This window comes from Aureimonas sp. OT7 (assembly GCF_014844055.1).
GTDB classification, from domain to species: domain Bacteria; phylum Pseudomonadota; class Alphaproteobacteria; order Rhizobiales; family Rhizobiaceae; genus Aureimonas; species Aureimonas altamirensis_A.
Genome location: NZ_CP062167.1, coordinates 3140997 through 3196508 on the forward strand (window position 1 = coordinate 3140997; position 55512 = coordinate 3196508).

56 protein-coding genes, 1 tRNA gene and 1 pseudogene (2 of these 58 running past the window's edge) are annotated in these 55512 nt (G+C 65.8%); 29 read left to right on the forward strand and 29 right to left on the reverse strand.

All coding sequences use genetic code 11. The features are described from left to right. Positions 1-141, forward strand: the end of a protein-coding gene (locus tag IGS74_RS15025; protein ID WP_192387158.1) for an RNA methyltransferase. 672 nt of this gene lie to the left of the window's left edge; the window shows 141 of its 813 coding nt (coding positions 673-813); its start codon lies beyond the left edge, outside the window; its stop codon occupies positions 139-141. Here the strand turns inward: IGS74_RS15025 and IGS74_RS15030 are convergent. Further along, on the reverse strand, positions 123-362 hold the full coding sequence (locus IGS74_RS15030) for a hypothetical protein (RefSeq protein WP_192387160.1): 240 nt from the start codon (positions 360-362) through the stop codon (positions 123-125). The genes IGS74_RS15025 and IGS74_RS15030 overlap by 19 nt on opposite strands. Before the next feature lie 174 nt (positions 363-536). On the opposite strand from IGS74_RS15030, the gene IGS74_RS15035 reads away from it, so the two are divergent. Both IGS74_RS15035 and IGS74_RS15040 read left to right on the forward strand, forming a co-directional pair. After that, a complete protein-coding gene (locus IGS74_RS15035) occupies positions 537-1076 on the forward strand; it encodes a TRAP transporter small permease subunit (protein WP_039192499.1) in 540 nt (179 codons plus the stop codon). Between the two features lie 35 nt (positions 1077-1111). Further along, positions 1112-2608: a TRAP transporter large permease subunit gene (locus IGS74_RS15040; protein WP_039192495.1), complete on the forward strand. Its 1497-nt coding sequence runs from the start codon at positions 1112-1114 to the stop codon at positions 2606-2608. Between the two features lie 60 nt (positions 2609-2668). Here IGS74_RS15040 and IGS74_RS15045 read toward each other — a convergent pair whose 3' ends face one another. Both IGS74_RS15045 and IGS74_RS15050 read right to left on the reverse strand, forming a co-directional pair. Next, entirely contained in the window at positions 2669-3763 is a 1095-nt protein-coding gene (locus IGS74_RS15045; RefSeq protein ID WP_039192491.1) for a TRAP transporter substrate-binding protein, read from the reverse strand. A gap of 103 nt (positions 3764-3866) precedes the next feature. Then, positions 3867-4970 (reverse strand): TRAP transporter substrate-binding protein, encoded by a 1104-nt coding sequence (locus IGS74_RS15050; protein ID WP_192387162.1) that lies wholly within the window; start codon positions 4968-4970, stop codon positions 3867-3869. 152 nt (positions 4971-5122) lie between these two features. Between IGS74_RS15050 and IGS74_RS15055 the strand changes: the two genes are divergently transcribed. The 5 genes from IGS74_RS15055 (at position 5123) to IGS74_RS15075 (ending at position 7693) form a co-directional block, all read left to right on the forward strand. Beyond that, positions 5123-5198 (forward strand) — tRNA-Thr (locus tag IGS74_RS15055). A 172-nt stretch (positions 5199-5370) separates the two neighbouring features. Beyond that, the gene (locus IGS74_RS15060; RefSeq protein WP_192387164.1) at positions 5371-6000 is read left to right on the forward strand and encodes a PRC-barrel domain-containing protein; all 630 of its coding nucleotides are present in this window, start codon (positions 5371-5373) and stop codon (positions 5998-6000) included. A gap of 65 nt (positions 6001-6065) precedes the next feature. Further along, positions 6066-6407: a DUF427 domain-containing protein gene (locus tag IGS74_RS15065; protein ID WP_192387166.1), complete on the forward strand. Its 342-nt coding sequence runs from the start codon at positions 6066-6068 to the stop codon at positions 6405-6407. A 113-nt stretch (positions 6408-6520) separates the two neighbouring features. Then, complete coding sequence (locus IGS74_RS15070; RefSeq protein WP_192387168.1) at positions 6521-6967, forward strand: ferritin-like domain-containing protein; 447 nt, start codon at positions 6521-6523, stop codon at positions 6965-6967. A gap of 114 nt (positions 6968-7081) precedes the next feature. Then, positions 7082-7693, forward strand: coding sequence for a cysteine hydrolase (locus tag IGS74_RS15075; protein ID WP_192387170.1), 612 nt, complete (start codon positions 7082-7084; stop codon positions 7691-7693). Here the strand turns inward: IGS74_RS15075 and IGS74_RS15080 are convergent. Together IGS74_RS15080 and IGS74_RS15085 are read right to left on the reverse strand one after the other, a co-directional pair. Further along, a complete protein-coding gene (locus IGS74_RS15080) occupies positions 7688-8143 on the reverse strand; it encodes a YetF domain-containing protein (protein ID WP_192387173.1) in 456 nt (151 codons plus the stop codon). The two genes, IGS74_RS15075 and IGS74_RS15080, sit on opposite strands and share 6 nt — an antisense overlap. After that, positions 8143-8580 carry a hypothetical protein gene (locus IGS74_RS15085; protein ID WP_192387176.1) on the reverse strand — a complete coding sequence of 146 codons (438 nt, stop codon included), beginning with the start codon at positions 8578-8580 and terminating at the stop codon, positions 8143-8145. Before IGS74_RS15085 ends, IGS74_RS15080 begins: the two co-directional genes overlap by 1 nt. A gap of 248 nt (positions 8581-8828) precedes the next feature. Here IGS74_RS15085 and IGS74_RS15090 point away from each other — a divergent pair, with 248 nt between their 5' ends. From IGS74_RS15090 to IGS74_RS15100, 3 genes are all read left to right on the forward strand, one after another. Continuing rightward, positions 8829-9092 carry a hypothetical protein gene (locus tag IGS74_RS15090; RefSeq protein ID WP_192387178.1) on the forward strand — a complete coding sequence of 88 codons (264 nt, stop codon included), beginning with the start codon at positions 8829-8831 and terminating at the stop codon, positions 9090-9092. 155 nt (positions 9093-9247) lie between these two features. Further along, the gene (locus IGS74_RS15095) at positions 9248-9571 is read left to right on the forward strand and encodes a hypothetical protein (RefSeq protein ID WP_192387180.1); all 324 of its coding nucleotides are present in this window, start codon (positions 9248-9250) and stop codon (positions 9569-9571) included. Then, positions 9568-9807 (forward strand): hypothetical protein, encoded by a 240-nt coding sequence (locus IGS74_RS15100; RefSeq protein WP_192387182.1) that lies wholly within the window; start codon positions 9568-9570, stop codon positions 9805-9807. The genes IGS74_RS15095 and IGS74_RS15100 overlap by 4 nt, the downstream gene beginning before the upstream one ends. A gap of 69 nt (positions 9808-9876) precedes the next feature. On the opposite strand, the gene chrA is transcribed toward IGS74_RS15100, so the two are convergent. Both chrA and IGS74_RS15110 read right to left on the reverse strand, forming a co-directional pair. Next, positions 9877-11103, reverse strand: a complete 1227-nt coding sequence (gene chrA, locus IGS74_RS15105) for a chromate efflux transporter (RefSeq protein ID WP_192387185.1) — start codon at positions 11101-11103, stop codon at positions 9877-9879. A 108-nt stretch (positions 11104-11211) separates the two neighbouring features. Beyond that, on the reverse strand, positions 11212-11463 hold the full coding sequence (locus IGS74_RS15110; RefSeq protein WP_192387187.1) for a hypothetical protein: 252 nt from the start codon (positions 11461-11463) through the stop codon (positions 11212-11214). A gap of 160 nt (positions 11464-11623) precedes the next feature. On the opposite strand from IGS74_RS15110, the gene IGS74_RS15115 reads away from it, so the two are divergent. From IGS74_RS15115 to IGS74_RS15125, 3 genes are read left to right on the forward strand one after another with little or no spacing between them, the layout of a single operon-like run. Beyond that, positions 11624-12400, forward strand: a complete 777-nt coding sequence (locus tag IGS74_RS15115; RefSeq protein ID WP_206688174.1) for a hypothetical protein — start codon at positions 11624-11626, stop codon at positions 12398-12400. A gap of 3 nt (positions 12401-12403) precedes the next feature. Next, complete coding sequence (locus tag IGS74_RS15120) at positions 12404-12958, forward strand: methyltransferase (protein ID WP_192387189.1); 555 nt, start codon at positions 12404-12406, stop codon at positions 12956-12958. Continuing rightward, the gene (locus tag IGS74_RS15125; RefSeq protein ID WP_192387191.1) at positions 12958-15246 is read left to right on the forward strand and encodes an EAL domain-containing protein; all 2289 of its coding nucleotides are present in this window, start codon (positions 12958-12960) and stop codon (positions 15244-15246) included. The genes IGS74_RS15120 and IGS74_RS15125 overlap by 1 nt, the downstream gene beginning before the upstream one ends. A gap of 9 nt (positions 15247-15255) precedes the next feature. On the opposite strand, the gene IGS74_RS15130 is transcribed toward IGS74_RS15125, so the two are convergent. Beyond that, positions 15256-15804 (reverse strand): serine acetyltransferase, encoded by a 549-nt coding sequence (locus IGS74_RS15130; RefSeq protein ID WP_039192452.1) that lies wholly within the window; start codon positions 15802-15804, stop codon positions 15256-15258. A 236-nt stretch (positions 15805-16040) separates the two neighbouring features. On the opposite strand from IGS74_RS15130, the gene IGS74_RS15135 reads away from it, so the two are divergent. Continuing rightward, on the forward strand, positions 16041-16529 hold the full coding sequence (locus IGS74_RS15135; protein ID WP_192387193.1) for a DUF3597 domain-containing protein: 489 nt from the start codon (positions 16041-16043) through the stop codon (positions 16527-16529). Positions 16530-16760: 231 nt separating this feature from the next. Beyond that, positions 16761-18530, forward strand: coding sequence for a DEAD/DEAH box helicase (locus IGS74_RS15140; RefSeq protein WP_192387195.1), 1770 nt, complete (start codon positions 16761-16763; stop codon positions 18528-18530). 50 nt (positions 18531-18580) lie between these two features. Here IGS74_RS15140 and IGS74_RS15145 read toward each other — a convergent pair whose 3' ends face one another. From IGS74_RS15145 to IGS74_RS15160, 4 genes are all read right to left on the reverse strand, one after another. Continuing rightward, complete coding sequence (locus tag IGS74_RS15145; RefSeq protein ID WP_156122325.1) at positions 18581-19027, reverse strand: DoxX family protein; 447 nt, start codon at positions 19025-19027, stop codon at positions 18581-18583. A 94-nt stretch (positions 19028-19121) separates the two neighbouring features. Beyond that, positions 19122-19442: a hypothetical protein gene (locus IGS74_RS15150; RefSeq protein ID WP_192387197.1), complete on the reverse strand. Its 321-nt coding sequence runs from the start codon at positions 19440-19442 to the stop codon at positions 19122-19124. A gap of 63 nt (positions 19443-19505) precedes the next feature. Continuing rightward, entirely contained in the window at positions 19506-19901 is a 396-nt protein-coding gene (locus IGS74_RS15155; protein WP_192387199.1) for a diacylglycerol kinase, read from the reverse strand. Continuing rightward, positions 19898-21547, reverse strand: a complete 1650-nt coding sequence (locus tag IGS74_RS15160; protein WP_192387201.1) for a phosphoethanolamine--lipid A transferase — start codon at positions 21545-21547, stop codon at positions 19898-19900. Before IGS74_RS15160 ends, IGS74_RS15155 begins: the two co-directional genes overlap by 4 nt. Positions 21548-21666: 119 nt before the next feature. Here IGS74_RS15160 and IGS74_RS15165 point away from each other — a divergent pair, with 119 nt between their 5' ends. Both IGS74_RS15165 and IGS74_RS20310 read left to right on the forward strand, forming a co-directional pair. After that, positions 21667-22338: a response regulator transcription factor gene (locus IGS74_RS15165; protein WP_192387203.1), complete on the forward strand. Its 672-nt coding sequence runs from the start codon at positions 21667-21669 to the stop codon at positions 22336-22338. 420 nt (positions 22339-22758) lie between these two features. Continuing rightward, positions 22759-23646: pseudogene (locus tag IGS74_RS20310) on the forward strand (HAMP domain-containing sensor histidine kinase); the annotation flags it as partial. On the opposite strand, the gene pbpC reads toward IGS74_RS20310, so the two are convergent. From pbpC to IGS74_RS15210, 9 genes are all read right to left on the reverse strand, one after another. Then, on the reverse strand, positions 23623-25770 hold the full coding sequence (gene pbpC, locus IGS74_RS15170; RefSeq protein ID WP_192387205.1) for a penicillin-binding protein 1C: 2148 nt from the start codon (positions 25768-25770) through the stop codon (positions 23623-23625). The pseudogene IGS74_RS20310 and the gene pbpC overlap by 24 nt on opposite strands. Beyond that, complete coding sequence (locus tag IGS74_RS15175; RefSeq protein WP_192387207.1) at positions 25767-31118, reverse strand: alpha-2-macroglobulin family protein; 5352 nt, start codon at positions 31116-31118, stop codon at positions 25767-25769. Before IGS74_RS15175 ends, pbpC begins: the two co-directional genes overlap by 4 nt. Before the next feature lie 98 nt (positions 31119-31216). Beyond that, on the reverse strand, positions 31217-32836 hold the full coding sequence (locus IGS74_RS15180) for an FAD-dependent oxidoreductase (RefSeq protein ID WP_192387209.1): 1620 nt from the start codon (positions 32834-32836) through the stop codon (positions 31217-31219). Positions 32837-32968: 132 nt separating this feature from the next. Continuing rightward, positions 32969-33559: a cell wall hydrolase gene (locus IGS74_RS15185; protein WP_246722586.1), complete on the reverse strand. Its 591-nt coding sequence runs from the start codon at positions 33557-33559 to the stop codon at positions 32969-32971. Positions 33560-33633: 74 nt separating this feature from the next. Then, positions 33634-35427, reverse strand: a complete 1794-nt coding sequence (gene recJ, locus IGS74_RS15190; protein ID WP_192387211.1) for a single-stranded-DNA-specific exonuclease RecJ — start codon at positions 35425-35427, stop codon at positions 33634-33636. Beyond that, positions 35427-36419: a class II fructose-bisphosphatase gene (gene glpX, locus IGS74_RS15195; RefSeq protein ID WP_192387213.1), complete on the reverse strand. Its 993-nt coding sequence runs from the start codon at positions 36417-36419 to the stop codon at positions 35427-35429. Before glpX ends, recJ begins: the two co-directional genes overlap by 1 nt. 29 nt (positions 36420-36448) lie before the next feature. Continuing rightward, on the reverse strand, positions 36449-37750 hold the full coding sequence (locus IGS74_RS15200) for a homoserine dehydrogenase (protein WP_039192426.1): 1302 nt from the start codon (positions 37748-37750) through the stop codon (positions 36449-36451). A gap of 103 nt (positions 37751-37853) precedes the next feature. Beyond that, positions 37854-39062 (reverse strand): LL-diaminopimelate aminotransferase, encoded by a 1209-nt coding sequence (locus tag IGS74_RS15205; RefSeq protein WP_039192423.1) that lies wholly within the window; start codon positions 39060-39062, stop codon positions 37854-37856. 125 nt (positions 39063-39187) lie between these two features. Beyond that, a complete protein-coding gene (locus IGS74_RS15210; protein WP_192387215.1) occupies positions 39188-39574 on the reverse strand; it encodes a hypothetical protein in 387 nt (128 codons plus the stop codon). Positions 39575-39707: 133 nt separating this feature from the next. Between IGS74_RS15210 and phaC the strand changes: the two genes are divergently transcribed. Genes phaC through radC form a run of 3 tightly spaced genes read left to right on the forward strand, consistent with a single transcriptional unit; the run spans position 39708 to position 43221 of the window. Next, positions 39708-41525: a class I poly(R)-hydroxyalkanoic acid synthase gene (gene phaC, locus IGS74_RS15215; RefSeq protein ID WP_192387217.1), complete on the forward strand. Its 1818-nt coding sequence runs from the start codon at positions 39708-39710 to the stop codon at positions 41523-41525. Positions 41526-41584: 59 nt separating this feature from the next. Continuing rightward, entirely contained in the window at positions 41585-42427 is an 843-nt protein-coding gene (gene map / locus IGS74_RS15220; RefSeq protein ID WP_192387219.1) for a type I methionyl aminopeptidase, read from the forward strand. 11 nt (positions 42428-42438) lie between these two features. After that, a complete protein-coding gene (gene radC, locus IGS74_RS15225) occupies positions 42439-43221 on the forward strand; it encodes a DNA repair protein RadC (RefSeq protein ID WP_192387221.1) in 783 nt (260 codons plus the stop codon). A 10-nt stretch (positions 43222-43231) separates the two neighbouring features. Here the strand turns inward: radC and IGS74_RS15230 are convergent, their stop codons facing one another. The 5 genes from IGS74_RS15230 to IGS74_RS15250 form a co-directional block, all read right to left on the reverse strand. Beyond that, positions 43232-43510, reverse strand: a complete 279-nt coding sequence (locus IGS74_RS15230; RefSeq protein ID WP_192387223.1) for a hypothetical protein — start codon at positions 43508-43510, stop codon at positions 43232-43234. 122 nt (positions 43511-43632) lie between these two features. Then, positions 43633-44223, reverse strand: coding sequence for a nucleotidyltransferase family protein (locus IGS74_RS15235; RefSeq protein WP_192387225.1), 591 nt, complete (start codon positions 44221-44223; stop codon positions 43633-43635). Further along, the gene (locus IGS74_RS15240; RefSeq protein WP_192387227.1) at positions 44213-44923 is read right to left on the reverse strand and encodes an XdhC family protein; all 711 of its coding nucleotides are present in this window, start codon (positions 44921-44923) and stop codon (positions 44213-44215) included. The genes IGS74_RS15235 and IGS74_RS15240 overlap by 11 nt, the downstream gene beginning before the upstream one ends. After that, positions 44923-45231: an XdhC family protein gene (locus IGS74_RS15245; RefSeq protein WP_192387229.1), complete on the reverse strand. Its 309-nt coding sequence runs from the start codon at positions 45229-45231 to the stop codon at positions 44923-44925. Before IGS74_RS15245 ends, IGS74_RS15240 begins: the two co-directional genes overlap by 1 nt. Positions 45232-45252: 21 nt before the next feature. Further along, positions 45253-45753 carry a flavin reductase gene (locus IGS74_RS15250; protein ID WP_052194810.1) on the reverse strand — a complete coding sequence of 167 codons (501 nt, stop codon included), beginning with the start codon at positions 45751-45753 and terminating at the stop codon, positions 45253-45255. Between the two features lie 197 nt (positions 45754-45950). Here IGS74_RS15250 and IGS74_RS15255 point away from each other — a divergent pair, with 197 nt between their 5' ends. Genes IGS74_RS15255 through purB form a run of 3 tightly spaced genes read left to right on the forward strand, consistent with a single transcriptional unit; the run spans position 45951 to position 49385 of the window. Further along, positions 45951-46991, forward strand: coding sequence for an ABC transporter substrate-binding protein (locus tag IGS74_RS15255; protein WP_192387231.1), 1041 nt, complete (start codon positions 45951-45953; stop codon positions 46989-46991). After that, entirely contained in the window at positions 46952-48010 is a 1059-nt protein-coding gene (locus IGS74_RS15260; RefSeq protein ID WP_192387233.1) for a P1 family peptidase, read from the forward strand. Before IGS74_RS15255 ends, IGS74_RS15260 begins: the two co-directional genes overlap by 40 nt. A 55-nt stretch (positions 48011-48065) precedes the next feature. Further along, entirely contained in the window at positions 48066-49385 is a 1320-nt protein-coding gene (purB, locus tag IGS74_RS15265; protein WP_039192400.1) for an adenylosuccinate lyase, read from the forward strand. A gap of 32 nt (positions 49386-49417) precedes the next feature. Here the strand turns inward: purB and IGS74_RS15270 are convergent, their stop codons facing one another. Then, complete coding sequence (locus IGS74_RS15270; RefSeq protein ID WP_192387236.1) at positions 49418-50323, reverse strand: endonuclease/exonuclease/phosphatase family protein; 906 nt, start codon at positions 50321-50323, stop codon at positions 49418-49420. Positions 50324-50403: 80 nt separating this feature from the next. Here IGS74_RS15270 and cls point away from each other — a divergent pair, with 80 nt between their 5' ends. Both cls and IGS74_RS15280 read left to right on the forward strand, forming a co-directional pair. Then, positions 50404-51855 (forward strand): cardiolipin synthase, encoded by a 1452-nt coding sequence (gene cls, locus IGS74_RS15275; RefSeq protein ID WP_192387238.1) that lies wholly within the window; start codon positions 50404-50406, stop codon positions 51853-51855. 48 nt (positions 51856-51903) lie between these two features. Then, a complete protein-coding gene (locus IGS74_RS15280; protein ID WP_192387241.1) occupies positions 51904-52473 on the forward strand; it encodes an alpha/beta hydrolase in 570 nt (189 codons plus the stop codon). Positions 52474-52494: 21 nt separating this feature from the next. Here the strand turns inward: IGS74_RS15280 and IGS74_RS15285 are convergent, their stop codons facing one another. Together IGS74_RS15285 and IGS74_RS15290 are read right to left on the reverse strand one after the other, a co-directional pair. Beyond that, positions 52495-53262, reverse strand: coding sequence for an aldolase/citrate lyase family protein (locus IGS74_RS15285; protein ID WP_192387243.1), 768 nt, complete (start codon positions 53260-53262; stop codon positions 52495-52497). Further along, the gene (locus tag IGS74_RS15290; protein WP_192387245.1) at positions 53262-53579 is read right to left on the reverse strand and encodes a DUF1476 domain-containing protein; all 318 of its coding nucleotides are present in this window, start codon (positions 53577-53579) and stop codon (positions 53262-53264) included. Before IGS74_RS15290 ends, IGS74_RS15285 begins: the two co-directional genes overlap by 1 nt. Before the next feature lie 215 nt (positions 53580-53794). Between IGS74_RS15290 and purC the strand changes: the two genes are divergently transcribed. From purC to purQ, 3 genes are all read left to right on the forward strand, one after another. Continuing rightward, entirely contained in the window at positions 53795-54559 is a 765-nt protein-coding gene (purC, locus tag IGS74_RS15295; protein ID WP_039192380.1) for a phosphoribosylaminoimidazolesuccinocarboxamide synthase, read from the forward strand. Positions 54560-54626: 67 nt separating this feature from the next. Further along, positions 54627-54869, forward strand: coding sequence for a phosphoribosylformylglycinamidine synthase subunit PurS (purS, locus tag IGS74_RS15300; RefSeq protein WP_039192377.1), 243 nt, complete (start codon positions 54627-54629; stop codon positions 54867-54869). 48 nt (positions 54870-54917) lie between these two features. Then, positions 54918-55512: the 5' portion of a phosphoribosylformylglycinamidine synthase subunit PurQ gene (purQ, locus tag IGS74_RS15305; RefSeq protein ID WP_192387247.1), read on the forward strand. 89 nt of this gene lie beyond the right edge of the window; only the first 595 of its 684 coding nucleotides appear in the window; the start codon lies at positions 54918-54920; its stop codon lies beyond the right edge, outside the window.

A 55512-nucleotide genomic window follows, 5' to 3' on the forward strand; every position in this document is an offset into this window, starting at 1 on the left:
AAGGGCCTGCGTCAGAAGACGCGCTCCACGGTAGACGCCCTGGCGCGTCTGGAGGTACCGGGGGCCATCCGCTCGCTCAACGTGTCCAACGCGGCGGCGGTATCCCTCTACGCAGCGCGGCGTTACCTGTCGCAGGCCTGAGCGGACAGGCCTTCCGGGCAATCCGACAGCAGACGCCGGGCGGCCCGTGCTTCGGCACGGCGGCGTACCTCGTGGATGGACAGGAGCCCTGGCCGGGCGGGCGGCGCCCCGTCGGCATGCCCGCGCCGGCGCAACCGCTCCAGCACCAGGAGCTCGAACATCAGTCGACGGCGGAGTTGCTCCACCTCCCTCGCCTGCCGCTCCAGCCTCAGTTCCTGCATATGCGCGTCGCCCGCTCGTCGCGTCGTCCTCATGCAATTGTGTCACATGGGAGACGCGGTTGTGAAAAGCGCGCCATATCGACGCCATTCTTCGTAGCGGAAGCGCCCGCCAGATGCCATGCTGCACTCAATTCACGGACAACCATCGAGAACAGCCGTGACAGGGAGGGGTGCTTGCAGGCGTTACTTGCATTTTCGCGCGCCGTCGACCGGCTGAACGCCGGCTTCGCGGTGATCGCCGATTATCTCGTTCTGTTTGCCGTGCTGATCAGCGCGGGGAACGCCATTTCGCGTTATCTCTTCCACGTCAGCTCGAACTCGATGCTGGAAATCCAGTGGTACATGTTCGCGGGCATGGTGCTTCTTGGAGCGTCCTATACGCTCAAGTTGAACGAGCATGTGCGGGTCGATCTCATTTACTCCGCCCTGTCGACCCGCAATCGGCTGCTGGTGGACATTTTCGGCCTTGTCGTCCTGTACCTGCCGGTGGTCTTCTATCTGTTCTGGCTGTGCTGGCCGTTTTTCTGGCGCTCGTTCACCAGCGGTGAAACCTCGATGAATGCCGGCGGCCTGACATTGTGGCCCGCGAAGGCGACCCTGCCCCTCGGCTTCGGCCTTCTGTTCCTGCAGGGCCTGTCCGAACTCATCAAGCGCTTCGCGGCATTGCAGGGATTGATGACCCTGGAGACGCGCTACGAAAAGCCGTTGCAGTAACACCCGCCGCGCCCCCGGGAGGAGACTTCAGACGCATGTTCGAATATGGTCCGATGCCGCCGCTGATGTTCGGCTGCATGATCGTCTTTCTTCTGATCGGATTTCCCGTCGCCTTCTCGCTGGCCGCCGTCGGCATGCTGTTCGGCGTCCTGGGGATCGTGTTCGATCATTTCAGCCCCGCATTGCTGAACGCCCTGCCGCTGCGGTTTTACGGTACGATCTCCAACGACCTGCTGCTGGCGATACCCTTCTTTACCTTCATGGGCGCGATCCTCGAGCGGTGCGGCCTTGCAGAAGACCTGCTCGAGGGCTCCGGGCAGCTGTTCGGCCCCATGCCCGGGGGGCTCGCCTATGCGGTCATCCTGGTGGGTGCGGTTCTAGGCGCCATCACAGGTACGGTCGCAGCCTCCGTCATCGCCATGGGCGTCGTGTCGCTGCCCGTCATGATGCGCTACGGCTATAATATGCGGCTGGCGACGGGGGTCATCGCCGCGTCCGGCACGATCACGCAGGTCATCCCGCCATCGCTGGTGCTCATCATCCTGGCCGACCAGCTCGGCCGCTCGGTCGGCGACATGTATGCCGGCGCCATCGGACCGTCGATCCTTCAAATTCTGCTGTTTCTTGCCTTCATCTTCGTCTTGTCGCGCCTGAAACCCGAGATGATGCCGCCGCTTCCGCCCGAGGCGCGCACCATGACCGGCTGGAAGCTGCTGTGGCGCGTCGCCAAGGCGATGGTGCCCTCGCTGGTGCTGATCTTCGTCGTGCTCGGCACGATGTTCATGGGCCTTGCGACGCCGACCGAGGCCGGCGCGATGGGCGCGGTCGGCGCAATGATCCTTGCCGCCATGCACCGTCGCCTGAGCTGGAGCCTGATCCGCGAGGCGATGGCGATGACGATGCGCCTGACGGCGATGGTCGTCTTCATCCTGCTCGGGGCCACCGTCTTCAGCCTCGTCTTCCAGGGCATGGATGGCGGGCACTGGATCCAGTACCTCCTGTCTCACATCCCCGGCGGCGCCGTCGGCTTCCTGATCTTCGTCAACATCTTCATCTTCTTCATCGCCTTCTTCCTCGATTTCTTCGAGATCGCCTTCATCGTGGTGCCGCTGCTGGTGCCCGTGGCGGAGGCGCTGGGCATCGACCTGATCTGGTTCGGCGTGCTGCTCTGCGTGAACATGCAGACATCCTTCATGCATCCGCCGTTTGGCTTCGCGCTCTTCTATCTGCGCGGCATCGCGCCGCCCCAGGTGAAGACGTCCGACATCTATCTCGGTGCGATACCCTGGCTGTGCCTGCAGCTTGTCCTGGTGGCGATCCTGATCTTCTGGCCGGAATCGGTGACGTACTTCCTGACGCCCGAAGCCGTCATCGACCCGTCGAGCATCCAGTTGAACATCCCGATGCCCGGCGAAACCGGTGGGCCGCCCGCCGCCCCAAGCTTCGGTGGAGCGCCACCCCCAAGTTTCGGCGCCCCTGCCGCGCCCAGCTTCGGAGCGCCGCCAGCGCCCACCTTCGGAGCGCCGAACTGAACACGGAAAAGGGGCCTCGCGGCCCCTTTTCAATTTTCGGCGCATGGCGTGCCGCAGCCTCTACTTTCCGGCGGCCTGCTGCCCGTAGACATAGGTGTCGTAGGAATATTCGGCGACGCGGAACCACTCATAGGTTTGCGAGCGGAACTGGCTCCACGGCTCGTAGATGGCCTTCCACTTCGGGTTCTCCTCGTTCAGCCGGGCATAGAGCGCCATGGCCGAGTCGTAGGAGGCGTTGAGGATATCGCGCGGCAGCGGCCGTAGTTGAACGCCCTTGCCGACCAGAGAGCGGATCGCACTCATGTTCTTCACGTCGTACTGCGCCAACATGTTTGTGTTGGCGGCGGCGGCTGCCGTTTGCAGGGCAACCTTGTACTCGTCCGGCAGCGCCTCGTACTGCTCCTTGTTGAACATGAAGTGCACGGTCAGGCCGCCTTCCCAGAAGGCCGGGTAATAGTAGTAGGGCGCAACCTGGTAGAAGCCGAGTTTTTCGTCGTCGTAGGGGCCGATCCACTCGGTTGCGTCGATTGTGCCTCGCTCCAGGGCGGGATAGATGTCACCGCCGGCAAGCTGCTGCGGCACGACGCCGAGCGGTTCCAGCACGCGGCCGGCAAGACCGGCGATGCGCATCTTCAAGCCATCGAGATCCGCGACGCTGTTGATCTCCTTGCGGAACCAGCCGCCCATCTGCACGCCGGTATTCCCGCCGGGAACGCCGATGACACCGTAATCGGCCAGGAATGCGTTGTAGAGATCGTTTCCGCCGCCCTGGTAGAGCCAGGCGTTCTGCTGGCGGGCATTGAGGCCGAAGGGGATGGTGGCGCCGATGGCGAATGTCGGATCCTTGCCGACGTAATAATAGGCTGCCGTATGACAGGCTTCCACTGTGCCGTCCTGCACGGCGTCCAGCGCGGACAGGCCGGGCACCAGCTCGCCGGCCGGAAACACGTCGATGGTGAAGCGGCCGCCCGTCAGCGCCTTCACCGTGTCGGACAGGCTCTTGGCACCGCCGAAGATGGTATCCAGCGTATTCGGAAAGCTGGACGTCAGGCGCCAGCGGATCTCCGGCTGGCTTTGCGCTAAAGCTGGCGTGGCCAGGGCGGCCACCGATGCGGCGCCGGCGCCCGCACCTCTCAAGAAACGACGTCTGTTCAAAATCCTTCCCCCCTCAGCGGCGCGGGAGAAATCTCCCGCCCACGTTGAGAGTGAAGCTTAGACGTTGCGTTTGCACAAGACGATTTTCGTTAGGTCCTGCGCGCTAGTTGCCGGCCGCCTGACGGCTGTAATTGTAGGTATCGTTCGTATACTCGGCCACCCGGAACCACTCATAGCTCTGCGAACGGAACTGGTTCCAGGGATCGTAGAGCGCCTTCCATTTCGGGTTGGTCTCGTCGAGCTGGCGATACAGCGCCTGGGCGGAGTCGTACGCCGCGTCGAGCACGTCGCGCGGCAGCGCACGCAGCTGCACGCCCTTGCCCACGAGCGAGCGGATGGCGGTCATGTTCTTGGTGTCGTAGTCGGCCAGCATGGATATGTTGCAGGCCTTGGCGGCAGTATCGAGGGCGGTTCGGTAAGACTGCGGCAGCTCTTCGTACTTGGCCTTGTTGAACACATAGTGGACTGTCGGACCGGCTTCCCAGAAGGCGGGATAATAGTAATACGGTGCGACCTGATAGAAGCCGAGCTTTTCATCGTCATAGGGGCCGACGAACTCGGTGGCATCCAGCGTGCCGCGCTCCAGTGCCGGATAGACGTCGCCGCCCGCAAGCTGCTGGCCGATGACGCCGAGCGGCGACAGCACCTGCCCGGCGATACCGGCAATGCGCATCTTCAGGCCCTTGAGATCTTCGACATTGTTGATCTCCTTGCGGAACCAGCCGCCCATCTGCGTCCCGGTGTTGCCGCCCGGCCGCGCCACGACATTGTAGGCCTCCAGGAACTGGTCGATGGCCTCGTTGCCGCCGCCATTGTAGAGCCATGCGTTCTGCTGGCGCGCGTTCAGACCGAACGGGATGGACGAACCGATGGCGAAGGTGGGGTCCTTGCCGACGTAATAATACAGCACGGTATGGGCGCACTCGACGGTCTGGTCCTGCACGGCATCCAGTGCCGACAGGCCGGGCACCAGTTCGCCGGCGGGGAAGACATCGATCTTGAACTTGCCGTCCGTCAGCTCCGAAATCGTCCGCGAGAAGAGCTGGCAGTTGCCGTAGAGCGTATCAAGCGTGTTGGGAAAGCTGGAGGTCAGCCGCCAGCGGATCGAAGGCGCCTCCTGTGCGATTGCAGGCGCGGCAAGCGATCCACCGACTGCGGCCCCGCCGGCCACGACCCCGGACTTCAGCAGAAATTGACGACGATCCATATGTCCTCCCGACACGAAACGTTTTTCAGACGCGGGATATGACGTCAGGCGAACGCCGAAAACAAGCAGGGATGATCGTCCTGGGGGTCATTCGCATCACATGCGATTCTGCTGATGCAAGCCGCATGCGACTGTGCTACATGCGCGCTCGGGCCGGCTTAGCTCAGATGGTAGAGCACCTGATTTGTAATCAGGGGGTCACGGGTTCGATCCCTGTAGCCGGCACCATGTCCCAAGGCTTCGTGCCGCGATCCCGGCAGCTCGTACAGCGTATCGCACTCACGCCCACCCCATCGGCGTGACGGAGCCCGGCGGCATCCATTTGCCGTCGATCAAACGTCTGCGGAACAAAATCCGGTCTGCCACCCCTTGAGTACTAAACACTCAACAGGAGGCCGACATGAAACGGCTAGCGCACGCAGCCCTGATCGCCACCACCATGCTCGCCACCCAGGCCTTCGCGCAGACCAGCACGTCCGGGACGGCTCCAGCCGAGGAAGCAGCACCACCGGCGACAACTACCCCCATGCCCGCCAATGAGGCGCAACCCGGTGCGACGACGACGGGGCCCGCAGCCGGCGTCTCCGATCACGGTGGGTTCGTCACGTACCAGGAAGGCTCGCAGATGCTCGCCTCTGGTTTGACGGGCGCCAAGGTAATGGGGGCCGACAACGAGACTATCGGCACCGTGGATGATCTTCTGCTCAGCGACGATGGTCGGGTCGAGGCCGTTATCGTCGGCGTCGGCGGCTTCCTGGGCGTTGGAACCAAGGACGTCGCGATCGGTATCGATCAACTCGATTTCGCGATGTCCGGGAATACCGAGGCAAATGGCGGTGACACAACGGAAACGGCGGTCCCGTCCGGCTCTACGACGATGACCCCCGCAACGCCGCCTGCAGGAACCGACACGGCGGATGCTGCAAGCGACGAAGGCTGGGGCTGGAATGGCGCCAGTATCGACCACATCACCGTAAACTATACGCGTGAGCAACTGGAGGCCGCGCCCGAATTCGAGGCTGCGGAATAGACGCTCCAGTCTTCCGCGCGAAAGAACAGCGAGCAAAAGGCCGTACCGTTGGAAGGGCTGCACAAATGCCAGACACTCTTGAACATCTGACAATCTCCGAAGTACCGGGCAACCTGACGGTCAGGCACCACGATGCCGTTCTTGCTTCCAGCGAACGGGCCCTGAAAGTGACCGGAGAGCGCGAAGGGGCCGCATATTACCTCCCGCGCGCCGACGTCTATACCGAACATATGAGCCCGCTCGGTCCTGGAAACCTGCCCGACGGCAGGCGCGTTACGTTCCTGACGATCACGGCGTCTGGGGGTGGCCTGGAGAACGCGGCATGGGAGGTAGCCGACGATACCGGGGGGCCGCTCAGCGGCCATATCGGGTTCGACCCCGGCCTTGTCGGCCTCACCGGACTGTAGATGACCGAAGAGGGCCTTAAGCGCCCGCCAGACGGCGGCGTGCGTCCGGCCCTTTCGGATGCAAGCCAGAAACTTCAGGCAACATATTTTTCATCAAAAGAAGGAAGCGACCGATGGTCACCACAGTTGGCACCGAGAACACGTTTGAGAAGCTCGTTCAAAACCTGCTTATCCTCGAACACGATGCGATCGCCGCATATGAATCGACAATCGAGAAACTCGAAGACCAGACTTTCAAATCCAGGATTGCCGAGTTCAAGGCCGATCATGAACGCCACGTCACCGAACTGACGCGCCTTGCGGGCGCGATCGGCACGGAAGCGCCCCAGGAAGGCGATGCCAAACAATACCTGACCACCGGGAAGGTAGCCCTTGCCTCGCTGATCGGGGACAAGACGATCCTGAAGGCTATGTCGACCAATGAGATCGAGACGAAAATGGCGTACGATCAGGCTTCGAAAAATGAGACCGCCACTCCGGAAGCTCGTGCATTCTTTCAGAAAGCGTTTGCCGATGAATCCCGTCATAAGGATTGGATGGACACCGCAGCCGCCGGCTGACGGGTCGGTCATGCAGCTCGGCTGGCCGGGAAGCCGGCCAGCCGGGGCCGCCTTGTCGGCCCCTGCAGCCGCGCCGGGCGCCGCCCCGGCCCGGTCCTGCATCGGTATGCCATCATGAGCGCCCAGGGGCTTGTCCATGGCCCGCTTGGCGACGATTGCTTGCATGTCTGCGTGGACATGCAACGGCTGTTTGCGCCCGGCAGTCCATGGGAGGTTCCCTGGCTGGAGCCTGTTCTGCCCGCCGTCGAGAAACTTGCGTTCCGACATGCTGCGCGCACCGTATTCACCCGATTTGTGCCACCCGTACGCGCCGAGGAGATGCCCGGAAGCTGGCAGCGCTATTACCGGCGCTGGCATAGCGTGACCCTGGAGCAGATGGACTCGCAGTTCGTGGACCTGGTGCCGGCGCTTTCCCGGTTCGTCCCTCCCGCCTCAGTGGTCGACAAGCGCGTCTATTCGCCGTGGACGGAAGGCAATTTCGATCGGCTGCTGTCAGGAAGCGGCGTCACATCGATCGTCGTGACGGGCGGCGAGACTGATGTCTGTGTGCTTGCCACCATTCTTGGCGCTGTCGACCGGGGCTATCGGACCATCGTGGCCACCGACGCGATCTGCAGTTCGGCGGATGAAACCCATGATGCGTTGATGCAGCTTTACCGGACGAGGTTCAGCGAGCAGATCGAAATGGCGACGGTTGAGGAAATCCTGGAAAGCTGGCGTTCATGACGAGGCCGCCGTGTCGCGCCGAATGAAACTGAACTTGCCCTGTGGCTCCAGGATGCCCCACGCGACATCCTCCATCGCCCCGATGCCCGCTTGCCGCATCTCGCTCTCCACCTCGGCGCGCGTTACCCTGTCGCGTCGCAGATTGTCCTCGATCAGGCATCCGTCTCGAATGACGATGCGCGGCTCCCCGTCGAGCAGCTTTTCCGCACGTGGAAACAGGTAGGTGACCCAACTCAGCACCAGCCCCCAGAAGGCGAAGGTGACGATGGCCAGCGTCGCCCCGGTAAGACTGAAGTCATTGTGCGTCACACCCTGCTGTATCAAGTCGCCCATGACGACGAGAACAACGAATTCAAACGGCGTCATCTGCCCGAGTTCGCGCTTGCCGAGCAGGCGCAGCAGCAGAAAGAGTATCGCGAACATCGCGGTCGCGCGCAGGACGATATCCATTACGGCCACACTTTCAGTTCGAGAGGCTGGCGCAGAAGTTCGCGCTGGCCGTCATACAGCCTTACGACGCCCGACGTTCCCCACATCAGATCGGGATTGATCTGGAAATCCGCCTTGACGTGCAATGAGGCGCCAGCACCGAGCGGGCCGTATGAATAGCGGAAACCGCCGTCTCCATACGTTTCATCGGCGGCCGCCGGAATCATGCTGTTCTGCGTCTGGCGACTCCAGAGATCCGGTTCCACCGCGACCACGACGTCTTCGATGTCGCGTTCGGCCGTGACATCGATGGTGACTTCAAAGAAGAGACCGCTTCTGACGATCGACGGCGCACTGACGGCCATGCGCGCCACGGGGCCCTCGGTCACAAGGGGCGGCGGCATACGCCCTCCCATCCATCCGGTCAGGCCGGCCCCGAGAAAGACGGCCAGCAGCAATATCGAGATCGGGCTTGCGTGGCGATGCAGCGCGCTGCGTGGGCTGGCGTGCCCGGAATGCAGTCCATCGGGATAATTCACCATGCGCGATGTCCGACACCTGGCTTCAGTAAAGATGCCATCGAGCTACACACACAATGTAGGGGTGTCGGAGCGGTGAGCAATCCCTCCCCGTCCCAGTTCGTCGCACCGACGGAACGGAGCTGGCCGGCGCTCCTTATGTCCTTCAACGAAGCATGGAGGATGCAATGTCCAGAACAAGCAATGTCGGCGAAAACCCGAACGAGAAGATGCCGGATGGCAAGCCGCTGAAGCCGGGCGAGGTCGTGACCGACGATGACGCCAGCTCGGCCGAGATGGAACGCGAAGTCGAGGAAGACCTCGACGAAATGGACGAGGACGGCGACGCGGAAGACATCGACGATGTCGGCGCCGAAGGCCTGCGTCTGCCAACCGATGACGGCCGCCCGGGCCATGGCGATAAAGACGACGAGTTGCCCGGATTGGCCTGACGTCCAATTGCAGCAACCCGATCGAGGGCTCGCTTCGGCGAGCCCGTTTCAGGAAGCTCAAAACCGTCCCAAAGACAATCGAACGCATTGCTGGCGCGGGGTTTGCGGAACGGTTCCGCCCCGACGCCAGCGTTGCCGCAAGACAGGAGGCAGTCATGCCGAACGACATAGATCAGGCCGCGAACAAGATTGACGACCGTACGCAGCCCGGCGGCCAGCACCGCCCGATGACGGTCGAGGAGAAATTGGATACGGCGCTGGAGGATACGTTTCCGACATCCGATCCCGTGCCGCCGAGCCATGTGGATGGACCTGAAGTCGTCCAGACGAACAAGCCGGACCATGCCGACAAGGGCCCGGCGGAACGAAAGGGATTGTCACCCACCTACGACGATGGGGTCGAGCTGGGAGAAGAGGACGCTCCGCTCGACGATGCCGGAAACCCCCTGAACGACGATGCCGGCTCGGGCCGCCGATGAGCATCACCGACAAGGGGCACTCCATCCTCGTCTTTGCCGCCTACCACCAGCTGGCTAGCGGGGAAGCCGTCCGGGACGTCGTGCTGAACGACGGGTCGGGCCACCGCGCCGATCCGGATGGCCTGTCCGAACTGGCGAACGCGGAGATGATCGAAGTCGACGACGGTCGTGGCCGCCTTACCGACCGCGGTCTTGCGGCATTGGACCGCTTGATCGACGCCATACGCGCAGCATAGCGCTGCATCTCAACGAAGATGGGTCCGAACAACCGCAAGGCGGCCGGCAATTCAAGCCGGCCGCCTTTTCTATGCAGCGGCCATCAGGACGCCGCCCAGCGCTCCAAACACGACGACGAGCCACGGTGAAACCTTCCACGCGGTGAGCAGGACGAAACAGGCCACTGCGAGGGCAAAGGACAGTTGGTCGACGACGGCGCTCTTCAATAACGGATCATAAAGTGCCGCTGCGAGGATTCCGACCACCGCGGCGTTGGCTCCGCGCATGAGAGCCTGGGCACCCGGACGGCTTCGCAGGACGTCCCAGAACGCCATTGCACCGGCAAGCAGAAGGAAGCCCGGCAGGAAGATCACCGACAGAGCGATGGCCGCTCCGACAAGGCGGCTCGGCACGCCCGGCAGAAGCGCCCCCAGATAGGCAGCGAAGGAAAACAGGGGACCCGGCACCGCCTGTGCCGCCCCGTATCCCGCCAGGAACGTATCTGTGGACAGCCAACCGGTCTGCACGGTCTCGGCTTCCAGCAAGGGCAGAACCACATGGCCGCCCCCGAACACCAGCGCGCCGGATCTGTAGAATGCGTCGACGACCGCAAGTGTATCGGAGCCGGAAACGGAGGCGACCAAGGGAAGGCCGACAAGCAGAAGCAGGAACATTGCCAGGCTGCCGGCGCCCACGGCACCCGAGACACCGAAATACAGCTTGGTGGGCAACTGCGAGGCTCGGGAACGGCACCAGACAAGCCCTGCGCCCGCACCTGCGGCAATTGCGGCGACCTGGCCGAACGCTCCCGGCAGGAGCGCCAGAACCAGGACGGCCGCAGCCGCGATCAGTGCGCGTTCGCGATCCGGGCAAAGGCTTCGGGCCATTCCAAGAACGGCCTGTGCGACGATTGCCACCGCGACGATCTTCAGGCCCAGAAGCGCGCCGTCCCCGAGCGGCCCGCCGAACGCGCCGGCACTATACGCAAAGGCGACCATGAGGATCGCCGACGGGAGGGTGAACATGGCAAAGGCCGCCAGCGCACCGTATGGGCCTGCCCGCAGGAAACCCAGCGCAGCGCCGACCTGGCTTGAAGTCGGTCCCGGCAGGAATTGGCACAAGGCAACGAGATCGCCGTAGCCGCCATCGTCGATCCAGCCGCGCCGTACCACGAACTCGTCGCGGAAGTAGCCGAGATGCGCGATCGGACCGCCGAAGGAGGTCAAGCCCAGCTTCAGGAAGGCAAGCATGACCTCCTTCGGCGAGCCTTGAGGCCGAGACGTCGGGCTGGCCGGCGTGTACGGGGCGTCCTTCATCGGTGTCTGATCCGGCAGTCTGCCTGTTCGGCGTGGAAAGCGAGGCGCCAGATGGCACGGCGGATATGACAGGGGGGTGACGACGCGATCAACCTGACCGCTTCTGCCTCATAAGCGGTCGGGGCGGCGGCGCCCAAGTCTGGCGAATTGCGCGTCCAGCTTGAGTTGCGCGGAATCGGGTTCTGCGAATCCTCCATCGACCAGCCCGTTGCGCCATCCGTGCCAGTAGGCGCGAGACACCTCGTCCATTGCGCAAGGGAGGCCGCCGAGCCCGTCGAGATAGCCGCACAGCACGTCCCCCTCATCCAAAGTACGAAACTCCGCGACGGTTTCGACGGGTTGAAAGATCTGCACGGACAATGACCCCTTCACCAAATGGGATACCCGTTAGCCGCCGGGGCTTTCACTGACCCTACCGGGGCCGTCAGAATAACGGTGCCCGGCCGCATCGTCATCCTCCTGCCCCGGTAGACCCCGGGGCCGACGACCGACTGGGCTGCTCCAACAATGAGGCCCATCGATGAACCATACTCTGTCGCCTTTCCCGGCCGATACGCAATCGCAGCATGACGCGGTAGCGCAAGCGCCGTCCAGGACGCCGCAGTCGCGGCGCGTCCGCTCTGCCACCCGAACGGACAATTATGTGGCACGGCTTGCCGTCGCTGATTCGGTCCGCGAGGATGCCTACCGCGTCCGCTATCGCAGTTATGTAGCGGGTGGGCATATCGAGCCGAACGCATCCGGCCTGTTCAAAGACGTCTATGACGACATGCCGAATGCCAGCACCATCGTGATCTACGATCGCGACGTCCCCATAGCCTCGGTACGCACCTGCACGCTGGCGCGGGGAACGGACCTGACCTCACCGGCACGCGACGCATTTCGCGATGAAGTCGACGACCTGTTGAACAAGGACGAGGGCAATCCGTTTTCCGGCCGCGGTATCGAGGTGACGCGCCTGGTTCGCAGCCCTGAGGCGGAAAACAACCAGGGATTGGTATTCCTACTCTATCGCATGGCCGGATATGTGGCCCTGTGTGCCCATAGCCAGGTGCATCTGGCCTGCGTCCGCGCCAACCACGCGCCCTTCTATCGTCGCCTCGGCTATGAGGCGGCATCCGACCTGCGCCCCTATCCCGGGCTGAGTTGTCCCATGCGCCTGATGGCAAGCGACCGCACGCGTTACGACAAGGTGCGCCAGGCGGTCCCCGCCATGGACCCGCTGGCAGGATCCACCGGCAATCTCGACGGCTTCTTCAAGGGCGAAGCCATAACCCTGTCGCTGAAGGGAGCCTGAGCGATGCTGTATAGTCTGGTCATCCTCTTCACCATCATCCCCCTCGCCTCGTTCAGCTGGGGCCTGCAGCGACATTTCCGCGCACCGGACGGCATGCCGTCCGGTATGCGCGCCCTGACCGCCGCCAGCACCATCGCCAGCGCGCTGTTTCTATATCTGGTGGTCACGCGCGGTGTTGCCGGCGTGCCGGCCGCAGGCTTCATTGCCTTGTCCTGCGCATCCACGGCGCTGTTCTGGTGGGCGGTTCGGGCGACGAGCCACAGGCCGCCGCAACTGGCGCATAGCGAAGCCGACCCCGACGCGCTTCACCAGGAGGGTCCCTACGCCTATGTGCGCCATCCGTTCTATCTGGCCTACTGCCTGTTCTGGTTCGGTACGGGGGTGGCCGCGGGCGGAATTCAATGGCTGGTCGCGACTCCTTTAATCATATGGTATTTCGCAATTGCAAAAACTGAGGAAAGACGCTTTCTCACTACGTCGATGGCGACGTCCTACACGGAGTACCGGTGTCGGACGGGAATGATCGTTCCAAAGGTGCACGGGATGCTGCGGCGGTGATGCGTTGGAATTCAGTGCAGGCTTTGTCGAGGAGAGGCGCAGCGACGCTGCGCCGCCTTCTCAGACTGAAGCCACCGCAGTCCCGCCAGGACGACGAAACGCTTCACGACCAGGCAAGCCTGCTCTTCTATCTGAGCATGCTCTTCGCTGCGACGGGCGTCGTCAACGCGATCTTCATCGTCGTCAACTTCCGCCCTCTCGAACGCCCGCTGATGCCGTTGGCGGGCGCGGCCATCCTTTTCATCTACGCCCTGATCCTGCATGCGGCGCGATGCTGGCGGCGCAGCAACCGTGCATTCGCCTATATCAGGCGCGCATGCATCCTGTACTTCGCGCTGGGCGTCGCCTGGGGCGCCTTCATCAACCTGCTCGCCTACCACGGAGAGGCCGGGCAACACGCTTTGATCATCGGCCTTGCGCTGGGTGTCGTTTCCACGCCGATCATCTGCGTTCCGGCCATCGTCGCCTTCGCCTTCTTCGTGCCGGTCGCAACGCTGTCGATCATCGCGGTGGCATTCCTCGGCATGGCCGACGCGGTCACGGCCATCGCCTTCACCTCCTATACGCTCTACGCCATCGTCGGCATCATCTGTACCAACCTTGCCTTCGACGGTCGCTCCAGGGCGCAGGCCGCGCTTCGGCGCGAGATCACCACGGTGAACATCTTTCTCCGGGAGTTTCAGGAGGGGTCTTCCGACTGGCTGTGGGAAACCGACGCGCGGGGCCGCCTGCGGTCGATGCCGGCCAACCTGGCGCTTCTTCCCGGCGTGGATACCGACGCGGCGGCCGAAAGACGCCTCGACACCATCCTGCAGGCGTCCGAAAAAGCCGACAGCCACCCACAACTCGCGGACTTCATAGAAAAAGGGCTTGCCTTCCGCGATATCACCGCGACCGCCAGAAGCGGCATCCAGCAACGCTGGTTCCTGTTGACCGGACACCCTGTGCATAGCGACGACGGGCAGATTACCGGCTTCCGAGGTATCGGCCGCGATATCACCGAGCGCTACGAGGCAGACCGGAAACTGGCCTATATGGCGCGCCACGACGGCCTGACCGGGCTCCTAAACCGCAAGGCCTTCGTGGCCCTGATCGAGGATGCCCGCCGCCGTGGCGGTCGTTTCGTGCTGGTCAGCATCGACCTCGACAACTTCAAGTCGACCAACGACACCTACGGCCATCACCTGGGCGACCAGCTTCTAGCCACCGTCGCGGACCGTATCCGGTCCAGCCTGCGTCCATCGGATGCGGCGGGGCGGCTCGGCGGCGACGAATTCGCCGTCCTGTTCGCCGACATGGACCTCGAAGCGGGCGTTGCGGCAGCAAACCGGCTGTCGGAGCGCATCACCGCGCGCATGGTGCTGCATGGGCGCACCGTGAAGCCGAGCGCCAGCCTTGGCCTTGCCGCGTCGAAGGACGAGGGCACGGACGCCTCGCGGCTGTTCTTCATGGCCGATCTGGCGCTGTACAAGGCGAAAGCCGAGGGCAAGGGCATCGTCTGCTGTTTCACGCGCGAACTCGAGGAAGAGTATCACGCGCGGCTGCTTCAGGAAGGCGAACTCGCCGAAGCCATCGACGGCGGCCACATCGCCGTCGTCTACCAACCCATCGTCGATCTTTTTACCGGGCAGGTCGTCTGCGTGGAGGCGCTGGCGCGCTGGTGGCATCCTGACCGTGGCGCCGTATCGCCTGAAAAATTCATCCCCGTCGCCGAAGCCAGCGGGCTTATCGACCGGCTGGGAGAACTGGTGCTGCGGCGCGCCTGCGAGGCCGCCGCCCAATGGCCGGCCAACGTGCAGGTCAATGTGAACCTGTCGCCGCAACAGTTGGCCAGCGGCCGTTTTCCGGGCCTGCTCGCCGATGTGCTCGCACAGACGGGCCTGGCGGCGTCCCGCCTCGGCATCGAAATCACCGAGAGCATCTTCATCGACTTCTTCGACGAGGCGCTCGACCAGCTCTCGAAGATCAAGGCCCTCGGCGTGAAGCTCGTGCTCGACGATTTCGGCACCGGCTACTCTTCGCTGGGCTATGTCCGCAAGATCAACGTCGATGGGCTGAAGATCGACGCCAGTTTCCTGCGCCAGCTTCCGGACCGGAAAGTAGAGGCGATCATCCGGACAGTTGCCCGCCTGACCGCCGACCTGAACATTCATCTGGTGGCCGAAGGCATCGAAAACCACACGCAACTGCAATGGCTGCGCGCCAACGGCATTCATTTCGGCCAGGGCTACCTTTTGGGACGGCCACGCGACGACCCGCCCATGGACAAGGTCGACATTTTTGCCTGATGCGCGGGCTCAAGCCGCGCGCGACACTTTGGCACCCGCCCTTTCGTGCCGGGGCGGCAGGATGCGCGCCGGAATGCCGACGGCGGTGTGATAGGCCGGCACATCCGTCAGCACGACGGCGTTGGCGCCGATGACGGCATGATCGCCGATCGCCACGTCGCCGAGGATCTTGGCCCCGGCGCCGATATCGACATGCCCTCCAAGCCTGGGCGATCCGGTTTCGCCCGCTGCCAGCGTAACCTGCTGGAAGATCATGCAGTTGGGGCCGATGCGGCTGTCGGGGTGGATGACGATGCCATTGGGGTGGGGCATCAGGAAGCCGCCGCCGATATCGGCCTCGAGATTGATTTCGGTCTGCGTCACCACGGACCAGAAGCGATGCGCGTTCTTCCACCATTGCAACCGGAACCAGCGGAGCACCCCAGGGGACCGCGACGCCGTCTGGTAGTTACGGATCGCCTGAATCAAACGCCGGGACGGATCCCACAAACGCTGCGGCTTCTCTCGCGACCAGTCCGCTTCCGAAGCCGAAACCTGCTCGACACCCACCTTTGCCATGCGACGAGACTCCCCTCGATACAACGCTCTTGATCGGCGTACGTCATGAAAAGCTATCTCTGGTCGACAGCTAAACGCGCAAGGGTTGGATGAGCCCAACTTAAGGTTGAGGTCGCATGTCCAATCGTCAGATGGGCGTAGTTGCTGGATGCCCGATGGTGGATGGAACCCCTTCTCCGCTTGCAGGTTGCCCATCGGACCCTAGGAATCTCTTTATCGTGAACGGAGGACACAGCATGGGCATTTTCGATCGCATCAAGAACGCAATCTGGGGTGAAGCCGAGGCCGCGGAGCCGACGGCGACGCCAGAGGCGCCGGCTCCGGCGGATACGCCGCCGCCCCCCTCGCCGTCGACGACGGCCCCATCGGCTCCGGCGCCTTCACCCTCCACCACGCCGGCGTCGGCGACGGCCCCATCGGCTCCGGCGCCCTCCCCCTCCACCACGCCGGCGTCGACGACAGGCGCTGCCCCCGTGGACATCGGAGCCGTGCTGGACAATGCGGTTTCGAAAAGCGGCCAATCCCTCAACTGGAAGACCTCCATCGTCGATCTGATGAAGGCGCTCGGACTCGACAGCAGCCTGTCCAGCCGCAAGGAGCTGGCGCAGGAACTCGGCTATACCGGCGACATGAACGATTCCGCCACGATGAACATGTGGCTGCACAAGCAGGTGATCCAGAAGCTCAAGGACAATGGCGGCAAGGTGCCCGCCGATCTGAGCTGACGCAACCCGACGTCAGGCATCGACCTGCGGCGACAGGGGCGGCCCACCGAAAAGGCGGGCCGCCCCTTTTCACGTCGCGCGTGACTTTGTGTCCGGTCTGGTGTAGGACGCACGCAGGATCCGGCAAAACTCGAGCATGCGGTGCTTCCGTTGCCGGCGCACCCCTTGCCCTATCGAACCCATTGCCGTTGGATTGCCGAGCGCGATCCTGCCTTCATAAGGATTGCCGACATGCCGTTTCCCGCCACCAATGCCGCGCTTGCGCGCGCCCTTGCCTCACATTCCTACGACGAGCCAACCGACGTCCAAGCCGCCGTGCTGCGGCCGGATGCCGATGGGCGCGACCTTCTGGTCTCCGCGCAGACCGGCTCCGGCAAGACGGTTGCCTTCGGCCTTGCCATAGCGTCGACGCTGTTGGGCGAGGCGGAACGCTTCACGGCGAGCGGCGCCCCACTGGCCCTCATAATCGCGCCGACGCGGGAACTGGCGCTGCAGGTGCACCGCGAACTGGAGTGGCTCTATGCCGACACCGGCGCGTCCATAGCGACCTGCGTCGGCGGCATGGACCCCCGCACCGAGCAGCGGCGCCTGCGCGCCGGCTGTCATATCGTGGTCGGGACGCCGGGCCGCCTGCGCGACCATTTCGAGCGGGGCGCTCTGTCGCTGGCGTCGCTGCGCGCCGTCGTCCTGGACGAAGCAGACGAGATGCTGGACCTCGGCTTCCGCGAAGACCTCGAACTGCTTCTGGAGGCCACGCCGAACGACAGGCGTACGCTTCTGTTTTCGGCCACGCTGCCGAAATCCATCGTCAGCCTGACCGTTCAGTATCAGACCAACGCGTTGCGCATTCAGACGAGCAGCGGCACCAAGGCGCATGCCGATATCGCCTACAAGGCCATCCGCATCCTGCCCAACGAAACCGAACACGCGACCGTCAATTTGCTGCGCTATCACGACGCCGGCAGCGCCATCGTTTTCTGCAACACGCGGGAATCGGTTCGCCGCCTGCATGCGAGCCTCGTCGAGCGGGGCTTCACCGCCGTGGCCCTGTCCGGCGAACTGGGGCAGAAGGAGCGCAATTCCGCCATGCAGGCGCTGCGCGACGGCCATGCCCGTGTCTGTGTCGCCACCGACGTCGCGGCGCGCGGTATCGACCTTCCCAATCTGGGCCTCGTCATCCATGCCGAGCTGCCGTCCGACAGCGAGACGCTGCAGCATCGCAGCGGCCGTACCGGCCGCGCCGGCCGCAAGGGCATTTCGGTCCTGCTGGTGCCGCCGGCACGCCGCCGCAAGGCCGAGCGACTGCTGGCCGAGGCGAGCGTGCGCCCGCAATGGGGGCCGGCCCCTTCGCCGGATGACGTGCGCCGCAAGGACGAGGAGCGCTTCCTGTCCGATCCGGTCCTGGCCGGGGAATCCACCGAAGAAGAGGCCGCGCTGGCCCAGAGGCTGGCCGAGGGCCGTTCCCCGCTGGAGCTGGCCGCCGCATTGGTACGGCTGTATCGCCAGAAACTGCCTGCCGCCGAAGATATCGGCGATCCGGGATCGGACATGGGCAAGGGCCGTCAGGACCGTGACAATGTTCCCGCTTCCCGTGGGCCTGCCGGCGAGACGGTCTGGTTCAAGGTCGGGGTTGGGCGCAACGCCAACGCCGACCCGCGCTGGCTGCTGCCGATGATCTGCCGTCGCGGTAAGATCAGCCGGCAGGAGATCGGCGCGATCCGCATCTTCGAGCGGGAAACACGTTTCGAGGTGGCGGAATCCGCTGCCAGCGGCTTTGCGGAAGCGGCTCGTCATGCCGATGGCGACGATGCCGCCATCACGCCGAGCACCGCGCCGGATGCGAAGATGTTCTCCAAGCCGGCCTTCAGCAAATACGGCAAGCCGGCCTACTCGAAGTCGGGCAAGCCGGGCTCCGCCAAGCCTTCGTTTGGCAAACCCGGCTTCGCCAAGCAGCACAATGCCGGAGCCAAGGCGCAGCGCAAGGGCCACGCCGCAGGCTGACTTATCCGGTTCGAGGCGGCTTCGACAGCGAAGCCGCCTCGATACGCTGGTTAGAACTGGCGGCCGAGCTTCGCGTCCACCGAGTGCCGGTTGGCCCCGACTGCGAAGAAGTAGAACGTGATGGCCGCCCAGAGGATCGATTTCTCGGCGCCGGAGTAGCCCTCGCCGCGCGTGATCCAGTGGAACCACACCGTCACGAGCAGGACGATGGTCGTGCCGAGGGCGGCCGGGCGGGTGAACAGGCCGATGGCCAGCAGCAGCCCACCGAAGAATTCGGTGATCGCCAGAAGCGGCGACCAGAAGGCCCCCGGATAGAAGCCAAGCCCCTCCACCATTCCGATGGCGCCGAACGGGTCGAGTATCTTCGGATAGCCGTGCGTCATCAGCGCGACGCCGCAGACGACGCGCAACAGCGTCTCGGCCGGCGCGCCCAGCGCCGCGTAGAAGCCGGACAGCGCCGGAATGCGCAACGAAGTGCGGTCGATGTGATTGCTCATGTCTTTTCCTGTCATGTTTCCGGCAGCCGCCAGAAGGCCATTCGCCCGCGGCACCGGGCCGCCGGCAGGCTGCCATTGATAGTCTGGTCGTCGATCAGGAAAGACGGGTTCGAGGGGGCGGGTCGTCCCGCCCGGGCGGCTGGCCTTCGAGCAGCCCCACCACGTAGGAGGGCAGCCAAGCTCCGTCGGCGATGCGTGTCGCCGGAGCCTGGTCATTCTCTAGCACCGCCATGCCGCATTTGGCGTCGGTCTTCGATTGCATCGGCAGCGCGGCGGATGCCGGCTCGACCGGGCAGCTCAGCTGGACTTCCTGCTTGGAGGGGCATCCACCGGCCATGACCGGCCCCGCACGCGACGTCATGATTGCCGCGAGGCTGAAGGCGATGACCAGGAACAGGCGCAGGGCGTAACTCACAAAAAACTCTCTACGGGACAGTTGCGCGGGCGGCAAGGCCCGACCGCAGCGCAACCTGTCGCATCAGCCGACCAAGGCGCCCCATAAGGCGAAGCTTGCCCATGCGACGTTTGCGAAGATCATGGCAAGGACAGCGAACGAGCCGAGGTCCTTGGCCTGCTGTGCGAAGGCGGAAAGCTCCGGCGACACCCTGTCGACCACGAGCTCGATGGCGGTGTTGACCGCCTCGAAGGCGAACAGGCCGCAAAGAAGCACGAATTGGCCGACAAGGGCGCCGGCCCCTGCCCCCGCCAGGGCAAGGCCGCCCATTGCGGCGGCCGCCCCAAGCAGCTCGTGCCGGAAGGCCGTCTCGGCCATCAGGCGCCGGAGGCCCCCCATCGAATAGGACAGCGCGCCTGCCAGATGACGCAGCCCCGCCTGCTTGACGTGAACCGCACGAAACCCCGTATCGGCGCTCATGAACGCTGCTCCGGCAGTTGCGCGACCGTACCACCGGGCCGGCCCCGGCATGCGGCGAACATGTCCAGCGCCGGCTGATAGGCAGCGGTCGAGACCTCCGACAGGCCGAGCATCGTATGGAACACATTGTCATGCGACAGCGGCGCATCTTCAAGGTTTCGCACACAGCCTCGGTCAAGACCGACAAGCGAGGCGTAGGCCGGGGAGAACCAGGCGATCATCGGTACATGGGTCTGCGTTTCGGGCGCCATGAAGTACGGCGCGCCATGCAGGAAAAGCCCGTTCTCACCGAGGGACTCGCCATGGTCGGAGACGAAAAGAAGGTTGGTTGCCAGGTCCTGGCGGCTGTCGAGGAGACGGATTGCCTCTGCCAGGATGTGATCGGTATAGGCGATGGTGTTGTCGTAGGCGTTGACGATTTCCTCGCGCGTGCAATCCGCGAACTGGCTGGTGTGGCAGGCCGGCTTGAAGCGCTCGAACGACGCCGGGTAACGGGCGGAGTAAGCCGGCCCGTGGCTTCCGAGCTGGTGCAGCACGATCACGCTGTTGCCCTTGATGGCATCGAGCGCGACAGCGAGCCGGTTGACGAGGACGTCATCCAGGCATTCGCCGCCCTCGCAGTAGCGATCGTCGGGCTTTGCGGGCAGGAACTCGTAGGCCATGCGGTCGGCGACCTGCATCGAGCCCGTATCGTTGTCGTACCACGCCACGGAAAGTCCGGCATGGGACAGGACGTCGGTCAGGTTCTGCGTCGCCAGTGCCTTCGGCTCGGTATAGTCGGCCCGCGGATAGACCGAGAACATACAGGGCACCGATACGGCCGTGGACGTGCCGCAGCTGGATACGGCATTGAAGCTGGCCACGTTCAACGCCCGCAATTCCGGCGTGGTATCCCGGGCGTAGCCGGCCAGGCCGAAGTTTTGAGCCCGCGCCGTCTCGCCGACGACGAACACCGTGACGACGGGCTTTAGCGACGTCGCGACCCGCTCGGACTGCCGGGCATCGAGCCCGAGCGGCTCGGCGACGATGTTGCGCTCCCGGGTCAGGCGTTCGGCGTAGCGGATGGCGGCGCCGATGGGCGCGACGGGGTTGAGACTGGCCATCAGATCGCGATGGGCGCGGAAGGTACCTGAGAATGCCTGGTAGTTGGCAAAGACGATGCCGATCGCCAGAAGCAGGGCCGGGAAGATGACCAGGCTGTTGCGGCGCACCTTCGACAGGAAGGGCCTGTGCCGAACGCGCACGGCGGCGATGAACGCGGCCGGCAGCAGCCCGTAAAGCAGAAGATGCCGCGCCATATCGGGCGTGATGAGGTGCCGTGCCTCGCCGGGCGTCGTCAGCAGGATGTTCTGGATCATCTGCCGGTCGATCAAGGTGCCGAACGTGTCGGTGTAATAGGAGGCCGCCGCCGCGATCAGCACAAGCAGGATGAACAGGGGTTTGACGAGATACTTGACGGAGAACGTCGTGAGCCCCGCCAGGAACAGGGCGAACAGCCCCGCCCCGAACATGACGAGAGCGTCCGGATGCCCCCCGAAATAGGCGAGCGCCTTGGCCCAGAAAGTGCCGTTGGTGACGAAAAGTATGTAGGCGGCGGTGAGCGCCGAAAGCGCGACACTGCCGATTACGGGGCGGGAAAGACGCATCCTGGCTCCGGCTTCGAAATTGCGAATGGCGAAGGCAGTATCGGCCCCATATGTCTGGCGACTGGCCGGCACTATACAATTTCGTATAGTCGTCCATGCCGGGTGTACGGGAGTGGCGGATGAAACTGTTGCTGATCGAGGATGATTCCGGCATCGCCGGCTATATCGGCGCCGGCCTGGCCGAGGCGGGCCACGGCGTGGACAGGGCGGCGGACGGTTTGTCCGGCATGGAGCTGGCCTGCACGCGCGATTACGACGCCCTGATCGTCGACAGGATGCTGCCGGGCCTCGACGGGTTGTCGCTGGTGCGGGCCCTGCGCTCGGCCGGGCGCGATGCGCCGATCCTTTTCCTGACGTCGCTGGGGGGCGTCGACGACCGGGTCGAGGGGCTGGAGGCCGGCGCCGACGATTATCTTCTCAAGCCCTTCGCATTTTCCGAGCTTCTGGCGCGGCTGAACGCGCTGACGCGGCGCGGGCCCGCCCGCCGCGAGGAAACGGTGCTGGAGGCGGGAGAGCTGCGGATGAACCTCATATCGCGCAGCGTGACGCGGGGCGGCGTCGCGGTGGAACTGCAACCGCGCGAATTTCAGCTTCTGGAATATCTGATGCGCAACAAGGGGCGCCTCGTAACCCGCACGATGTTGCTGGAGCGTGTCTGGGATTTTCATTTCGACCCGCAGACCAACGTGGTGGAAACGCATATCAGCCGCCTGCGCGCCAAGGTGGACAAACCCTTCGGCAACGAGGTCATCCGCACCGTGCGCGGTTCGGGCTACATACTGGAAGTCTGATCCTCGATGTTCCGCACCCTCGCCTTCCGCTTTGCCGGAACCTATGCGCTGATCTTCACGCTGTTCGTCTCACTGATCCTGGGCATCGTCTACATCGTCGCCACGCAGGAGATCCGCGGGATTTCCGAGCGCGAGATCCAGTACGACATGCAGGCGCTGCGATCCGCCTACAGCACCGGGGGGATATCGCAGCTATCCTTTGCCATCAGCGAGCACGCGGAAGGCGCGCCGGGCGACGATTTCTACCTGCTGGCCGAAAACGGGCGGATGATCGCCGGCAACATCCCTGCGGAGGTATGGCACGAAGGCTGGCAGGAAATGCGTCTGCCGCACGCCATCGTGCAGGTCGACCAGGACCTAAAGGACGCGGCGGCGATGAATAGCGACGACGAAGTCCGCCTGTTCAGCTTCGGAGAAACAATGGGGCCCTACCAGGTGCTGGCCGGCCGCAATTCGCATATCCTGCACGAGACGCAGGAGATCGTGCTGTTCTGCCTGCTCGTGGGCAGCATCGCCATCGCCATCGGCGCCCTCGTCACGGGTTTCGCGCTGAGCCGGGAACCCGCCGCCCGTGTGAACGCCATCCTGGCACTGACGCGACAGGTAACGTCGGGCCGTTTCGACGGGCGCCTGCCCGTCAGGCCACGCGGCGACGAGATCGACCGTCTGGCCGAACATATCAACGTCATGGTGGCGCGGATCGAGCGGTTGATGGACAGCCTGCGGCAGGTGTCCACCGACATCGCGCACGATCTGCGTACCCCGCTGGCACGGCTGCGACAGCGGTTGGACCGCCTCCAGTCGCATCCGCCGACGCCGGCCGAGTTCGATGCCGCGATGGACGACGCCATTGCCGAGGCCGACGGGATCATCGAAACCTTCAACGCCCTGCTGCGCATCGCCCAGGTGGAAGCCGGCGTGCGCCGGGAGCGGTTCCGCGCAACCGACCTGTCTGCCCTGACGGCGCGGATCTGCGACATCTACGGAGAGGTGGCCGCCGATGCCGGGCATGCGTTGACCCTTCAGATGGAAGACGCGTTGCAGGTTGCCGGAGATCCGGACCTTCTCACCCAGATGATGGCGAACCTGATCGAGAATGCGATCAACCATGCGCCCGCGCCGGCCCGCATCGCCGTGTCCCTGCGGGGCCAGGCGGACGGGTCGGTGCTGTGGCGGATCCAGGACGATGGTCCCGGCATACCGGAGGCGGAGCACAAGAATGTCTTTCGCCGCCTGTACCGCCTCAACTCCAGCCGCAGCACGCCGGGCAACGGGCTCGGCCTCTCAATGGTGGCCGCCGTCGCGGACCTGCATCGGGCCACCGTCCGCCTCGACGACGCCGCGCCCGGCCTGCGCGTCAGCCTGCGTTTCGCCGGGCTGGTCGACGAAGACGGTGGTGCTGGCCGCAACTCCGTCACTGTCGATGACGGAAATGTCGGCAAAGCCGGCTGACGCCGGCCGATAGGCGGCTTCACGCCCGAATATTCCGGACAGCGCCGGCCGGCCACCGATATACCAGGTGAAGGGTGGCCGCCCGCCCCGCACTTTCAATGACAGTTGCGCGCCGAGGGCACCGGGGGCGAGCTCGACCCGCGCGCCCACCGGCGGATAGACGATCTGCGGCGCGTCGGCGGGCTGGAACCGCCCGGCGACCGTACCGACCTTGCGCATATGCGCCGGCAACCGCGCATTGCCCGCCGCCAGGATGCCGGGCGGCGGCCCGGGCAGCCGCTCGGCACCTCCCAGCCGGGAGAAGACCCCCTTCAGCAGCGGAAGGGCCGCATCCTGCCCGACCAGGCCGGGAACGGGCACGCCGTCCGGGCGCCCCACCCAGACGCCCGCCACATGCCGCCCGTCATAGCCGAGGCTCCAGGCGTCGCGGTAGCCGTAGGACGTGCCCGTCTTGTAGGCGAGGCTGCCCGGTGGACCGCTGGCGGTCGTCGGCGCGCCGGCCAGAACGGATGTCACATACCACGCCGCCGTCTGCGACAGCATGCGATGGCCGCCCTGCCGGGGCCCCTCCTCGTAGGAGAGCGGCATGGCAAGCCCACCATTGGCGAGCCCGCCGTAAAGACGCAGGAGATCTTCCAGCGAGATGCCGAGCCCGCCCAGCCCGATGGCCAGTCCGGGCAGGCTGTTGCTGCCCAGCTCGGGCGTGGCCCCTGCGCGCCGCATGCGCTGGACCAGGCGTACCGGGCCGACGGCGCGCAACAGCTCCACGGCGGGCAGGTTTCGCGACAATTGCAGGGCGCGGCGAACCGTCATCACGCCCTCATAGCCATGGTCGAAATTCTGCGGCCGGTAGCCGGCGAAACTGGCGGGACGGTCGTCGACGAGGCTTTCCGGGTGCGCCACGCCGCGCTCGAAGGCCAGGCCGTAGATCAGCGGCTTCAGCGTCGACCCGGGAGAGCGGCGCGCCCGTGTCAGGTCGACATAGCCTTGTCGCGCGCGATCGAACATATCGGCCGACCCCACCTGCGCCAGAACCTCGCCCGTCCGATAATCGCCCACCATCAGCGCCAGCCCGGCGGCACCGGGCAAGCCGGCGCTTTCGCGCCGCGCATAATCCTCCAGGCGCGCCTGCAGCCCGGCATCGATGGTCAGGCGATACAGCATCCGGCCCGGGTTTTCGCGCCGCAATCTGTCGGTGAGATGCGCGGCCATCATCGGCATGGCGCGGCGTTGGTGCGGTATCGGCTCACGGCTGGCGCGGTCGGCCTCCGCCTGCGAGAGGACCCCCAGCTCGGCCATCCGCGCCAGGACACGGTTGCGCGCGCGTTCCGCGCGGTCCGGATAAAGATCCGGCCGGATACGCTCCGGCGCTTGCGGCAACGCCACGAGAAGGGCGGCCTCGCCGGCCGTCAGCCGGCGCGGCTCCTTGCCGAACCAGGCGAGGCTGGCGGCCCGTATCCCTTCCACCGACCCGCCATAGGGTGCGAGGCGCAGATAAAGGACCGCGATTTCGTCCTTGGTGAAACGCCGTTCCAGCGCCAGCGCGACCACGGCCTGTTCCAGCTTGGCGGTCATGCTGCCGGTCGGCAGTCGGCGCACCATGCGCGCCACCTGCATGGTCAGCGTCGATCCGCCGGAGACGATCCGCCCATGCCGCACGGACTGCCAGGCCGCGCGACCGATGGCCAGCCAGTCGATGCCGGAATGGCGTTCGAATCTCCTGTCTTCCCAGGCCAGCAGCATGGTCAGAAACCGTGGATCGACATCGGCCAGCGCCACATCCATGCGCCATCGCCCCGCATCCACCGGGAAGACACGGAGCAGCGCGCCGTTCCTGTCCAGCGCCACGGCCCCCAGCTGCGGCTCCCGCCAGTCGGCAAGCCGCCTGTCGCCCTCCTGGCGTACGAGATCGAGCGCCGCGAAAAGTGCGACAAGACTGGCCAGCAGCGCCGACAGGATCAGCCAGCGCCGTAGCCTCATTGCAGCGGACCGACGACTTCGACACGGCTCTCTTCTGTCCGTGCCCGGCGACCCGGCTGATACATATTTTCCACCAGTGCGGCCGGATGCAGGAAACGGCCCGGCGAAACGGCCCGCACGATGTAGGCAAAGCGCATCGGCGCCAGGTCGCCATCATCCTTGTCGACCGAAGCGACGAAGCGGTCGGCTCGGAACTCCGTGTGCGCGGCGTCGTCCGTCAGGTCCAGGAAGTCCAGGGCGGCCACGTCGCCGCCCCTGAGTATGGACGGGTTGTCGATCTCGAAGCCGGCGGGCAACGGATCGTCGATAATCAGGTGTGCCGACTGCCGGTCGATGGGCGTCACCTCGATGACGGCCACGAGCCTGTCTCCCTGCCCCACCGTATCGAGGGACGCGGGCGCACCATCCAGCGTATAGACGCTGCGCGCGATGCCATATCCGGAGCTTTCCCCCGGCAGGGCCACCGTCGGCTTGCCGCGCACGGTGATATCCGCCGTGAGGGCTTTGTCGCCGGCGTTGCGGATCGCCGCCGGCGTGGCCAGCGAAGCCGCATCGAAGCGCGTGGCATAGGCGCCTTCGCGCAGCTCTCCATCCAGTTCGAGCCTGGACTTGTCGCGCGTCACAATGGCATGGGCCGCCAGCAGCGACCACGCCTCGTCCTGTGTCGACATATGGCGCGGGGCGGCCCGCTCCATGCCGATTTTGCGGACTAGCGGCTCCATATCCGTACCGGGAATATCCTGCTCCAGACCGAGGGTCAGCACGCCGGCCGCATCGCGCAGGGCCGAGCCGTAGTCGGATCGGCCCAACCTGTCGCCGCCGCCTTCGAGGGCCTCCGCCACAGCCGTGCGGTAGATGGTTTCGGCGCGGAGCCGGTCTCCGTAGAGGGCGAGCGCGGCGGCCATCTGTGCGCGGGCCAGCGGCGTGCCGAACTCGTCCATGCGGTTGTCCGCCACATAGCGCAGGTCGCCGATGGCCGCACGGCCATTGCGCGCCAGCACGTAATAGGCATAGGCAGCGGACGCCCAGTCTGGCTTCTCCTGCAGATAGGCGACCCGGTTTGCAAGGTTGTCGAGCGCCTGCGACAGCGCCTCTGCCGGCACGGACTGGCCCTTGCCGGCCGCGCGCGACAGGAAATCCGTGACGTAGGAATCGAGCCAGAGGTCGCCGTAACCCGGAGCCCAAAGGCCGAAGCTCCCCGAGGAGCCCTGGTTGGCCAATATGCCGGAGATCGCCTTGGAGACGCGCTCGCCGACATCGGGCCGCTCGCCGAGGCCCGCCGAAAGGATCGTCTCGTCCAGATAGAGCATGGGCAGGACGCGGCTGGTGAGCTGCTCCGTGCAGCCGTAGGGATACAGATCCAGGGCGCGCACCGCGCCCGCCACGTCGAAACCGGGGAAGCTCGAGACCGTCAGCGTCGCCGAGGCTGTCTCAGGTGCAAGATCGACGAAGATGTCCGACCCCAGCGTCAGGTTGCGGCCGGCAGCCATTTCGAAGCTGGAGCGGCGCACCACATCCGGCCTGAGCGAGCGCACGGTCACATGCACCTCTTTCGTCAGCCTCTCGCCGTCCGGCGGCGTCATATCGAGCGTCAGGGTGGCCTCCCCTTCGTCGATGGCGGTCATCTGGACGAGGCGGCGTACACGCTGCCCCTCGGCAAGCTCGACAGCGCCCTCCACCGCGCCGTCCAGTTGCAGGACGCCGCCGCCACCGCGCAGGGCATAGCGGACCATGCCCGCAGGGCCATCGGCATGGGCGAGGTCGAGCGCGATGCGCGACGTATCGCCGGGCCCGAGGAACAGCGGCCGGCTGATCTGCGCCACCACCGGATCGCGCACCGTAACGGTGGCGTCTGCCTGGCCGATGCCCGTATCGCTCCAGGCGATGGCCATCAGCTTCAATTCGCCGTCGAAGTCGGGAATATCGAGCGCCACCACGGCGCGGCCGGCCGCGTCCAACTGCACCACGCCGGAAAAGAGCGAGACGAGTTCGTCCATCGGGGGCGGGCTGAAGGCATCGGCGCCGGCATCGCCGCCGGAGCGGACCGAGCCCGGCGCGCCCTGCATGCGGTCGATCAGTCGGCTATAGAGATCGCGGATATCGACGCCCAGCCGGCGCTGGCCGAAATACCAATCGCCGGGCGATGGCGGTTGAAAACCGGTGATATTGAGGATGCCGGCATCGACGGCGGCAAGCGTTATAAAGGCGCGCTCGCCGGGCCGCACACCCGATACCTGGACGGGGACGTCCAGCCGCCGACGCGGACGAATGGACCGTGGCGTCCCGATGGCGACAGACAGCGCCTTTTCAGCCGGGTCCACCGCCGCATAGGCAAGGCCGATGGCGCGCGCCGGCATCTGGCGCGCCTCGATATCCATGGGCCGCCAGGCGAAGGCCGTCACATAGGCGCCGGCTCCCCATTCGGCGGTCACGGGCAGGCGCGCCTCTCCGCCGCCGGCCGGGATATCGACGACCGTTCGGCCGATGACGCCCTCGCGCATCACGACGATTTCGGCACGCCCGGCAAACCGTGGCTCGATCCGCACGACCGCCTCCTCGCCGACGCGGTAGCGGGGTTTGTCGAGTGTCAGGCGGGCCATGTCGGGCGTATCGGCCGAACCGGCCGCGACATGCCAGCCCGCGTTGAAGGACAGGCTGGCCGGCACGGCATCCGGGGCGGAGACCACGAGTTCGTAGCCGCCCCAGTCGACCGGCACGGACAGGCTGCCCGGATCACCGGCGGCGAGGTCGAGCGTACCGTCCGCAACGCGCTCGACCCGCCGGATCGGCTCGAAGTTCCACCGGCCATTGGTGGAATACCACTGGAAATCCGTTGTCACGCGGTTCAGCACCCAGTTGACCCGGGGTGCGGCCACCGGCTGAAGATCCTCGTCGAACAGCGCGACCGAGAAGCCGGCCTGCGTCCCCTGCGGAACCGACCCATCGAAGCCGGGCCTGACAGCCAGCCGCGCCCCGCGCGATATCAGGGGAACGTCGACGCGGCGCTCCACCGGACGGCCGCCGGCATCCGTGACGCGCACGATCAGCTCGGCGGACATCGGACGCGTCGTGCCCGGAGTATCGAGCGCAGGCAGCGACACGGTGGCATGGCCATCGGCATCGGTGGCAGTCTGCTCCAGCGCCTGCCGCCCGGGCGTCGATTCCTCGTCGGCAAGGCCGAAAAGCCAACCGCTCAGCTTCGGAAGGCCGCGCACCGCGCTGACCACGACCTCGCCCTCCACTGCCAGGCTGGCGGCCGGCGCCCCGAACAGGTAACGCACATCGAAGGACAGTTCCGGCGGCGCTTCCGGGTCGATCGGGCCCGGTTGCGGCAAATCGAAATCGATCTTCTGCGGCTCGAAATCCTGGACCTGGACACTGGCCGAGGCGATGGCCGCCCGTGCCGGATTGATGTGCAACGCCATTCGCCAGCCGCCACGCATGGCTGCGGAGGGCAGGTCGACCGCCTCGGCGGCTCCGCCGGCATCGCGCGCCGTCACCGCACGCCGCAGGTACTCGACCCCGTCGGGCCGCGTGACGACGAGCGTCAGGGCGGCGCCCTCGATGGCGGTTGCAGCGCCATCGCGGACCAGCATCGTCAGGTTGACGGTGTCACCCGGCCGATAGATTCCACGGTCCGGCGTCAGGAACACATCCATCGGCCCGGCCGGTGCACGCCCCTCCACCCCCCTGTCCGTCAGGTCGAAGGGGGCGGTCGTCATGTCCAGGAAGACGAAGTCCTGCCCATCGCCGCGCGCGGCCGTCAACACCGCCGGCCTCTGCCCGCCCTCTCCGGCGCTGAGTCCCGGCGCAAAGACGGCGCGCCCCTCCGCATCGGTCCGGGCGCGCCCGAGAACCTCGTTATTGGCGGCGACGAGTTCCAGTTCGATTCCTTCCAGCGCCTCGGCCGTGCCGAGCGAGCGGGCGGAAACGGCCAGTCCGTCGGCGCCGGACAATGTCGTCAGGCCGATATCGGTAAGCACGAACCATTGCTGTGCGGGGGCGTCGTCCTCGCGCGGCCTGTTGGCCGGGGCCGCCGACAGGATGTAGACGCCGGGCCGGGCCTCGGCCAGCACGTCGCGGAGCGGAATGGCGGTGACCGTCTCCGCGTTCGTGGCGCCGGCGACATCCATCTCGCCGTGCCAGACCTCCTCGCCGGTCTCGCCTGCGATCGTATCGAGCTGATAGGTTGCAAGCTGCGACAGGAACGTGCTTTCGCCGATGGTCCGCGCCAGTTGCCTGTCGCCGATCCGCAGCAGGCGCAATTTCAGGCGGTCGGTATTGATGCTGGTGACGGGAATGGAAACCGCGCCGCCGGCCGGCAGGACATAGGCATTGCCGGCGAAATGCGCCGAGGGATCGCGGTCGCGGACATAGATGTTGCTGTCCACCTGACGCGGCAGCGTCTCTCCGGATGCGGCGGGGATGCCGGCGCGCGCCAAAATCCGGTAACGCTGCCCATGCTTCACCCCCTCCACGCAAATCTGGCTGCCGGAGGCCGAGACGGGATAATCGTCGCCGCCGTCTACCGACAGGAAGTCGCCCGCCGTATCGCCGCCGGAAAGGGATGGCGCCAGATCCTCGGAGAAGTTCAGGCAGATGCGGGGTGTTGCCGCATTGTTGTCTACGCTGTTGCCGACGATGCGGAAGCCGTGCGCCGCGAGCGCCTCGTCGAGGCGCGCGGCGATCCCCGCGTCGGAACCGCGTGAGACGGCAAGCCGCCACGCGGCGATGGCAGGCTTCCACTCGTCATCGTCGCCGAGCGCGGTGGCCAGCACGTCGAGCGCCTGCGCCTGCAGGGTCGGGTCTTCGGCCAGGACGAACGCCGAGATCGAGGCGGTCCGGCGCAAGGCGGCATTTTCCTGCCGTTCATCCCAATCGTCGGGGCGGCTGTTCAATGCATCGCGCGCCGCCTCCAGCCATACCGAGGCGTCCTTTGGGGGGCCGTCCTGCGACAGCCGCGCATTGCGCGCCGCGTCGATCAGCGATGCCGGCAGGAAGGGCAAAAGCCTTTCGCGGGCGGCGACGGCACCCGGGTCGGCGATCGTGGCAAGCACGATGCGGCCCGAGAGCGCACCGGGCGTCTGCCGCAGTTCCCCCACATCTTCCTTCAGGAAACACCAGCCGCTCGATCGGTTGAGCGTGAAGGCCTTGCAGCGATTGTCGGACAGGCAGGCCGTCTCGCAGACATTCTCATCGACGTCGCGAAGGATATCGTAGTCATGGCCGAAATAGTCGGCATCCGGCGTGGGCACGATGCGGCGTTCGGCCTCCTGGGCGGGTGCCGCCTCGACAAGCAGCAGCATTGCGACAAGCACCTTTGCCGCCAACCGTCCGAATCCCGCCATGATGCCCTCCTCACTGAACGTGGCGAAGAGTAGAACAAGGCTTCGTGAACGCAAAGCGACTGCACCGGGGGCATGCCGGAGACCGACAGGCCCGAAGCCTAGACCGCCAAAGCCGGTGTCGCGGACGGCGCCCGGACGCGGGCGACGACATGATCGCCCAGGCGAAGCGCCAGCGCCACGGCCGGCAGCGTCGGGTTTGCCTGGCCTGCGGTCGGGAAGACAGAGCTGCCGGCAAGGTACAGATTGCAAAGATCGAACGCGCGGCAATCGCCATCGACCACGCCGGCCGAACGGTCCTGCGCCATCCGCGTCAGCCCGATCTGATGGTAGCCGTCCAATGCCTGGGCACGGGCGTGGTCCACCAGCGCATCCGGCGGAGCAAGATAGCGCAGCGTCCCGATCCGTTCGGCCTGCAACCAGTCGTCCAGGAGCATATGGGAGCGCACCACCGAATCGAGATCGGCGTGGGAGAAGCGCAGATCCACCGCCAGCCGGCCATCGGCAGACAAAATGGCGCGGCTGTCCGGGTTCGGCGCGTGCTCGGCATGATAGCGCAGCAGATAACGGCCTTCGGGGTTGAACAGCGCAAATGTCTTGCCCTCGACGCCGCGCCGCAGCACTTGCCTGACAATGCCCTGGCAGGCGCGCAGATCGATGCGCGATCGGCGCAGATTGGCGAAATGGCCGGCCATCGCGTCCTGCTTCGTCCCCGTGGGCGCAAGCCCGGTCCGAACCCGGGGCAGGACGGAAAGGCCCTTCATCGCCATGTAAAGGCTGGACAGGAGGCCGCTGCCATGCGCGGGGTCCGAGATGGAATAGCTCTCCAGCCAGAACGCCGTATTCAGCAATGCCTGCTGCCTCTGGACGGGAGAACTCAGCGTCAGGCGCCGTCGACTGACGCCCCCCGCCCGCTGCCGTTGAAACCAGAGCGTTCGTGCGAAGCGTGGATCGTTGAAGCGGATTTCGGCCAGATAACCCGTCAGGTGCCCGCAATAGAAGCGGCCCAGCGGCCCGTCTTCGCCTCCGAACAGGTCCGGCCTGTCGCGCCGCGTGTGAAGAAGCAGCCGTGTATTCTCCAGCCCGCCGGCTGCCAGCGCGAAGGCGCCCGCCGCAACCCGTACGATACGTCCGGCGCGCTCCACCTCTATCGCGGTGACACGCTGCGACGCTGGATCGATGATCAGGCGGCGGGCCACGCATCCCGTATGGATCTTCAGGTTGGGAAGGTCGCGAATGGCCTCGGCGTGCAAGGCGGCGATATCGCTGGAGCCGCTCCACCATTCGGTGTTGCGGTCATCGACCGTCTTGTCCGATGTCTCGGCCGGAGATTCGGTCGGCTCGCATCCAAGGAAACGCAGCGCTTCGGGATAATGCGAGGCCAGCTCCGCATGGGCGATGGGCCAGCCCGAATGGGCGACATGGCCGCGCGGCGCAAAATCGATATCGTCGAAGCGGACGCATCGGCCGCCCCACAGGTTGGCGGTGCCGCCCAGCGCACGCATGACGGCGGTTTCGGCGCCGACATGATGATTGTTCAGAAGCTCGACCGCCGGCACTTCCGCACGATGGCCGGAGGAAACGGGATAGCCCGCTTCCAGCACGGTTACGGCCAATCCCTGTCGTGCACATCGGAAGGCCAGCGCCAGGCCGACCGGGCCGGAGCCGACGATGCAGATATCCGCAACCACGGCGGTATCCGGCGTGTCGTCTATAATCATGCGCCTGCTAAGCGTTGCCGCGTCCGGTTCGGGCTGATACCCCCCCGACAATCGAAGCGAGCCTCGCACGTCTTCGCAGGTGCAGCAAGGCGAAACTACGCCTTTAGGTGTATAATCAACCTTAAGCCGTCATTAGCTTCCGCCCTGGGCGATCAGCTCCTCGATCGTCATGGCGGAGGGTGCGGGCCGGGGCGCGGCAGGCGCCATGTTTGCGGCGATGCTGCGCGGCGAATAGCGGGGCAACGGCCTGGAAGCGAACATGTCCTGCGTCTGCGTGGGGTTCTTGCGCTTCTCATAGAAGGCGTTGCCACCGGCGATGGCCACGTAATGCATGTTGTTGTACGGGTAGGAATAGCCCGCCGTATGGAAGAACATGGCGTTATTGCCGACGCCCGAATGGCGTGCACCACGCAGCACCTTGCGTGCCGTGGCTTCGGCCAAATCCCGCCCGGCGCCCATCGGCTTGGTGAGCACGCCGGGGGCGAACTGGTTTTTCTGCCCCACGACGCCGCAGACGGATGGCGGATAGCGACCCGAATTCTTGCGGTTCATCACCACGGTTCCGACGGCGACCATGCCCTCTTCGCTGGAGCGGTTGGACTCGAAATACATGACGCGCGTCATGCACTCATGCTCGCTCATGGTCTGCCGCTTGACCGAGGCGCAGCCGGACACAAGCATGATAGTCGATAGAAGCAGTAGGGTCGGGGCGCCAAGCCGCATCGCAGGGTTCCAGCGTCGCAAACAGGCCGGCACTCTACCGCCCCAGCCTTAACGCCGGGTTGACGCAACGCCTCTCATTCGACTGTTTCGGCTGCGTCGACGATGCGGAAAGCGGCCTGTGCCCTGCCCTGGAAATGATCGAGGGTAACCGATCCGGCCAGATGCAGCGGCCTGTCGCCCCCGGCCAGAAGCCGTTCCGCCAGCGGCGTGCCGCCGGCCCTGAACGCGACGGCGGAGACGGCGGCGCCGTCCGGAGCCGCCAGGCGCAGGCGCACATGCCCCCCCGCCCCGAAAAGCTGCGCATTCTGCACACGGTGGCGTGGCATCGCGAAGACGGGTTGCGCGTGGCCAGAGCCGTAGGGGCCGGCGCGGCGCAGGGTTTCCGCCAGGTCCAGCGTCAGGCCGCGCGCCGAAATCGCGCCGTCGAGGCGCAGCCCGTCGGCGTCGCGGAGCGCCTCGACCTTGTCCGAAGCGGCCTCTTCGATGAAGTGGCGCAACGCGCCGAGCCGGTCGCGCCGGATGGTCAGCCCGGCAGCCATGGCGTGGCCACCGCCCTTTTCGAGGATGCCGGCCAGCACCGCCTCGCGCACCAGTCCGCCGATGTTGAAGCCCGGTATCGAGCGCGCCGAACCGCTGCCCTTGCCGGCCGCGTCGAAGGCGATGGCGATGGCCGGACGGTTGAAGCGCTCCTTCAGCCGTGCCGCCACCAGCCCCACGATGCCGGGGTGCCAGTTCTCGCGCGCGGTGACGAGCACGGAAGGGCCGGGGCCGTCGCCCTGCTCGCCCAGAACCTCCAGCTCGGCCTGGTCGAGCATGGCGCGCTCCATCGTCTGCCGCTCTTCGTTCAGGAGATGGAGCCGGCCGGCAATCTCGTCGGCCTCGTCGATGTCGGCGACCGTCAACAGACGGCTGCCCAGCGCCGGATCGCCGATCCGTCCGCCGGCGTTGATGCGCGGCCCCAGCAGAAAACCCAGATGATGCGACGAGATAGGGCCCGACAGGCGCGCGGCGCGCGCCAGTGCGGCAAGGCCGACATTGCGTTGTGCGCGCATCGCCGCCATGCCACGGATGACGAAGGCCCGGTTGAGGCCGAGCAGCGGCACCACGTCGCACACCGTGGCGAGCGCCACGAGGTCCAGCTCGTCCATCAGGTCGGGCAGGTTCGACACGCCGCGCGCCCGCAGGACGCGCGACACGGAAACGAGCGCCATGAAGACGACGCCGGCCGCGCAGAGATGGCCGAGGCCGGACAGATCGTCCTGCCGGTTGGGATTGACGACGGCGAGAGCCGCGGGCAGCTCGGCCCCCGTTTGATGATGATCCAGCACCACGACGTCGGCGCGCCCGGCCACGGCGGCGATGGCCTCCGGGCTGGTCGTCCCGCAATCCACCGTTACGATCAGCGTGGCTCCGGCATCCGCCAATGCCGTCAGGGCCGCCGGGTTGGGGCCATAGCCTTCCGTCAGCCGGTCCGGGATGCGGATCGGGGCATGAATGCCGAACCGCAGCAGATAGCGATGCAGCAATGCGGCGGATGCGGCGCCGTCGACGTCATAATCGCCGAAGATGGCGATCCGCTCCTTGCGCGCGATGGCGTCGGCGATCCGCGCCGCGGCCACGTCCATATCCGTCAGGGTGGACGGATCGGGCATCAGGTCGCGGATCGTTGGCGCCAGGAAGCGTTCCGCCTGGTCGGGCGCGACGCCGCGCGCGGCCAGCACCCGTGAAACGATGTCGGGCAGGCCGAGGGCCTGACTCATCTGCGTGGCCAGCGCCTCGGAACGCGGATCGAGGGCATGGACCCAGCGCCGTCCCCCCAGCGAACGCTCGACGTTGAGAAAGATCCGCTCCGTACCGAAGGCCGACATCAGAGACCGAATTTTTCCCGGTCGTAGTGGCGCGCGCGGATGTGGCGGACCGTCCGTGAGTAGGAGCGCATCACCAGCGTATGCGTCTCGATGCGGTTGGCATACATGCGCACGCCGTTCAACAGGTTGCCGTCCGTCACGCCGGTCGCCGCGAAGATGACGTCGCCGCAGGCAAGGTCGTCCAGTGTATAGATGCGATATGGGTCGCGTACGCCCATTTCCTCGGCGCGGGCGCGCTTCTCGTTGGTGTTGAGCTGCAGGCGGCCTTCCATCTGGCCCCCCATGCAGCGCAACGCCGCGGCCGCCAGCACCCCCTCCGGCGCGCCGCCGATGCCCATATAGACGTCGATACCCGTCTCTTCGGGGTCGGTCGTATGGATGACGCCGGCCACGTCGCCATCGCCGATGAGGCGGATGGCGGCGCCGAGGGCCCGGATTTCCTCGATCAACTGCGCGTGGCGCGGCCTGTCGAGGATGCAGGCGGTGACCTGCGATACCGGAACGCCCTTCGCCTCGGCCAGCGCGGTGAGGTTTTCGGAGGCGCTGCGACGCAGGCTGACGATGCCCGGCGGATAGCCCGGCCCGATCGCGATCTTCTCCATGTAGACGTCGGGCGCGTTGAGAAGACTGCCCTTGGCGGCGACGGCGATGACGGTGAGCGCGTTGGGCAGGTTCTTGGCACAGATGGTGGTGCCTTCGAGGGGGTCGAGGGCGATATCGACGCCGGGCCCCTCGCCCGTGCCGACCTCCTCGCCGATGAAAAGCATCGGCGCCATGTCGCGCTCGCCCTCGCCGATGACGATGCGCCCCGCGATATGCATCCTGTTGAGTTCGCGGCGCATCGCATCGACGGCCGCCTGGTCGGCCGCCTTCTCGTCGCCCCGGCCGCGCCACAGAGCCGCAGCCACGGCGGCGCGCTCCGTAACCCGGGCGATTTCGATGGACAGCACCCGGTCCAGCGGGTTCTGCCTTTGGCTTTCACTCATTGCCATGCCTCCCAGAAGAACCGGAACCGACACTGTCAGGCCAGCTTCTCGATGCGGATCATGCGCGGGTCTCCCCGCAGGTGGCCATCGCGTTGCACGGCGTCGAGCGCCTTGCGTACCGCTGCCTCCGTCGTGTCGTGCGTGATCAGGATGACGGGCGCAACGCCGCCATCCTCGTCTTCGCGGCGGCGCTGGACGATCGATTCCAGCGATATCTGGTTTTCCGCCATCCGCCGGGCGATGGCGGCGAAGGCGCCTACCTCGTCGGCCACCTGCAGCCGGATATAGTATCCCCCTTCATGCGCCCGCATGCGCGCCCGGCGATAGGGCGCCAGCTGCTGCGGCGCGATGCCCAGCGTCGGGACGCTGGTGCCGGCAGCCACATCCAGTATATCGGACAGGACGGCGGAGGCCGTCGCGGCGCCACCGGCGCCGGGCCCGGCAAGCAGGATGGAGCCGAGAAGGTCGGTATCCACGGCAACCGCGTTGACGACCCCGTCCACGCGCGCCAGCGCCGCATTGGCGGGGATCATCGTCGGATGGACGCGCTGCTCGATGCCGGTGTCGGTGCGCTGCGCCACGGCCAGCAGCTTGATGCGGAAGCCGAGTTCGGATGCCGCGCGGATATCCTCCAGCGTGATCTGCGAAATGCCCTCGATGTAGATGGCATCGAGATCGATTTCGCAGCCGAATGCCAGCGAGGTCAGGATTGCCAGCTTGTGGGCGGCATCGAAGCCGCCGATGTCGAAGGTCGGGTCCGCCTCGGCATAGCCGAGGCCCTGCGCCTCGGCCAGGACGTCGGCGAAGGCGATGCCCTCGCGCTCCATCCGCGTCAGCATATAGTTGCAGGTGCCGTTGAGGATGCCGTAGACCCGGGTGACGCCGTTGCCGCGCAGGGCCTCGCGCATGGTCTTGATGATGGGGATGCCGCCCGCCACGGCCGCCTCGAACAGGATGGTGGTATTTTTGCGCTGGGCGAGCTTGGCAAGCTGCACGCCATGATGCGCCAGCAGCGCCTTGTTGGCGGTGACCACCGGTATACCGCGGTTGAGGGCGGCGCGCACGCTGTCCAGTGCCGGCCCGTCCGACCCGCCGATCAGCTCGACATAGATATCGATGTCGCCTTCGGCCGCCAGCTTTACCGGATCGTCGAACCAGGTCGCGGCTGAAACGTCGACGCCCCGGTCGCGGCTGCGGTCGCGGGCGCTGACCGCCGACAGAACCACCGTGCGGCCGATCGTATCGGAGAATTGCTCCCGCTTGCCGGCCAGGATACGCGCGACCGACGCGCCAACGGTGCCAAGCCCGGCCAGGCCGAGCTTCAAGGGGGAAGCCATCACGATCCTCTACGTTCTCATGCCCCGGGGCGAGACGCCCGGGAGCCCTATCACTGGATTGCATCACGCGGATGTCCGCGCACCCGCGATGCGGGTGCAGGCATCAGACAGCCGATGCCACCTTCTGCCCCGCCTCGTCGCCGCTTGCAAGAAACCGGCGAATATTGCGTGCCGCCTGCCGGATGCGATGCTCGTTCTCGACCAGCGCGATCCGGACATGGTCGTCGCCATATTCACCGAACCCGATGCCCGGCGCCACGGCGACATCGGCCTTTTCGATCAGCAGCTTGGAGAACTCCAGAGAGCCCATGTCCCGGTAGGGGGCCGGAATCGGCACCCAGGCGAACATGGTGGAGGGCGGCGGCGGCACCTGCCATCCCGCACGGCCGAACGATTCGACCATGACGTCGCGGCGGTGATGATAGATGTCGCGCGCATGGCGCACCACCTCGTCGCCGGCGTTGATGGCGGCGGCGGCAGCGACCTGGATGGGCGTGAAGGCCCCGTAGTCGAGATAGGATTTCACACGCGCCAAAGCGGCGATCAGCCTTTCGTTGCCGACGGCGAAGCCGACCCGCCATCCCGGCATGGAGAAGGTCTTGGACATGGAGGTGAACTCCACCGCGACGTCCATCGCGCCTTCGACCTGCAGGACCGAGGGCGGCGGGGCGCCGTCGAAATAGATCTCGGCATAGGCGAGGTCCGACAGGATGATGATCTCGTTGCGACGGGCGAAGTCCACCACTTCGCGGTAGAAGTCGAGATCGGCCTGGTAGGCCGTCGGATTGGCCGGATAATTGAGGATGATGGCGATCGGCTTGGGGATCGAGTGCCGCACCGCGCGGTCGATGGCCCGCATGAACTCTTCATCGGGACGCGCCGGGATGGAGCGGATCGTGCCGCCCGTCATCAGGAAGCCGAAGGCGTGGATGGGATAGGTCGGGTTGGGGCACAGCACCACATCGCCGGGCGCGGTTATGGCCTGCGCCATGTTGGCGAAGCCTTCCTTGGAGCCCAGCGTGGCAACGATCTGCGTATCCGGGTTCAGCTTCACGCCGAAGCGGCGCTCGTAATAGGCGGCCTGGGCGCGGCGCAGCCCGGCAATGCCCTTGGACGCGGAGTAGCGGTGGGTACGGGGATCGCGAATCGCCTCGCACATCTTGTCCACCACGAAGGCCGGCGTCGGCAGGTCCGGGTTGCCCATGCCCAGATCGATGATATCGACCCCGCGTGCGCGCGCCGCGGCCTTCTTGCGGTTGACCTCTTCGAAGACGTAAGGCGGAAGCCTGCGGACCTTGTGAAACTCTTCCATCGTGATTGTCCTTGCGCCGATTTGGGGTTCTTCGACCCGGCCACCCGAAGGACGGCAACAACGAGCGTGACCGGGAAATCATCCGGGGCAGCTCGCGTCGACGACGTCGTTTGCGGGCGCTCCCCTCAGTTCGTCTGGGCCGGACCGGCTGCCCGCACACGGGCCGCGGTAGCCTGCAACTCCGCCACGCTCTGCTGATAGCGCCCGGCACTGGAGGGGGCGGCTCCGCGCGTGGCGGCGCCGGCATGACGCTCGCGCGTTTCCACCACGGTCGCGTCGTCGACCTGGGTGGTAGCGGCGGTCGGATAAGCCCCGATGACCGGATATCCGTTCTTGTCGAGCCGCTGGTTGGACGGGCCCGGGTCGATCCTGTCCAGCACGGGCGAAAGGCGCAACGGTGCGTCGTTCTGCGGGAGATAGCTCTGGCAGGCCGCGACGAGGGGCAGACACGCCAGAAGTGCCATTGCACCAGCCCTGCCCTTCGCCATCCGCGCCATTGCGTTTCCCCTCACGTCCTACATCCTTCCATAATCGCCCTGCGCGAAGCAGGAAAGCGCAAATTTCATGGACGCGGTCGGGCGCGCCTGCGTGTTCACCTCCCGAATTGGCGCTATAGTATCGACTGTAAGCGCCAGGGAGACGCCTATGAGCCATTCCGCCGATACGGCCGAGGAAGGACTTGCGGCCTATGCCGTGAAGGATCCGGAAACCTTCGCGCTCAATATGGCGCGCGCCGTGGAACAGGCGGGCAAGGCGGCATCGGCATGGCTTGCCCCGCGTGAGAACGGCTCGATGGCCGACCCGGCCGGCGCCATCCATGCGGAGATGGCGGCCGCGCTGTCGGAGGTAGCGAATTACTGGCTGTCCGAACCGACCCGCGCCTTCCAGGCGCAGACGCGGCTGATGGCCGGCTATCTGGGTTTGTGGACGGCAGCCGCGCAACGGATGGCTGCGACCGAACAGCCGGCTGAGGAAACCCCCGCCGGCACCCCCGACAAGCGCTTCGCCGACCCGGAATGGCGACGGAACCTGTTCTTCGACTTTCTGCGGCAGGCCTATCTTCTGACCGCGCGATGGGCGCAGGACCTGGTCACGGAGGCCGAGGGCCTGGATGACGACACCCGCCAGCGGGCACGCTTCTATGTGGGGCAGATCCTGAATGCGATCTCGCCGTCCAACTTCGTGCCGACCAACCCGGAACTCTACCGGCAGACCGTGGCCGAGAACGGCCAGAACCTAGTACGGGGCATGACCATGTTTGCCGAGGACATGGCGCGCGGAGCCGGCACGCTGCGCCTGCGGCAGAGCGGCGGCGACGGATTCTGCGTGGGCGTCAACCTTGCTTTGACGCCCGGCGCCGTGGTGGCGGAAAACGACATCTGCCAGATCATCCAGTACGCGCCCGCCACGAAAACCGTCTTCAAGCGGCCGCTGCTCATCTGCCCGCCCTGGATCAACAAGTTCTACATCCTCGACCTGGCGCCCGGCAAAAGCTTCATTGGCTGGCTGGTCGAGCAGGGGCACACCGTCTTCGTGATCTCCTGGGTCAACCCGACCGAGCGCCACGCCGCCAAGGACTGGCTTTCCTATATCGACGAAGGGATCGTCTTCGCGCTGGACACGATCCGGAAGGCGACGCGCCAGACCGAGGTGAACGCCATGGGCTACTGCGTCGGCGGGACGCTGCTGTCGGCGGCGCTGGCGCTTCTGCACGCACGGGGCGACGACCGCATCAGGACGGCGACGCTGCTGGCGACCCAGGTGGATTTTACCGACGCGGGCGAACTCAAGGTCTTCGTGGACGAGCGGCAGATCGCGGCCCTGGACGCGGCCATGGCGGCCTCCGGAACGCTCGACGGCGGCCATATGGCGACCGCCTTCAACCTTCTGCGGTCCCAGGACCTGATCTGGCCCTACGTCGTCGGCAACTACATGAAGGGCAATGAACCGCCGCCCTTCGATCTTTTGTACTGGAACTCGGACGCCACGCGCATGACGCGTTCCAACCACTTGTTCTACCTGCGCAACTGCTATCTGGAGAATCGCCTGTCGCAAGGGCGGATGGAACTGGACGGCACGGTCGTCGACATGTCGTCGGTGACGATTCCGGTCTACAGCCTTGCGACCAAGGAAGACCATATCGCCCCGGCGCGCAGCGTCTATACCGGCACCCTGGCCTTCGGCGGCGACGTCACTTACGTGCTGGGCGGCTCGGGCCACATCGCGGGCGTCGTCAACCCGCCGGCGAAGGGCAAGTACCAGTACTGGACGGGACCGGCGCCCGATGCCGGCACGAGCTTCGACGCATGGGTACAGGCGGCAGGGATGACGCCCGGCTCGTGGTGGCCGCACTGGCAATCCTGGATCGAGCCCCATGCCGGAGCGAAGGTCAAGGCGCGCAAACCGGGCATCGGCGGCAAGACCATCGAGCCGGCGCCGGGGCGCTATGTGCGCGGGGCTTGAAGAGCGTGCTCCAAGGTGCGACATGAGGGGCAGCCAAATTCCTTGCAAGCGCAGTGCCCATGACGACCTACCTGGAAGCGGAAGCCAATCCGCAACGCAATACCGGCAGCATCCGCCTTTACGACGAAGCCGCCTTCGCCGGCATGCGGAAGGCTTGCCAGCTGACCGCCCGATGCCTGGACGAACTCGCCGGCCTCGTGGCGCCGGGCGTGCCGACGCAGGTGCTGGACGATTTCGTCTTCGATTTCGCCATGCGCAACGGCGCCCTGCCTGCAACCCTCAACTATCGCGGCTACACCAAGAGCACCTGCACCTCGATCAACCATGTCGTCTGCCACGGCATTCCCAACGACAAGCCGCTGAGGGAAGGCGACATCGTCAATATCGACGTGACGCTGATCGTCGACGGCTACTACGGCGATTCCTCGCGGATGTATCCGGTGGGCCGGATCAAGCGCGCCGCCGAGCGGCTCTGCGAGATCACCTACCGGTCGCTGATGCTGGCCATCGACGAGGTGAAGCCAGGCGCGCATCTCGGCGATATCGGCGCCGCCATCCAGGACTATGCGGAAGGAGAGCGCTGCTCCGTGGTGCGTGATTTCTGCGGCCATGGCGTCGGCAAGCTGTTCCATGACGCGCCGAACGTCCTGCATTACGGCCGGCGCGGCGAAGGGGCGGAACTCAAGCCCGGCATGATCTTCACCATCGAGCCGATGATCAATCTTGGACGGCCGCATGTGAAGGTTTTGTCGGACGGATGGACGGCCGTCACCCGGGATCGCTCGCTGACGGCGCAGTACGAGCATACGGTCGGCGTGACCGAAACGGGCTGCGAGGTGTTTACCTTCTCGCCCGGCGGGCTCGATACGCCCGGCATCGTCCTCGACCCGATCAATCTCTGAGACGACCCTGCATGGTCAAGCGTGGGCGGCGCGGCCTCGGCGAAGCGGCGGGTTTCGGGCTGGCGCGGCATGGCAGTCCGGCGCCGCACGAAGCGATCGCCGTTCCGGCGCTGCCGGATACACCTCATTATGCCGGGCACCGGGACCGGCTGCGCGAGCGTTTCGAGGCGGCCGGCGCGGATGCCCTGCCCGACTACGAGCTTCTGGAACTGGTTCTGTTCCGCTCCATCCCACGGCGTGACGTGAAGCCGCTGGCCAAGGCGCTGATCCGGCGCTTCGGCAGCATCGCCGACATTGCGGGGGCAAGCGTTCCGAGGTTGATGGAGGTCGACGGGATCGGGCACGCCACAGCGCTGGACCTGCGCATCATCGCGGCCTTCTCCAGCCGGGCCATGAAGGCCGATGTCGCCCGGCGCGACGTGCTGTCGTCCATCGCCAGCGTGGTCGACTATCTCGGCGCATCGATGGGGCAACTCGGCCGCGAACAGTTCCGCATCCTGTTTCTCGACAACCGCAATGGCCTTATCGCCGACGAGGTGCAGCATGAGGGCACGGTGGACTATACGCCCGTTACCCCGCGCGAGATCATGCGCCGCGCGCTGGAGCTGGACGCCGTCTCCATCGTGCTCTGCCACAACCATCCGTCCGGCGACGTGACACCGTCGCTCGCCGATATCGACATGACCCGGCAGATCATCGGCATGGCGACGCCGCTGGGCATCCGCGTCCACGACCATATCATCGTGGGGCGCGGCAAAAGCCTGTCGATGCGCACGGAACGTTATATCGACTGACGGCCCGGGGTCATTGCAGCCGGTGTTCCGAGCCGAACCGAAGTTCGCGCGGACGGATCAAGCCGTGATGCATGACGCTGACGGAATGGATGGTGGCCTCGACCTCTGCCCGCCAATGATCGAGAAACCTGTGCAGGCGCGGAAACTGGGGGGCGACATCCTCGAACTGCCAAAGGAAGCTCTGCAGGAAATCCGGATGGTCGGGCATGTGGTAGAGAACCTCCGCCGTGGTGGCGGAAAAACCGGAAAGCATCTTCTGGAACGCAGGATCTGCAACGCGACTGATCATGGACGCAACACTCCTTGGCGCAAAGCTGGCGGCCTTACGGCCGCACTTCAGGGATGCTGCGCCCAACCGGTTTCGGCCAAGCCGCGCACCATTAGGTGCAGCGCAAGAATCTTCCCAAAGTTTCAGCCTTTCGGCAAGTGCCCTCCGGTGGACAGTATCGCCTCCACCGTATCGATGTCGCAACTGGCCGTCGCCCCCAACTCCACCAGCCGGACGGGCGCGTAGTCACGGATCAGCCGTCTGGCGCCGGTATCGCCGGACAGCGTTTCGACCGCCGCCGCCATCGACGCCGGCAGGATGACGGGATTGCGCGTTGCGCTTCTATCCGTGGCGGCGACGACCGTTCCGGGTACGAAGGCAGCAATGAGCGCGTCGATATCTGCCGTGTCGAGCAAAGGCATATCGGCCGGCACCATCATGACGCCATCGGCCGGCATGCCGGCGGCAAAGCCCATCTTCACCGAGCCGGAAAGGCCCCCCTCGTGATCGGGGTTCACCAGGATACGGGTCGGCAACTCTTCGATCAGCGGCCTGAGCCTGTGCGCATCGTGCCCGAGAACGGTCACGATGCCGGCAAGGCGGCTGGCGGCAAGACAACGGATAATCCGCACGATCTGGGGAACGTCGGCGTACCGGGCCAGCAGCTTGTGGTGCGGGGCGGTGCGGCTGGACCGCCCCGCCGCCAGCACGACCGCCACCACTTCAGGCGGCAACGGACCCGCCGGTGGCAAGGTGGCGCGCGGTGCCGTGCCGGGCGGCGATAAGGGATGCGAGGATCGACACCGCGATCTCCGCCGGTGTCACCGACCCGATATCGAGGCCGATCGGCGCCTCTATCCGTGCGATCCGGGCTGCGGAAAGGCCGGCCTTGGCCAGCCGCTCGGTACGGGCGGCGTGCGATTTGCGGCTGCCGAGCGCACCGATGTAGAAAGCCGGCGAGGTACAGGCCGCAAGCAGGGCCGGATCGTCGATATCCGGATTGTGGCTCAGCGCGACGAGGGCCGTCCGGGCATCCAGCGGATGGCTGGCCAGATGATCCTGCGGCCACGCCTCATGTATCTCGAAGCCGTCGAAACGGGCGCCCGACGCAAAGGCCCCGCGCGGGTCCACGATGACGACGTCCAGCTCGGTCATGGCGGCCATTGCGGCAAGCGACTGGGCGATGTGCACGGCCCCGACCACGATAAGCCTTGGCTGCGGCAGGTACACCTTTACGAAAAGGCCACGCTCGGGCTGATGCATGCACGCAGACCTGCTTGCCATCGCCCCCGCGATCTCGTTGGCGAGGGCATCGCCTGCAAAGCCGGCGGCCAGGATGAGGCGGCTGTGGCCCGATTCGGTATCGGTCGCCAGCGCCACGGGGCGCCGGGCCCGGCGCTCTTCGTTGAGTGCGGACAGGATGGCGCGATCCATCAGGCGATCCGCTCGACGAGAATCCGGATACGCCCGCCGCACGACAGGCCGGCCTGCCAGGCGCTCTGGTCGGAAACACCGAACTCCAGAAGGCGCGGCTGTCCGTCGGCGATCACCTCCTGCGCCTCTGCGATCACGTCCGCCTCGACGCAACCGCCAGAGACGGAGCCCTCGAATGCGCCGTCGGAGGCGACCAGAAGATGGCTGCCGACCGGCCTCGGAGACGAGCCCCATGTTTCGACGACAGTGGCGAGCGCCGCCGGACGACCCTCGCTCGTCCAGGCTTCGGCCAGTTCGAGAACGTCCATGCTGGCCACCTTTCATTGCCCCTACAGGCTATGAAACTGGCGTTCCTTGTAGAGAAGGCTAGGCGCGGCAGGCGCGACCTTCAGCCCCACGACCTCGCCGATGATGACCCGGTGGGTCGCGACGATGCGCGAATCGGTGACGCGGCAGTCGAAACTGGCGAGCGCACCCTTCAGCATCGGGGCGCCGGTGGCGGCGGTTTCCCAGGCGGCCAGGGCGAAGCGTTCCTCGGCGGGCAGCTTCCCCTCGCCGGCGAATGCCCGTGCGACGGCCTCCTGCCCGGCCTCCAGCACGTTGACGGCGAAAGCGCCGTTTTCCGAGAAGCGGTCATTGCCGGCGCTGGAGAGGTTGAGGCACACGAGAAGCGTCGGCGGATCGTCCGATACGGAGCAGACGGAGGTAACCGTGGTGCCGCGCAAGCCGAAGCGACCATCTGTCGTGACGATATGGACGGCCGCCGCGAAATGGCTCATCGCGTTGCGGAAGTCGAAGCGATCGATCAACGGCCCTGTCAGCAAATCCATGTCCAAATCTCCCCGGCACATGCGCCGTACCGCCTTGCGGCGATGAGACGATCCACGTCCTCAGGGTAGAAGTTAAGCATCATGCACGGTTACACAACCTGCCCATTCGGGTGAGCGCCATCCATCACCGTCGCTTGCGGCCTCATGCTTTCAGCATATACGTTCGCGGGAATCCAGTGTCAGGAGCATACAGAGGGATGATCCGCAATTCGAGGTGGCTATCGGGCCCCGTGGCCTTGCTGGCCCTCCTGGCCCATCCGGCGCTGGCGCAGCAGGCGACCCTGGGTGTCGCCGCGCCGTTGAGCGGGCCTTACGAGACGCTCGGCAGGCAATTCGTCGAGGGCGTTCGTGCGGGGGCGCCCGGCCTTTCCATCACCGAGCGGGATACGCCGTGCACCCCGGAGGGCGGGCGCGATACGGCACTGGCCTTCATCGCCGCCGACATCACGCTGGCCGTCGGCTTCCTCTGTACGCCCTCCGCCGAGGCAGCCCTGCCCGCCCTTGCCGATGCGGGCGTACCCACAATGGTCGTGGGTGCGCGCAGCACCCGGCTGACGGATGTCCGGCGCGGGCAGGAGCGGCATGTCTGGCGCCTGGCGCCCCGGCCCGAGGGCGAGGCGCAGGCGCTCGCCGCCGCCATCGCCGATCTCTGGCCGGGCCTGCCCTTCGGCATCGTCGAGGACGGGTCGGTACGCGCTCGCAGCCTTGCCGACGAATTGCGCGCGGCATTGACGCTGCGCGGGATGGAGCCGGCGCTGGTGGACAATTACCGCCCCGCCGAAGACCGCCAATTCGCACTGGCGCGGCGCATAGCGCAAAGCGGCCTCACGCGGATCGTGGCTTTGGGCAACGTGGCCGACACGGCCATCATCCTGCGCGATGCGGCGTCGCTGAACATCGATCTCGCGGTGCTTGGCGGGGAGAACCTGATCGACGAGACAAGTGAGCCCCCCTTGCCCGACGGGGTGCGCGCGATTGCACCCAAGGGTTTCGCCATTGCCGATGCGGATGCGGCTGCACCGCGACGGGAGGGGTATTTCCTGGATGGCGAGGCAGCGGGCCAGATCGCCGCATCGGCCATCGACACGGCGCCGTCGCCCGGCGCGGCGTTGAGCGGACAGACGTTGGAGACAGTCGCGGGGCCGGTACGCTTCGGCCCCGACGGGGAATCCGGCATGCCCCGTTACGAGATGGTGGAATGGCTGGACGGTCGGTTCGTCGTGCAGCCGGAGGGTTGATCGTGGCTTGGCGCGCAGGCAGGCGAAATGCGTTGACGGACGTTGCAGGCATCGCGGTCGGGCATGCCGAGGATGCGCGGTTGCGCAGCGGCGTGACGGCCATTCTCTTCGACAGGCCGGCCGTCGCTTCCGTCGCCATCCATGGCGGCGCGCCCGGCACGCGGGAAACGCCGCTTCTGGATGCCGAAAACCTCGTTCCGGGGATCGATGGCATCTCGCTGTCCGGCGGCTCGGCATTCGGGCTCGACGCCGCATCCGGCCTGCAAGCTGCCCTGCGGGCGCAGGGCCGTGGCTTCGAGGTTGCCGGGATGCGCGTACCCATCGTACCGGGTGCCATCCTGTTCGACCTCATCAATGGCGGTGACAAGGACTGGGGGTTGCACTCCCCGTACCGGGACCTTGGCCATGCGGCCGCGCTGGCCGCCGGTGACGACAGGCGGGTGGGCACCGTGGGCGCGGGCTTCGGAGCAACGACGGCAGCGTGCAAGGGCGGCCTCGGAACGGCGTCCTGCGTGCTTCCAGGCGGCATCACCGTGGCAGCGCTGGTGGCGGTGAACGCGGTGGGCTCTCCCCTCTTTCCCGGCACACGCCATTTTCGCGCCGCTGCCTTCGAGATGAATGGCGAGTTCGGCGGGCTTGGTTTTCCGCCACGCACGCCGCAGGACAGCGCCACGCCCGCCACCAAGTTGAACCCGACGCCGGGCGGCAACACCACGATCGCCGTCATCGCCACCGACGCCATATTGGACAAGGCCGCAGCCAAGCGGCTGGCCGTTGCGGCGCATGACGGTTTTGCCCATGCACTATGGCCGGCCCATACCGATTTCGACGGCGATCTCGTTTTCGGCGTCGCGACGGGCGGCAGCGGCATCGCCCCCGACGCTGTCGCGCGCATCGACCTCGGCGCGGCGGCGGCCGCCGTCATGGCGCGCGCGATAGCGCGGGGCGTCCACGCCGCGCGCCCCGAGCCGGGCGACATGGTGCCGGCCTGGAGCACGCTGCGGATTGAGGCGCAGTAGCGCGTCTGTTAAAGGGGCGCTTCTCCTGCAGCTACAGCGCCGAAAGTCAGAGCCTATGATCCCCCGTTATTCCCGCCCCGAAATGGTATCCATCTGGTCGCAGGAAACGAAGTTCCGAATCTGGTTCGAGATCGAGGCGCACGCGGCCGACGCCCTGGCGGATCTGGGCGTGATACCCAAGGAAGCGGCGAGGACGATCTGGGAAAAGGGCGGCGCGGCCACCTTCGACGTCGACCGGATCGACGAAATCGAGCGCGAGACCAAGCACGACGTGATCGCCTTCCTGACGCATCTGGCCGAATTCGTCGGGCCGGATGCCCGCTTCGTGCATCAGGGCATGACGTCATCCGACGTGCTGGACACCTGTTTCAATGTGCAGCTGCAGCGCGCCAGCGACCTGTTGCTGGCCGATCTGGACGCGCTTCTGGCCGCGCTCAAGCGCCGCGCCTTCGAGCACAAGGACACCGTCACCATCGGCCGCAGCCATGGCATCCACGCCGAACCGACGACCTTCGGCGTCAAGATGGCGCTGGCCTATGTCGAGTTCGAGCGCGCGCGCGCCCGGCTCGTCGCCGCGCGCGAGGAAATCTCGACGGCGGCGATCTCGGGCGCGGTCGGCACGTTCGCCAATATCGATCCACGCGTCGAGGAACATGTCGCCAAGGCCATGGGCCTCAACGTGGAGCCTGTATCCACGCAGGTCATCCCGCGCGACAGGCACGCCATGTACTTCGCCACGCTGGCGGTCATCGCCTCGTCGGTCGAGCGCCTGGCTGTGGAGATCCGCCATCTGCAGCGGACCGAGGTGCTCGAGGCCGAGGAATATTTCTCGCCCGGCCAGAAGGGCTCGTCGGCAATGCCGCACAAGCGCAACCCGGTGCTGACCGAGAACCTCACGGGCCTTGCCCGCATGGTGCGCTCCTATGCCTTCCCCGCGATGGAAAACGTCGCCCTGTGGCACGAGCGCGACATCTCCCACTCCTCCGTGGAGCGGATGATCGGGCCGGACGCCACCATCACGCTGGACTTCGCGCTTGCACGCCTGACCGGCGTCATCGACAAGCTGCTCGTCTATCCCGAGCGGATGGACCGCAACCTCAACCAGTTCCGCGGGCTGGTCCATTCGCAGCGCGTGCTGCTTGCGCTGACCCAGGCCGGAAAATCGCGCGAGGATGCCTATCGTCTGGTGCAGCGCAACGCCATGAAGGTTTGGGAACAGGGCGCCGACTTCCTGCAGGAGCTTCTGGCGGACGCGGAAGTGCGCGCGGCGCTGTCGGAAGAGGAACTGCGCGAGAAGTTCGACCTCGGCTATCACACCAAGCATGTCGACACCATCTTCCGCCGGGTCTTCGGGGATGCAACCCCGGTGTCATGACGCCGAAGGGGCACGGGTTGCGCTAGGCGGCGTCAGCCTGCCTTGCGCAGGCGGGCCTCCATCGCCGTGTCGACGTCGATCATCAGCATCTGGTGGTCCGAGAAGGGCATGTCGATGATCTCGATCCGGCAGCGGCCCATCAGGTCGCCCGATACGATGCAAGGGTCCAGGCTGGCCTTCCAGGGCCCCAGCCTGAATGTGGGCGCCATCTGGCCGTTGAGATAGGTAAAGCGCCCATCGGCCAGAAGCGGCGCCAATTCCTGCGGGCCGCCGAACATGTTGAAGTCACCGGTGATGATGGTCGGTGTATCGCGCTCCCGCGCCCAGCTCGCCAGTTGCTCCAACTGGCGGTGGCGCACCCGCCGCAGCAAAGAGCAGTGCGCCAGAAGGACGCGGACGCCCGGCAGGTCGATATCGTAGACAAGGCGCTTCTTGCCGTCGTCCAGATACCGCGCCGTGAACGGCAGATCGCCCGTGGCAAGGAACGCGCTGGACTTGCCGCGCGACACCGACAGGCGGCGGAACCGCTTGCCGGCACTGTACTTGCCATCGATTCGCACCGTGCGGTGATGATCTTCGCACAAGACGGGGAACTGGTCGAAGAAGCCGTTGGTGACGGAGCCCTTGTCGATTTCCAGAAAGCAGGACAGGTCCGGTTGCAACTCCCGCAACTTGTCCTTGAGGAAGTTAAGCGCGCGCAACTGCGCGTGCCGCGGTGTGTAGATGTGATGGTGGGCCCGCCCGATATGGTGCTTGAGAGACCCGTCGATATCGCGCGCATATCCGAGATTGGCGTAGACGATCCGCAACTCGCACCCTTTCCGATGAAGCGGCCTGGCGGTCCGCGCGACATCCATGCACGCCCCATCGGGCGAAATTCCGGCATGGATATTGGCCTTGCGGGCGGCAAATTCAACATCGCGTCGACCGGTCGGCACGCCGCACCGCCGATGCGTTTCCACTTTTGTCCGATCTGGTCTAATTGCGGTCGAACCACAGCACATGGATGCCTGCCGCAATGCAAGTCGACGCCGCCTTCTGGACGACCTGGTCGGTCGCGACGGGGATACTCAACTGGGGAATCATCTTCGGAGCGCTGATCTACATTCCGTTCAGGCGCTCGCCCGCGGCGGCCCAGGCATGGATGATCCTGTTCTTCTTTCTGCCCATCGTCGCGCTGCTGATCTACCTGGCGCTTGGCCATGCGGAACATCCCCGCTGGCGCAAGGACCGGCTGAAGCGCCTTCCAGCCGTACTGAGCCGCGCGCTGGGCGACCTGACCCTGGAACAGCGAAGCGGATACGAGGAGGCGCTTGCGCCGCGCTACGCCATGGCGGCGCGGCTGGTGCAGCGGCTGGGCCGCCAGCCATGCCTGCCCGGCAACCAGATAGACCTGGACGCGGACTACAACCGCGTGGTCGATCGCATCGTCGCCGATATCGACGATGCGCAGAACCATGTCCACATGCTGTTCTACATCCTGATGATGGACGAGGCCGGTGACAAGGTCCTGGCGGCGCTGGAGCGCGCGGCGCGACGCGGCGTCACCTGCCGCCTCCTGATCGACGCCGTCGGCTCGTCCACCGACAGGCGGCGCATCGCCCGCCGCCTGGACGGATCGGGCGTGGCGCTTCGGGTCATCCTGCCCCTGCGCTTCTGGAACCGGGCGACGCGGGCCGATCTGCGCAACCATCGCAAGATCGTGGTCGTCGACGGGCATGTGGGCTGGGTGGGTTCGCAGAACATGCATCGCAGCGAATACGAGCCGAACACCTTCTACCGCGAGGTCATGGCCCGCGTCGTGGGCCCCGTGGTGCTGGAGATGCAGGCCGTCTTCATCGGCGACTGGTACCTGGAAACGGAAGAGGACATCGGCTCTCCGGACCTGATGCCCGTGACCGATTTCGCCGACGCGGACGGCAGCGCGCTGGCCCAGTTGCTGCCGACGGGCCCGGATTATCCCGGGGCGCAGGTGGATACGCTGTTTACCGATCTGATCCACAACGCCCGGGACCGGGTGGTGTTGGCGACGCCATATTTCATCCCCAACGAGCCGTTGCTGCAAGCCATGAGCACCGCCGTCGCCAAGGGCGTGACCGTCTCGCTGTTCGTCACCTACACCACCAATTCGATCCTGATCGACCACGCGCAGCGCTCCTACTACGACGATCTCCTGTCGGCGGGGGTAGAGGTGATGCTGTACCGGGAGCGGTTCCTGCATGCCAAGCACCTGTCGATCGACGAGGATATCGCCATCATCGGCTCGGCCAACATGGATCGTCGCTCCTTCGAGCTGAACTCCGAAGTGACGCTGCTGATCTACGATGCCGACATGGTCCGCAAATTGCGCGGCATAGAACAGGACTACCGGGCAAACAGCGAGCGCCTGGACGCGGAAAGCTGGGAGAAGCGTGGCTTCGCCACGCAGCTTGCCGAAAACATCATGCGGCTGATCAGTCCCCTGATGTAGACGCCTGCCGAACTTGACAAGCATGCGGCGACCGCACATCTGGCAGCCATGCGCGTTTCAGAAGTCGATATACTCATCGTTCCCGGCTATACCGGGGCATCCGAACAGCACTGGCAAAGCCGATGGGAGCGCAAGCTGTCCACCGCAAGCCGCGTCGTGCAGGCGGAATGGACCAAGCCCGTCCGCGAGGATTGGACGAAGGCGGTTGCCGATGCCGTCAACGCCACCACCAAGCCCTGCGTCATCGTGGCCCATTCGCTGGGCGTCGCCAGCGTCGTACAGGCGATTCCGCTGTTCAAGAAGCCGATCGCCGGCGCGTTCTTCGTGGCTCCGCCTGACGTAACGAACGAGGCGATCCGCCCAAGGCACCTGATGACCTTCGGCCCCTACCCGCGCGAACCGCTGCCGTTCCCGTCGGTCGTGGTTGCCAGCCGCAACGACCACTATTCGAGCTTCGAAGCATCGGAGGATATCGCCGCGGCCTGGGGATCGCTGTTCATCGATGCCGGCGAAAGCGGCCATCTGAACGCCGACAGCGGACACGGGCCCTGGCCCGAGGGCCTCTTGACCTTCGGCAAGTTCCTTGCCGCCTTGAAGGCTCCGCCGCATCATCATTGATGCGGCGAAGCATCGGCAACGTCAGCGCCCGGTCGTCACGCGCAGCGCCGCAAGACCCGCATTGAAGATTGCCATGTCCGAAGACAGGGTCACCAGGTCGACGCCCATCTCCTTGGCCCGCGCGGTCTCATCCGCATCGAAAACGTAGAGGGCCGTGAACTTGCCGCAGGCCCGCGCCTTGGCGGCGATGGCCTGGATGGCATTGGTGACCTCGGGCCCATCATGGCTGAGGCGCCCCCCGGTCAGGGCGATCGACAGGTCCGACGGGCCGATGAAGACGCCGTCCAGCCCTTCGACGGCCAGGATCTGATCCAGCGCGGCGTAGGCCGCCGGCGTCTCGATCATGGCAAATGCCAGGGTTTCGCGATTTGCCGCCTCGAAATAGGCCTTGCCGCTGCCGTAGCCGTGCAGCATCACCGCGCGCGTCGGCCCATAGGAGCGCTGGCCGAGCGGCGGGTACTTGGCCGCCGCCACCAGCGCGCGGGCATCGTCCGCCGACTCGATCATGGGCAGGATGACGCCGGTGGCACCGTAATCCAGAACGCGCGATACGGTGGCATAGCCGCCCACGGGCACGCGCACCAGCGAGGCCATGCCCATGTGCGATGCGGTGGCGATGCCCCGGCCGACGCTGGCCTCGTCATGCATGCCGTGCTGCATGTCGAAAGTCGCCAGGTCGAAGCCGCCCTGCAACATCCGCTCGAGCAGTTCGGGCTGCGCCAGGCTGGACCATGCGGATATCAGAAAGCCGCGAGATTCGAGCCGGCCACGCAGATCGGGCGCCGCCATCAGGCGCTCTTGACCTGGGATTCGGCCTCGACCAGGAGCTCGCTCATCCGGCGGCGCACCTGATGTTCGGACTGGGCGACACCGGCAGCGGTGAAGTCGGCCATGACCTTGGCGACGACGTCTTCTTCGCCCTCTTTCTGCAGGTCGGCCTTGACGACCTCCATCGCGTAGGCGTCCGCCTCGGCGCCGCTGCGGCCGAGCTTTTCCGCCGCCCAGAGGCCGAGAAGCTTGTTGCGCCGCGCCTCGATCCGAAAACGCAACTCCTGATCGTGGACGTAACGGCTCTCGAATTCCTGCTTGCGGTCGTCGAATGTCATCGGGCTGCCTCTTCCATTTCGGGCGTCAACGCGTGGTGTTTAGAACATCACCTTCGACATTTGAAGCGCCGGTGCGCACCGGCCGGCACGAAGGCAGGAAATTCGGGGTAACGATTGTGAAAATCCCCCATTTGGTCTATTGACCCGGCTGAGAGCAGAGTTTTTTCCCGCCCGGGCCTCCCACCCTGGCGCTCCAGCACGATCGAGCACACGCAATGACACGTCGCCGCCGTATCTACGAAGGCAAGGGCAAGATTCTCTACGAAGGCCCGGAACCCGGCACGCTGGTGCAGTTCTTCAAGGACGACGCCACCGCCTTCAACAAGAAGAAGCACGAAGTGGTGGACGGCAAGGGCGTCCTCAACAATCGTATTTCGGAATACATCTTCAGCCACCTCAACCGGATCGGCATTCCCACGCACTTCATCCGCCGCCTCAACATGCGCGAGCAGTTGATCAAGGAAGTGGAGATCATCCCGCTCGAGGTCGTGGTGCGCAACGTGGCTGCCGGCTCGCTGGCCAAGCGCCTCGGTATCGAGGAAGGCACCGTACTGCCGCGCTCGATCATCGAGTTCTACTACAAGGCCGACGCGCTGGACGATCCGATGGTCTCGGAAGAGCACATCACCGCGTTCGGATGGGCCAGCCCCCAGGAAATCGACGACATCATGGCGCTCGCCATTCGCGTCAACGACTTCCTGACCGGCCTGTTCCTGGGCGTCGGCATCCAGCTCGTGGACTTCAAGATCGAGACGGGCCGCCTGTTCGAGGGCGACATGATGCGGATCATCGTCGCCGACGAGATCTCGCCCGATTCCTGCCGCCTCTGGGACGTGCAGACCCAGGACAAGCTGGACAAGGACAGGTTCCGCCGCGACATGGGCGGCCTCGTCGAGGCCTACCAGGAAGTCGCCCGGCGCCTTGGCATCATGAACGAAAACGACCCGCCCCGCCCTTCCGGGCCGGTGTTGGTAAAGTGACGCAAAGTCCTGCGTCGCGACCGGCGCCGGCTCTCAAACTCGTGTATTCGCAAGGCAGGCTGAAACAGTGATCAAGGCGCGTATTGTCGTTACGTTGAAGAACGGCGTTCTCGACCCGCAGGGCAAGGCCATCGAGGGTGCGCTCGGCGCCCTCGGCTTCGACGGTGTCGGAAGCGTGCGGCAGGGCAAGGTCTTCGACGTCGAGATCGATGGCGACGACGCTTCCGCGGCCGAGGCCAAGGTCAAGGCCATGTGCGAGAAGCTGCTCGCCAACACCGTCATCGAGAACTACGCCGTCGAAATCCGTTGACGTTGCGGCGGGCCCGCCCGCCCCATCCACGGCCCGGAGCTGAACCTTATGAAATCCGCCGTCGTCCTGTTGCCAGGCCTCAACCGGGACCGCGACATGATCGCCGCCCTCCGCACGGTCAGCGGCCAGGAGCCGCTGACCGTCTGGCAGACCGAAACGGACATTCCGTCCGTTGACCTGATCGTCATACCGGGCGGATTCTCCTTTGGAGATTATCTGCGTTGCGGGGCCATTGCGGCGCGGTCTCCCGTCATGCGCGCCGTGGCTGACAAAGCCCGCGCCGGCGTGCCCGTTCTGGGCGTCTGCAACGGATTCCAGATTCTGTGCGAGGCCGGGCTTCTGCCAGGCGCGCTGATGCGCAACCGCAGCCTCAACTTCGTCTGCCGCGAAGTGAAGCTTGAGGTGGCCAACGCCGGGACGCGGTTCACCACGGCCTACAGCCCCGGCCAGGTGATCCGGTGCCCCGTGGCCCACCATGACGGTAATTATTTCGCCGATGCCGACACGCTCGCCCGGATCGAGGGCGAAGGCCAGGTCGTGTTCCGCTATGCAGAAGGGACCAACCCCAATGGGGCGGTCAACGACATCGCCGGCATCGTCAACGACGGCGGCAATGTGCTGGGCCTGATGCCTCATCCGGAAA

Excerpts from the sequence above, each read along its gene's own strand:
- purC (WP_039192380.1), top strand. The coding sequence starts at position 53,795 with ATGACACGTCGCCGCCGTATCTACGAAGGCAAGGGCAAGATTCTCTAC.
- IGS74_RS15030 (WP_192387160.1), bottom strand. The coding sequence starts at position 362 with ATGCAGGAACTGAGGCTGGAGCGGCAGGCGAGGGAGGTGGAGCAACTC.
- IGS74_RS15165 (WP_192387203.1), top strand. The coding sequence starts at position 21,667 with ATGAAACTGTTGCTGATCGAGGATGATTCCGGCATCGCCGGCTATATC.
- IGS74_RS15175 (WP_192387207.1), bottom strand. The coding sequence starts at position 31,118 with ATGGCGGGATTCGGACGGTTGGCGGCAAAGGTGCTTGTCGCAATGCTG.
- chrA (WP_192387185.1), bottom strand. The coding sequence starts at position 11,103 with ATGAAGGACGCCCCGTACACGCCGGCCAGCCCGACGTCTCGGCCTCAA.
- IGS74_RS15075 (WP_192387170.1), top strand. The coding sequence starts at position 7,082 with ATGAGCGCCCAGGGGCTTGTCCATGGCCCGCTTGGCGACGATTGCTTG.
- IGS74_RS15280 (WP_192387241.1), top strand. The coding sequence starts at position 51,904 with ATGCGCGTTTCAGAAGTCGATATACTCATCGTTCCCGGCTATACCGGG.
- IGS74_RS15185 (WP_246722586.1), bottom strand. The coding sequence starts at position 33,559 with ATGCGGCTTGGCGCCCCGACCCTACTGCTTCTATCGACTATCATGCTT.
- IGS74_RS15130 (WP_039192452.1), bottom strand. The coding sequence starts at position 15,804 with ATGGCAAAGGTGGGTGTCGAGCAGGTTTCGGCTTCGGAAGCGGACTGG.
- IGS74_RS15260 (WP_192387233.1), top strand. The coding sequence starts at position 46,952 with ATGGCTGGACGGTCGGTTCGTCGTGCAGCCGGAGGGTTGATCGTGGCT.
- cls (WP_192387238.1), top strand. The coding sequence starts at position 50,404 with ATGCAAGTCGACGCCGCCTTCTGGACGACCTGGTCGGTCGCGACGGGG.
- IGS74_RS15250 (WP_052194810.1), bottom strand. The coding sequence starts at position 45,753 with ATGGATTTGCTGACAGGGCCGTTGATCGATCGCTTCGACTTCCGCAAC.
- pbpC (WP_192387205.1), bottom strand. The coding sequence starts at position 25,770 with ATGAGGCTACGGCGCTGGCTGATCCTGTCGGCGCTGCTGGCCAGTCTT.
- purB (WP_039192400.1), top strand. The coding sequence starts at position 48,066 with ATGATCCCCCGTTATTCCCGCCCCGAAATGGTATCCATCTGGTCGCAG.
- phaC (WP_192387217.1), top strand. The coding sequence starts at position 39,708 with ATGAGCCATTCCGCCGATACGGCCGAGGAAGGACTTGCGGCCTATGCC.
- IGS74_RS15180 (WP_192387209.1), bottom strand. The coding sequence starts at position 32,836 with ATGATTATAGACGACACGCCGGATACCGCCGTGGTTGCGGATATCTGC.
- IGS74_RS15155 (WP_192387199.1), bottom strand. The coding sequence starts at position 19,901 with ATGAGCGCCGATACGGGGTTTCGTGCGGTTCACGTCAAGCAGGCGGGG.
- IGS74_RS15115 (WP_206688174.1), top strand. The coding sequence starts at position 11,624 with ATGAACCATACTCTGTCGCCTTTCCCGGCCGATACGCAATCGCAGCAT.
- IGS74_RS15060 (WP_192387164.1), top strand. The coding sequence starts at position 5,371 with ATGAAACGGCTAGCGCACGCAGCCCTGATCGCCACCACCATGCTCGCC.
- IGS74_RS15240 (WP_192387227.1), bottom strand. The coding sequence starts at position 44,923 with ATGGATCGCGCCATCCTGTCCGCACTCAACGAAGAGCGCCGGGCCCGG.
- IGS74_RS15285 (WP_192387243.1), bottom strand. The coding sequence starts at position 53,262 with ATGGCGGCGCCCGATCTGCGTGGCCGGCTCGAATCTCGCGGCTTTCTG.
- IGS74_RS15050 (WP_192387162.1), bottom strand. The coding sequence starts at position 4,970 with ATGGATCGTCGTCAATTTCTGCTGAAGTCCGGGGTCGTGGCCGGCGGG.
- IGS74_RS15090 (WP_192387178.1), top strand. The coding sequence starts at position 8,829 with ATGTCCAGAACAAGCAATGTCGGCGAAAACCCGAACGAGAAGATGCCG.
- map (WP_192387219.1), top strand. The coding sequence starts at position 41,585 with ATGACGACCTACCTGGAAGCGGAAGCCAATCCGCAACGCAATACCGGC.
- IGS74_RS15160 (WP_192387201.1), bottom strand. The coding sequence starts at position 21,547 with ATGCGTCTTTCCCGCCCCGTAATCGGCAGTGTCGCGCTTTCGGCGCTC.
- recJ (WP_192387211.1), bottom strand. The coding sequence starts at position 35,427 with ATGTCGGCCTTCGGTACGGAGCGGATCTTTCTCAACGTCGAGCGTTCG.
- IGS74_RS15255 (WP_192387231.1), top strand. The coding sequence starts at position 45,951 with ATGATCCGCAATTCGAGGTGGCTATCGGGCCCCGTGGCCTTGCTGGCC.
- IGS74_RS15065 (WP_192387166.1), top strand. The coding sequence starts at position 6,066 with ATGCCAGACACTCTTGAACATCTGACAATCTCCGAAGTACCGGGCAAC.
- IGS74_RS15120 (WP_192387189.1), top strand. The coding sequence starts at position 12,404 with ATGCTGTATAGTCTGGTCATCCTCTTCACCATCATCCCCCTCGCCTCG.
- IGS74_RS15245 (WP_192387229.1), bottom strand. The coding sequence starts at position 45,231 with ATGGACGTTCTCGAACTGGCCGAAGCCTGGACGAGCGAGGGTCGTCCG.
- IGS74_RS15205 (WP_039192423.1), bottom strand. The coding sequence starts at position 39,062 with ATGGAAGAGTTTCACAAGGTCCGCAGGCTTCCGCCTTACGTCTTCGAA.
- IGS74_RS15290 (WP_192387245.1), bottom strand. The coding sequence starts at position 53,579 with ATGACATTCGACGACCGCAAGCAGGAATTCGAGAGCCGTTACGTCCAC.
- IGS74_RS15135 (WP_192387193.1), top strand. The coding sequence starts at position 16,041 with ATGGGCATTTTCGATCGCATCAAGAACGCAATCTGGGGTGAAGCCGAG.
- radC (WP_192387221.1), top strand. The coding sequence starts at position 42,439 with ATGGTCAAGCGTGGGCGGCGCGGCCTCGGCGAAGCGGCGGGTTTCGGG.
- IGS74_RS15125 (WP_192387191.1), top strand. The coding sequence starts at position 12,958 with ATGCGTTGGAATTCAGTGCAGGCTTTGTCGAGGAGAGGCGCAGCGACG.
- IGS74_RS15140 (WP_192387195.1), top strand. The coding sequence starts at position 16,761 with ATGCCGTTTCCCGCCACCAATGCCGCGCTTGCGCGCGCCCTTGCCTCA.
- IGS74_RS15100 (WP_192387182.1), top strand. The coding sequence starts at position 9,568 with ATGAGCATCACCGACAAGGGGCACTCCATCCTCGTCTTTGCCGCCTAC.
- IGS74_RS15070 (WP_192387168.1), top strand. The coding sequence starts at position 6,521 with ATGGTCACCACAGTTGGCACCGAGAACACGTTTGAGAAGCTCGTTCAA.
- IGS74_RS15080 (WP_192387173.1), bottom strand. The coding sequence starts at position 8,143 with ATGGATATCGTCCTGCGCGCGACCGCGATGTTCGCGATACTCTTTCTG.
- IGS74_RS15095 (WP_192387180.1), top strand. The coding sequence starts at position 9,248 with ATGCCGAACGACATAGATCAGGCCGCGAACAAGATTGACGACCGTACG.
- glpX (WP_192387213.1), bottom strand. The coding sequence starts at position 36,419 with ATGGCAATGAGTGAAAGCCAAAGGCAGAACCCGCTGGACCGGGTGCTG.
- IGS74_RS15200 (WP_039192426.1), bottom strand. The coding sequence starts at position 37,750 with ATGGCTTCCCCCTTGAAGCTCGGCCTGGCCGGGCTTGGCACCGTTGGC.
- IGS74_RS15145 (WP_156122325.1), bottom strand. The coding sequence starts at position 19,027 with ATGAGCAATCACATCGACCGCACTTCGTTGCGCATTCCGGCGCTGTCC.
- IGS74_RS15040 (WP_039192495.1), top strand. The coding sequence starts at position 1,112 with ATGTTCGAATATGGTCCGATGCCGCCGCTGATGTTCGGCTGCATGATC.
- IGS74_RS15230 (WP_192387223.1), bottom strand. The coding sequence starts at position 43,510 with ATGATCAGTCGCGTTGCAGATCCTGCGTTCCAGAAGATGCTTTCCGGT.